Raw genomic sequence first — 57,671 nt, 5'->3', positions numbered from 1 at the left:
ACTTCTAAATCATGGCTGGAAGCTACCAGATATCCTAATTTCAAATCTTCTTCTTGATAAAAAGTCAATCTTATTTTGTGTGCATTATACACAAAAATCACATTATCATCTTCATCTTTATAATTTTTATCAGGTTTACCAAAAACTGCTGTTACATCGTTTTGCTTCATTCCGAAAAGCAATTTATCAATTCCCGATTTTAGATTTATTTTCATATTTACTATCTTTATTTAAAGTACAAATTTCGGGAAGTTTTTTACAATTCTCCTACTTTTTCTTTTTTTATTGTTGAGTTGGAACTGAACGAAGTTGAAATCAAACCTAACAGGTTTTAGAAACTTGTTAGGTTTGGCTCGTAAAAGCTAGTAATTCTTTTTATTGGGCTTATTACTCATATAAAAAGTGATTTTCCCACCACTGATAACATCAGAATGTTTTAGAAAAGGCTGATGGATTTGTTTTCCGTTTAAAAGCACTTTGCTCACAAATACATTTTTATCCGATTGATTTACCGTTTCTACTTCAAATGTTTTACCATTTTCTAAATTAAAAATCGCATTTTTCACCAAAGGACTTCCCAAAGCATAATCCTCAGAACCTGGAGCCACGGGATAAAAACCCAAACTGCTAAAAATATACCAAGCACTCATTTGACCAAAATCATCATTGCCTCCTAAACCGTCTGCTCCGTTGCGGTACATCTTTTTTAAGATCATTCTAATTTTGTCTTGGGCTTTCCAAGGCGAGTTTGTCCAATTGTACAAATACACTACGTGATGCGAAGGCTCGTTTCCATGTACATAATTACCGATAATTCCTTCTCTAGTGATATCTTCGGTGTTTTCAAAATATTTATCAGGCAAATTCATACTGAATAATGAGTCTAATCGAACATTAAACAAATCATTTCCACCCATCATTTTGATCATTTCGGTCGGATCTTGGGGAACATAAAGGCTGTAATTCCATGAATTTCCTTCTATAAAACCTTGTCCATGTGTGTCCAGCGGATCAAACTCTTTTTTGAAAGATCCATCATTTAATTTCGGACGCATAAAACCTGTCTTAGCATCGTAAACATTTTTATAATTTTTAGATCTTTCGATAAATTCATCATAAATTTCGGTTTTCCCTAATTTTTTCGCAGCCTGTGCAATCGCCCAATCATCATAAGCATATTCTAATGTTTTTGAAACCGAAGCACCATTTTTATCCTCAGGAACATAGCCTTTTTTCATGTAATATTCTAAGCCATCATAATAAGGAACTTTTGCTGTATTCACACATGCCTGTAATGCTTTTTCAGGATCAAAATTGGTATTGCCTTTTACAATTGCATCAGCCACCACAGCAACCGAATGATACCCAATCATGCACCAGTTTTCATTTGCGTAATGCGACCAAATCGGCAACATTTTATGCACGCTTTGATCGGAATGTGCTAACATCGAACTAATCATATCCGAATTACGTTTTGGCTGCACAATATTAAATAAAGGATGCAAAGCTCTGTAAGTATCCCATAACGAGTAACTGGTATAATTGGTAAAATTCTCCGCTTTGTGAACATTCATATCCAAACCTTTGTAATTCCTGTCTGCATCCATGTATTCTGTTGGCCCTAAAAACGCATGATACATAGCGGTATAAAAATTAACCAAATCTTCTTTTTGAAGTGTTTCTATTTGAATTTTATTCAGCTCTTGATTCCAAACTTCCTGACTTTGCTTTTTTACCTTTTCGAAATCCCAGTCAGGAACTTCTTTTTTCATATTTTCTAATGCGCTGGCGGAACTAACAGGAGACAACGCCATTTTTATTTTGATTTTTTCTCCTTCTTCTGTATTAAAATCAAAAAATAATTTTAGGTTTTGACCTGCCATTTCTGGAAAGTTTTTGGTTTGATCAAATCTTCCCCAAAAACCTCTGTACACACTTTTTTCTTGTGCTGCCTGCCCGTAACTTTTGATTGGTTTGCTGAAAGACATCGCAAAATAAACCGTTCTAGTTCTCGCCCATCCCGATGTTTGACGATATCCTGTAATGAGCGTATCGTTTTCGACGCGAACAAATGTCCAGACATTTTTTTTATCGTAATTGTAAATTCCGGAAGTCAAATCGAGAATAATATGCGCTTCATCCGACTTCGGAAAAGTATATTGATGCATTCCAACGCGCGTTGTAGCGGTCAGTTCAGCTTTGATGTTATGATCTTCCAAAAGCACGCTGTAATAGGCTGGCTCCGCTTTTTCGGTCGAATGAGAAAATGCCGAACGATAACCCGACTCAGGTTTTGAAGCCACTCCTGGATTCAACTCTAATTTTCCGGTTGTGGGCATAATTAGAAAATCTCCTAAATCAGAATGTCCGGTTCCGCTAAAATGAGTGTGGCTAAAACCAACAATTGTTTTATCTTCATACTGATATCCCGCACAGTATTTATAGACATCTCCGTTGTATTTTCCGTTTAAACCGTATGCAATGGTATCTGTTTCCGGACTTAATTGTACACTCCCAAAAGGCACCGTTGCACCCGGATAAGTATGTCCCATTTTGGCAGTACCAATCATGGGGTCTACATATTGAATTAAATCCTTAAGATTGTCTATTTTTTTCTGCGCATTAATTTCAGGCACACAACCCAGTATTAAAAGTAATAATACAAAAAGAAAAAATTTACTATTTAGAATATTCATCAAGTAGTTTATTTAAAAAATTATTTGAAAATTACAATAAAATATGGTTCTAAAAAACAAAAATCTCAAATCTACTATGTTTTGGATAGAACAGTCAATGCGGAGTTTACGTGAAATGCTTTTATTCGAGAATCTTAAAAAAATTCATAAAAGAAAGGAGCTAGCCTATAATTTTTTCTTGAGATTTTCTTTTACCTCATCAAACCATTCGCTCCTAAGAATACTTAAAACAATCGAGTCGCGACGGATAGCACCTTCTCTGGTAGGCATATTGCTGCGTAAAATACCTTCTACCTTGCAGCCGATACTTTTCATGGCGGCAATACTTCGGACGTTATTGTTATCAGCACGAAATTCTACGCGCTCCATTCCGAGGGTTTCAAACGCAAATTGCAGCAATAAAAACTTGCAATGTTTATTGAGTCCGGTACCTCTAAAAGCTGCACCGTACCACGTATAGCCCAATTGAAGGGTTTTGAAATCGAAATTTATATCGTAAAAACGTGTAGAACCGGCGTATTTCTGAGATTTTTTATCGAAAACAATAAAGGGAAATTCTTTTTGATTATCACGGGCTTTTATTGCAAGTTGAATATAATGAGTAAGATTTTCTTTTCCATCTGCACCTACCAAAGAGTATTTCCATGTTTCAGGCTCGTTAATCGAAATTTCAATTAAATGATCAAAATCTGACTCTTGCAAAGGGCGTAAAATAACAGAATCGTCTTCGAGGATTATATTGGATGAAAAAGTAAAGTTCATGAAAAAAATAAGTTTTAATGAATGATTTGATGGTACAAATACGAGTACAAAATCGCCATTATTATGGAAATAAAATTACCAAATAAATAAAAATCATTGTACAAAGATTCTTTTACTTTATCGCCTTCGCTATCTCTTTTTAATCGTGTGGCTAATTTTAAAGTTCCGAATAAAGTCAGGGCGTGCGGATAATCATGGATAAAAGAAATCAGTAAAAACATTCTTTCTACAAACCCTTTGAGCAGTGATTTATAATCGATAATTTGTCTTTTTCGAATGGATTTTGGAGTAATAAAATAATAGAAAATACCTAAAAGACATTCGCTGGTTATCAACAATACTATAAATTTTAACACATCCATACTGCTTTATTTTTCAGTTATCAATTGTATTATTTTTTTGGTTGCATTATACGATTCTATGTTTAATGTTTTTTTGCGTTTCCAGATTTGCGACCTTGTTTTATCGAGTTTCTCTGCCACTATTTTGTAATCATCTAAGGTTATAAAATTAGAAACCAAGTCGTAATCGCTTTCCAGATCCCACTTTTGTGTAATGCTTTCGAAAATTAGAAACGCATTATTTAAAATATCATTTTGTAATGTATTCTCAATCGAAACTCCAAATTTAGATTTATCACTCTTTAAATTATTCAGTTTCGCTCGTGCGTCTGTCAAACCAGAACCTAACATTTCGTAGGCGATATCAGTATTTATTGGCGTTTCTATTTCGCCCTGATGCAAAATATAGCGAAGTTGAAAATTAAGCTTTTTATGAATGATATTTTCTTCTAAAGATAAAATAATTTTGACTGAAGTTGCCAAATCTTTTAGAATACCCTGAAATTCATCGCCCAAAGTGATCGTTAAAGGCGATAGAATATCGTTTTTATACAATTGATTGATCTCGTGCACCAACTCTTTAAAAGCAATCATGAGCTGATTTTGATCTTTTTTGCCACTCGAAATGACGTCTGCCATTAGAATAAACTGTTTCATTTTTAGTGAAATTATTTAGTTTATATCAAATATACCGAAATAAATGATATAATTTCATTTTTAATGAAATAAATCTCACTCAAACATTTCGTCGTAACGTTCTGGAACTTGAGGATCGTAAAGCGGGCATTTGAACTCGGCAAGCAAATCGACTAATTTATCCATGGTTTTTCCTTCGGTGCCATAACAGTCAATTTTGATGCTTTGTGACGTGGTGATTACCTGAAAAGCTCCTTTTCCTGAGGTCTTTTGCCAGCTATTTTCGTCTACTTTCTCCCAATCTGAAAACACAGAAGCGATCCTGTTTAGGATTACCTCAACAGGAAGAATTTCTAATCCCTCGATCTCTTGCTTTTCGACCAAAGCTTCGTACACTTCGTGGTGGTTTAGGTAAATTTCTTCTACATATTTCCAAAAAAGTAATTCGTACATAACTGGTGTTTTTAGCCCCGATAGTAGCGGTATCCTTTTTCTGGCTTCTTTAGCCAGGAAAAGATACAAGCGGATAGCGGGATTAGCTCCTGAAAAAGCTACTTATTAATAAAAAGTTCTGTTGTAAAATTCAGTATAAAACCTTTGTATCTCAAAAATTAATATTCGAAAGTACCGTATTCGCTGGTAATTGTCAGTTTTTTGGCATCAGCATCTTCTACTCTACCTACGATTTGAGCATCGACATTGAATGATTTTGAAATTGCAATAATATCCTGCGCAATATTTTCTGGAACGTAAATTTCCATACGGTGACCACAGTTGAAAACCTGATACATTTCTTTCCAATCTGTTTTTGATTGCTCTTGAATTAGTTTGAATAATGGCGGAACTGGAAATAAATTGTCTTTTATGATGTGCAAATTCTGAACAAAATGTAAAATTTTAGTCTGCGCACCACCACTGCAGTGCACCATTCCGTGGATTTCGTCTGGCGTATATTTATCTAAAATTTTCTTGATAATTGGCGCGTAGGTACGAGTTGGAGAAAGTACCAGCTGACCTGCATTTATAGGACTATTTTCTACCTCATCTGTTAGATTTACCTGACCTGAATAAATCAATTCTTCGGGTACAAGCGCATCGTAACTTTCTGGGTATTTTTTGGCTAAATATTTTCCGAAAACGTCGTGACGAGCAGATGTTAAGCCATTGCTGCCCATTCCGCCATTATAATTTTTTTCGTAAGTTGCCTGACCAAAAGAAGCCAGACCCACAATTACATCGCCCGCTTTGATGTTGGCATTATCGACCACATCGCTGCGTTTCATGCGGGCCGTTACCGTAGAATCTACAATAATCGTACGCACGACATCTCCAACATCGGCAGTTTCGCCACCTGTTGAATGAATGGTAACACCAAACGATTTTAACTCGTTGATAAGTTCCTCTGTTCCGTTGATAATGGCAGAAATAACCTCAGCAGGAATTAAGTTTTTATTTCTTCCGATGGTTGATGAAAGCAGGATATTGTCTGTCGCTCCTACGCACAACAAATCGTCGATATTCATGATTAAAGCATCCTGAGCGATTCCTTTCCAAACCGAAATATCGCCTGTTTCTTTCCAATACATGTACGCCAAAGACGATTTTGTACCCGCTCCGTCTGCATGCATGATCAAGCAATGCTCCTCATCCTGGGTAAGGTAATCGGGAACAATTTTGCAAAATGCTTGAGGAAACAAACCTTTATCGATATTTTTTATGGCGTTATGTACGTCTTCTTTTGATGCTGAAACACCTCTTTGTGCGTACCTTTTGCTGGAATCTGAACTCATGAAACTTAGTTTGTGTTGATGTGGTGCAAAGATAATCCCTTTTTTTAATTCTTTGAATGATTCGGATACTTGATTCTAAAAAAAGTTTTGCCACTAATTACACTAATTTTCACTAATTAAAAATGGAGAGAAGCAAAAAAGCCACAGATTAAAATAATTTTATGGATTAAGGGATTGCGTAGAATTATTTATCACAAATTAGCACCAATTTTTATAAAGCAAAAATCATCCTTAGCGGATGATTTTTGTTTGTTTAAACTTTTTATAATTGTTCGAAAATACAGCTAATTTTAAATCAAATTATTTAGAAATAAAAAATAGATTCGTGAAAATTTGTGTAATTAGTGGCAAAAAAACTATTTCGTAAACAATAATTCTCTGTATTTGGTCAAAGTCCAAGTTTGATCGTCTACCAATAACTCAAGTTTATCACAATGATTACGAATGTCTTCAAAATACGGTTTTACCTTATTACAATAGGCTTCTGCCATTTTTTGAGCATCTGTTAAAGTATTTGCTTTTTTTCTTTCGTTGGTCATCGCTGCCACTTTAGAACTTATTCCTTCTATATGACCCGAAATTTCTTTTATCAGAAGAATTTGTTCTTTTGCAATGGTTTCAAATTCTTTTCCGAAAATTTCTTTTAGACCTTTTACATTTTCAATTAAAGTATTTTGATAACGAATAGCGGTCGGGATAACATGATTTCTTGAAATATCTCCCAAAACTCTGCCTTCTATTTGAATTTTCTTGGTGTATTCCTCCAATTCGATCTCGTAACGCGCCTCGGCTTCTACGTGATTCATGATACCCAATTCATCAAATAAATCAAAAGCTTGCTTAGATACTTTGGCTTTAATAGCTTCGGGAGTGGTTTTGAAATTGCTCAAACCTCTTTTAGCTGCTTCTTTTTCCCAAGCTTCGCTATAACCGTCACCTTCAAAAAGGATTTTTTTAGACTGTTTGATGTATTCTCTTAAAACATTAAAAATCGCGTCGTCTTTTTTCATGTCTTTCGACTCGATTAAAGCATCAACTTCAATTTTAAAATCTTTTAATTGTTTGGCTACGATAGCATTTAGCGTAGTCATCGCATTTGAGCAATTGGCGTTTGAACCTACCGCTCTAAACTCAAATTTATTTCCTGTAAAGGCAAAAGGCGAAGTTCTGTTTCTGTCGGTATTATCTAAAAGTACATCCGGAATTTTGCCTACTACATTCAGTTTTAAATCGGTTTTTTCTTCTGGAGATAATTTTCCGGTTGTGACACTTTCTAACTCAGACAAAACTTTGGTCAATTGCGCTCCGATAAAAACCGAAATAATGGCCGGAGGCGCTTCATTTGCTCCTAATCTATGATCATTGCTCGCCGTAGCGATAGAAGCCCTTAACAAGGTTTCGTAATCGTTTACCGCTTTGATCGTGTTGATAAAGAATGTTAAAAACTGTAAATTACTCATTGGCGTTTTACTCGGACTCAATAAATTGACTCCTGTGTCTGTTGCCAATGACCAGTTGTTGTGTTTTCCTGAACCATTTACGCCTTTAAAAGGTTTTTCATGAAACAATACTTTAAAATCATGGCGTTCGGCTACTTTCTGCATCACATCCATCAAAAGAGAATTATGATCGACCGCCAAATTGGTTTCTTCAAAAATAGGAGCCAGCTCAAACTGATTAGGCGCTACTTCGTTATGACGTGTTTTTACAGGAATTCCTAATAACATACATTCTTGCTCTAAATCTCTCATATAAGTAAGCGCGCGTGTAGGGATTGATCCAAAATAATGATCGTCTAACTGCTGCCCTTTTGCAGAAGTGTGCCCTAATAAAGTTCTGCCCGTCATGACCAAATCTGGTCTAGAATTAGCCAAAGCTTTGTCGATCAAGAAATATTCTTGTTCCCAACCCAAAGTTGCGGTTACTTTTTTGACGTTTTTATCAAAATATTTACACACTTCTGTAGCCGCTTCATCCATGGCAGACAAAGCTCTTAGTAACGGAATTTTATTATCTAAAGCTTCTCCCGTGTAGGCAATAAAAACAGTCGGAATACACAAAGTAGTGCCATAAATAAAGGCGGGAGAAGTTGGGTCCCAAGCGGTATAACCTCTAGCTTCAAAGGTATTTCTAATTCCGCCATTAGGAAAACTTGAAGCGTCTGGTTCTTGCTGAACCAACTGAGCACCACCAAATTTTTCTACTGGATCGCTGCCATCATACGAAGTCTCAAAAAAAGCATCGTGTTTTTCTGCCGTAGTTCCTGTCAAGGGCTGAAACCAGTGTGTATAATGGGTTACGCCTTTTGCCAGAGCCCATTCTTTCATACCCATAGCGATATAATCGGCTAATTTTCTATCTATTTTAGTTCCGTGCTGTATCGCATCCCGCACTCCTTTTAAAGCATCCGAAGTCAAATATTGCTTCATTGCTTTCTCATTGAAAACGTTGGCGCCAAAAAGTGTCGATTTTTTATCTAATTCTTCAAAGTGTAACAGCTTTCTTGTAGAAGCATCTCTTAAAGCTTGAAAACGTAATGTTGACATATCTATTTTTTTAAAAATTGCAGTTAATTTCGAGTTAAAACAAGAAACAAATATAAGCAAATAATGAGCCTTTAAAAAGTATAAATTTTCGATTTTTGAATTATAATCTTTCAACATAACGGTCTTTTATTGAAGAATAATAACTTTGTTTTGAAGATTTATAACAAAATACCGCAGTATAATTCAATAAATAAACAATTTTCCTCAATTTTAGCAAGAAGAAAATCAAAAAACACCCAGAATAATTACGAATTTATTTTTCTAATCCTATAAAAATTGCTTTTTTAAAAATATACCCCTTATAAAATTATGCTTCTGCAAAAAATTATAGTTCTTAATAAAAATACACCCCCTAATTTTTAGGACTAAAAAAATAAATCTATATTTGACCCAAGCAAAAAAACAAAAAAATAAATTTATATTATTATGGCTAAAATTAAGTTAGAGTACATTTGGTTAGATGGATATGAACCAACTCAAAATCTAAGAAGTAAAACTAAAGTTGAAGAGCATGACAATTTCAAAGGAACATTAGAAGAACTTGGAAATTGGTCATTTGACGGATCCTCTACTAAACAAGCCGAGGGAGGTTCTTCTGACTGTTTATTAGTTCCTGTTGCGATTTACCCTGACCCAACCCGTATCAATGGATACTTGGTTATGACAGAGGTTATGAACGCTGATGGTACTCCGCATGCTTCTAACGGTAGAGCTACTATTGATGATGATGGTGATTTCTGGTTTGGTTTTGAACAAGAATATTTCATCATGGATACTAAAACTTTATTGCCATTAGGTTTCCCTGTTGGAGGATATCCTGCTCCACAAGGTATGTACTATTGTTCGGTAGGTGGAAAAAACACACACGGAAGAAAATTAGTAGAAGAACATGCTGATTTGTGTATTGCTGCCGGAATTAACTTTGAAGGAATCAACCAAGAGGTTGCTTGCGGACAATGGGAGTTTCAATTATTTGCTAAAGGTGCTAAAAAAGCCGGAGACGAAATCTGGGTTGCTAGATACTTATTAGATCGTTTGACTGAAAAATATGGTTATTATATCGAATACCACCCAAAACCACTTGGAGATACCGACTGGAATGGTTCTGGTATGCATGCTAACTTTTCTAACGAAGTATTAAGAACATGTGGAGACCAAGCGACTTACGAAAGAATCTGTGAGGCTTTCCGTCCTGTTACAGCTGAGCACATTGCAGTTTACGGAGCTTACAACGACCAACGTTTGACTGGTAAACACGAAACTGCTTCTATTCACGATTTCTCTTATGGAGTTTCAGACAGAGGATGTTCTATCAGAATTCCTTTGATGACGGTTCAAAAAGGATGGAAAGGATGGTTGGAAGACAGAAGACCAGCTTCAAACGGAGATCCATACAAAATTGCTGCAAGAATTATCAAAACTGTAAAATCAGCGTTATAATCTCTAGCTTAAAATTATACCCGAAAGTGCCATCGTAATTGATGGCACTTTTTTTTGTTATTAGATTAAAAGCTTAAAACAATCTTGTCCTTTCGACGAATGACAAATGACATAAATTGAGAATAGATTCGCAAATCCTAATAATAATAAACCCGACCGGTTTTAAAAATCTGACCGGTTTATCGAAACGCACTCTATGCAAAATAACAGACTTAAACATTAACTAAATATGACAGGAATTTTCTAATAATTAATTTTTAAGTTAAACTTCAAAACCTATCTTTGTAAATCATTAAAAAAAAGTAACATGATAGTCTGGATTCTCTTTTTATTAGCCGTCGTTTTTATTCTTGCCTTGGACTTAGGTGTTTTTAATAAAAACCCTCATATTATAAGCACCAAAGAAGCAAGCAAATGGACATTAATTTGGGTTACACTATCATTTCTGTTTTCGGGAGTTATTTACTGGCTTTATACTACAAATTATATTGCAAATCCTGATAAATTAGAACCAGCAGTGGCTTCTATGAAGTTTATTACGGGTTACTTAATAGAACTATCTCTAAGTGTCGACAATATTTTTGTGATCGCCATTATTTTTGCCTCTTTCAAAATACCTCAGAAATACCAACACCGTGTTTTGTTTTGGGGAATTTTAGGAGCCGTTATCTTTCGTGGATTAATGATTTTCTTTGGCGTAATGATCATCAACAAATTTACTTGGACTACCTATCTATTTGGAGCTTTCCTAATTTTTACCGCTCTCAAGATGCTATTCTCAGGAGAAGAAGAAGATTTTCAACCCAAAGATTCTTTTGTTTACAAGACTTTAGGCAAAATTATTCCGATTACCTCTGAAATGGAACATGAGAAATTTTTCATTACTACAAAAACGGCCAAAAAAGCAGCTACTCCTCTATTTGTAGCATTGATTGTAATTGAAGTAATGGATGTTCTTTTTGCTGTAGACAGCGTTCCTGCTATTTTAGCTATAACCTCAGATCCTTTTCTAGTATTTAGTTCGAATATTTTTGCTATTCTGGGACTACGTTCTATGTATTTTTTCCTTGCCAACATGCTCGCAAAATTCAGTTATTTAGAATATAGTCTGATCGCCATTTTAAGTTTTGTTGGGGTTAAAATGTTACTTCATGACTACATTCACATTCCAGAATGGGCTTCTTTAGGGTTTATTGCACTTTCGCTTTTAGTGGGAATTTTGGTTTCCTTAAAATTTGGAGAAGAGAAAACTCTTACCGATGATGATGTAGAAGAATAATTTTTAGAGACATATATTCATACTATTATTTTGATCTTTTGATATTAGTATCATCAAGATTATATTTTTTAATTACCGCATAATAATCAGAATAATCAGTTTTATTAACTGACTTATTAGTACTTACGTAACCTGGAACAATTACTACCCTGAAAATTTGATTTACTTTATTACCACCAGGAACTGTAGCAAGATCATATCCAAACATATTAATACTTACATCATTAATTGTAAAATCATATTCGTAACCAAAACTCAAAGTACCATCAGGAAAATAATACGTTTCAGGAACTAATTTCCAAACATCTTGACCATTATCGAAACCTGTTAATCTATAAACAAGTACCATATCTGAAGTAAAAATCGCAGGGTTCAAGCTAATTAAAGCACTATAATTATTAGCAGCACTAAATGTAACAGTTCTTTCAAAAACTTCACTAATTGTATCATTATCTACATCATCATTTGAACAACTAGAAAACGCAAATAATCCAACAACTGCGAAAAGGGTAAGTATCTTTTTCATAATATTTATTTTTTTTTAGATTTATAAAGGTATTTCAAAAACCAAACCAAAAAAAGCTTTTTTGGTTATTGTGATCTAAATTTTTTATTATTTTTTTGCAACCTGCTGATTTTTAATTAAAATATCATTGAAAAATAACACATGATAAGGTAAAGAATTTTCCCAATATGCCCAAGTATGAGCGCCTGGTCTTTCTATATAATCATGATCTACCTTATTATAAACCAATCTTCGGTGCAATTCTTTATTCGATTCGATTAAAAAATCATCAACACCACAGTCTATTATGAGCGGGAGCTTATTTGTTTTTATTTTATCCAACAAATTCAAAACAGCATAAGGTTCGTATGCTTTTACATCATTGCTTCTGTCTCCTAAAATGGGCTGCATCAGTTTTATAACCTGCTGCGCTGCGTTAGGATCGCGCGTAAGCATGACACTCATATCTACCGCGCCACTCATACTGCCAGCTGCACAAAACAAATCGGGATGTTTGGCAGATAAATAAAGAGCTCCATGACCGCCCATTGAGAGTCCTGTAATAAAACGACCATTTTTATTGGCTATTGTGCGGTAGGTTTTATCAATTTTCTGAATAACTTCCTGAGTAATAAAAGTCTCAAACTGGCTTTCTTTGTTTACAGGGCTATCCAGATAGAAACTAAAAGTTTCGCCTTCCGGCATCACAATTATAATATTATATTGATCGGCCAGATTTTTTACTAAGTCTTTATTAGGAGTACTTTTTAGCCAGTTATCAAAATGTCCATAAGCCCCATGCAATAAATACATAACGGGTAGGTTTTTTTTGCTTTTAGCATACGATTTTGGCAAAACAACGGCTGCTTTGTAGGTTTTACTCATTGCCGCACTCTCTATTTTAAGCGTATCAACTGTAGCCGAAAAGGATAAAGTTGATGCAAATAAAAGTGCTGCAACTATTAAATTTTTCATATTTTTCATATTTATATTTTCAGATTAAGGTTTGTAAATATACCTATTCTAAAATAAAAACATAAAAAAAAGTAAGTAGAATCTTGGTGTTTCTTTTACCAAATAAACGTTTACATAATAATCGTTTTATGCTCCTGACGGTATTGCGAAGCACTTTTTCCTGTGTATTGTTTGAAAGATTTGCTGAAATGACTAAAATTATTAAAGCCACTTTCATAACAAACATCATTGATGCTGATTGGTTTTTCTGCCAATAATTTTGAAGCATGCACCAATCTGTACTCGTTTACAAACTCGGTAAAGGTTTTATTGGAAATTTTTTTGAAATAACGGCAGAAAGAAGGTGTTGTCATGCTTACCAAACTCGACACTTCATCAACAGAAATAGGCTCTTGAAAATGATCCTTTACATAATTGAAGATAACATTGATACGATCGTTATCCTGAACATGCAATCCTAACGAAAATCCGTCAGCATTGAGCACTGTATATTCTACAGAAGATTCTAATTCGTCCAGAATACTCAAAAGTGCAAACAATCGTTCCAGCGGTGCCTGATTTTCCATCATTTCGATCTTAGCCCCTATTCGCCTTTTGGTTTCGCCTCCAAATGCGATTCCTGCTTTGGCCTGATTCAAAATATTTTGCACTCTTTTCATCTCAGGTACGCCAAAAAAATCATTCCCTAAAAAATCAGGTTTGATATGAATCACAGTCTCATTGGTATTTCCCGTATTTTCATTAGTAAAGCCACAATGAGGCAAATTAGACCCAATCAAAAGTAAGGTTCCGTTAGTATAATAAGAAATATGGCTTCCAATTTGTCTTTTTCCCGCACCGCCATTAATAAAAACCAATTCAATTTCTGGGTGGTAATGCCATAAGTGCGATTTTAGATTAGCCTTTTGCGCATGTTTTGTGTAGGCAAAAGAACTACCATGCGAGTTGGAAATCACTTCAAGAGCCGGCGCATTTATCTTCATTTGAATTGTTTGAAAAATAATAGCAAATTTAACAAAAACACCTAAAATAATTCAAATTTTAACCTATAACGGTTTCGTAAATGAGAATACAGCATAGAAATTAGTCAATAGAGTTGCGAAAAACACATTTTTATTAAGGTAATTTAGCATCAGAGAATTAGAACTATTAATCTTAAAAATTTAAGTCATGAAAAAGATGTTAAAATTAAGTTTGCTTTGCGCAGTGCTTTTCACTGGAACCAGTACTTTTGCAATTGACGGAAATGGAGATCTTGCTCTTCATGTAATAAGAAATAATGATGGTAAATTAATTAGTTTTGCTTTGAACAATATTACAAAAGCACACTTATCAATTTATGATCAGGATGGAACTCTAATTTATTCTGAAAATGCTTCAGGAAAAGATGGAATTTTAAGAACTTTCAGCCTAGAAGAATTTCCGGAAGGAACTTATTTATTAGAAATTGAAAATAATGAAAAAATAATTAAACATGAAATTGTAGTAAATAATGACATCTCAACATTATCAACCAAAGCAATTTCAGCAGTTTATAAAGCAGGTTCTTCTGCTAAAAATGTTAGCGTAGCAGTACGTTAAGTAGTTTTATACTCTCATAAAGTATAAAATGAGGTTAGATAGTTAGTAAAGTTAAAACGTGATTGTTTTAAAAACAGCTCTTGGTGGTTCTCGAGCTGTTTTTTTTTGCTTATTTTTTTTGAATTTTGATCCAAGTTTGACTTATAAATCTGTAAAAATTTATTTATAAAAAAATGTTCTGTATCAAAGTTTACAATTTCTTAAAATTTGAAAAATAGTAAGTGAATTAACAAAAACATTTAAAATAATTCAAATTTTAACCTATAACGGTTTCGTAAATGAGAATATAGCATCGAAATGCATCAATAGAGACGTGCTTAAAAACTAAGTCTTGAAGTAATTTAGCATCAGAGAATTAGAACTAATTAATTTAAAAATTAAGGTTATGAAAAAGATGTTAAAATTAAGTTTAGTGTGCGGAGTACTTTTCACAGGAATTAGTGCTTTTGCAATTGACGGTAATGGAGATCTTGCTCTTCACGTAATTAGAAACAGTGATGGAAAGCTAATTACATTTGCATTAAACAATGTAAAAAAGGCAAATTTGTCGATCTACGAAAAAGACGGTACTCTTATTTACTCTGAAAATGCTTCAGGTAAAGATGGAATTTTGAGAACTTTTAGCTTAGAAGAATTTCCAGAAGGAACTTACTTCTTAGAAATTGAAGATAATGCAAAAAGAGTTAGACACGAAATTGTGGTAAATCATGATAAGTCTATTTTATCATCTAATGCAATTTCTTCAGTTAACAAAACAGGTAGTGCTGCAAAAAACACGAGCGTAGTAGTACGCTAATTAATTATACTTTTTTAAAGTATAAAAATGAGGTTCGATAGTTAGTAAAGTTAAAAACTTTTACAGTTTTAAAAACAGCTCTTTGTGGTTATTGAGCTGTTTTTTTATGCTTTTATTTTTGATAAAATCCTAATTTCTAAAATTTTTGAAAACCAATTCTTAATAATTTATAAGTATCTGATTTTTAGGCATTAAAAAAAATAGCTAAAAAACATCCATTAAGTCAAAAATTACGTACATATATCAAACAAAACATGTAAATACTTAAAATTCTGCAACTTAACACTTCATAAAAGAGTTAATTTTGCAAATAATTCAATTTGTATTTGTATGTTTGTGGCACCATCAATATTATTTAAAATTAAAAAAACATGAAACAAATTTTCAAATTGGGGCTTGTTGTAGCCTTATTTCTAACAACAACTTTTACTTATGCACTTGGTGAAAAAGGGGATTATATCTTGTATATAAAAACCGGAAATGGAAAAGTAATTAGCTTTACTTTAAACAACGTTGAGAAATCAAGTTTTGCCATTTATGACGAAAATAATAATTTGTTGTACACAGGAGTTTCTGCTGTAAACGAATTAGAAATTTCAAAAACATTAAGTTTAGAAGGTTATCCTACTGGAACTTATATTTTAGAAGTAAAAGAAAACACTAAAGTTGTTAAACATGAGATTCTTGTTTCAAACAAAAAATCAAAAACAGTTCAATTAGAGCAATCTGTAAACGAAAGTCCTGCCTTTCGTCGCTAATAATTGATTTTTTGCCTCAAGATCAAAAAAAAGCAGCTCAATGAGCTGCTTTTGGTTTTTTATAATTACATATTCCTTCTATACTGCCCTCCCACTTCAAACAACGCCGAAGTAATCTGGCCCAGTGAGCAAACTTTTGTCGCTTCCATTAAGTGGTCGAATAAGTTTTCGTTTTTAATGGCGGCTTCCTGTAATTTATTTAAATGCTCGTTTACTTTTGCTTCGTGAAATTGATGCAAATTATCCAACATCGTAATCTGATATTGTTTTTCTTCTTCGGTAGCACGAATAACCTCAGCAGGGATAACAGTAGGCGAACCTTTTGAGCTCAAGAATGTATTAACACCTACAATTGGGAAATCTCCGTTGTGTTTTAAGGTTTCGTAATACAAACTTTCTTCCTGAATTTTAGAACGCTGGTACATGGTTTCCATTGCACCCAAAACACCTCCACGTTCTGTAATTCTGTCAAATTCCTGTAAAACAGCAGCTTCAACCAAATCTGTCAATTCTTCGATGATAAACGAGCCCTGAATTGGATTTTCGTTTTTGGCCAGACCTAATTCCTTATTAATAATCAGCTGAATTGCCATGGCACGACGCACCGATTCTTCGGTTGGCGTTGTAATAGCCTCATCATACGCATTGGTATGCAAAGAATTACAGTTATCATAAATAGCATACAAAGCCTGTAAAGTCGTTCTAATATCATTAAAATCAATTTCCTGTGCGTGCAAAGAACGACCAGATGTCTGAATATGATATTTTAACATTTGAGCTCTTTCGTTGGCTCCGTACTTGTTTTTCATGGCTTTCGCCCAAATTTTACGTGCCACACGACCAATAACAGAATATTCCGGATCTACTCCATTTGAAAAGAAGAATGATAAATTTGGTCCGAAATCGTTAATGTTCATGCCACGGCTCAAATAATATTCCACGTAAGTGAAACCATTTGAAAGCGTAAATGCCAACTGCGTGATAGGATTAGCACCCGCTTCGGCAATATGATACCCCGAAATTGAAACTGAGTAAAAATTACGAACGTTTTTGGTAATAAAATATTCCTGAACGTCACCCATTAATCGCAAAGCAAATTCGGTTGAGAAAATACAGGTATTTTGTGCCTGATCTTCTTTTAAAATATCTGCCTGAACGGTACCACGAACCTGAGATAATGTTCTGGCTTTTATTTCGTTATAAACATCCAAAGGCAATACCTGATCTCCTGTAACACCCAAAAGCATTAATCCTAAACCATTATTTCCTTCGGGTAAATCGCCTTGGTATTTCGGGCGTTTAATACCTTTTTCTGCATATATTTTGTTGATTTTATCATCAACTTCTTTTTCTAAATCATTGTTTTTAATGTAATATTCGCATTGTTGATCAATAGCAGCATTCATAAAAAAGCCTAACAACATTGGTGCTGGACCATTGATTGTCATACTTACAGAAGTCAAAGCATGCACCAGATCAAAACCTGAATACAGTTTCTTAGCATCATCTAGACAGCAAATCGAAACTCCGGCATTACCAATTTTTCCGTAAATATCTGGACGTACATCGGGATCGTTTCCGTACAATGTCACACTGTCAAAAGCTGTAGAAAGTCGTTTTGCAGGCAATCCTGCACTCACATAATGAAAACGCTTGTTGGTTCTTTCTGGCCCACCTTCTCCCGCAAACATTCTTGACGGATCTTCGCCTTCGCGCTTAAATGGGTATAATCCTGAGGCAAACGGAAATTCTCCTGGAACATTTTCTTGTAAATTCCAACGTAAAATATCGCCCCAAGCTTCGTATTTAGGCAAAGCTATTTTCGGAATTTGCAGGTGTGACAAACTCTCTGTATGTGTCGCAATTTTAATTTCTTTATCACGAACTTTAAAGCTGTAAACTGGATTCTTGTATTTATTTACTTTTTCATCCCAGTTTAAAATTATCTCCCAATTGTAAGGATCTAAATCCATTTTTACTTTATCAAACTGATTGAGTAAAAGATTTAAGAAAATTCTATTTTCATCATGTTCCTGAATTCCATTTGGTAAAACAGTTGCATCGTCTATTCCTGCTTTATTGATTTGCGGAAGTGTTCCCGAAACCGATTCTATGGTTTTGAAAATTCCGTATAATTTTTGTGCTACTTTTTGTTGAGAAAGAGCTATTTCATCATAATTCCGGTTACTCTCTGCGATTTCAGATAAATAACGTGTTCTATGAGGAGGAATCACGAATATTTTCTCACTCATTTCGCGGGTAATTTCAAAGGTCGAATGCAAATCAGATGCGGTTTTTTCGACAATCTTATCCATGATCGCTTTGTACAGCGTATTCATTCCGGGATCGTTAAACTGAGAAGCTATAGTTCCGAAAACAGGCATCTCGTCAGGATTTTTATCCCAAAGATTATGATTGCGCTGGTATTGTTTCTTTACATCTCGAATGGCGTCAAGGGCACCTCTTTTATCAAATTTATTCAGCGCCACCAAATCGGCAAAATCAAGCATATCGATTTTCTCGAGTTGTGTAGCCGCACCAAATTCGGGCGTCATGACATACAAAGAAACATCTGAGTGATCCATTATTTCGGTATCTGATTGTCCGATTCCCGAAGTTTCTAGAATTATCAAATCGTATTTTGCAGCTTTTAAAACCTGAATGGCTTCGGCTACATATTTTGACAAAGCCAAATTTGACTGTCGAGTTGCCAACGAACGCATGTAAACACGAGGATTATTGATTGCATTCATTCGTATTCTGTCTCCTAAAAGCGCTCCTCCTGTTTTTCTCTTAGAAGGATCGACAGAAATCAATCCGATTGTTTTTTCTGGAAAATCGATTAAGAAACGACGAACTAATTCATCAACCAAAGATGATTTTCCTGCTCCACCTGTTCCAGTTATACCCAAAACAGGAATCTTAGAGTCTTCGTTATTTGTATGTATTTTATCAAAAACTGGTTTTGCAATTTCTGGAAAATTCTCAGCCGCCGATATCAAACGAGCGATTGCAGTAGGATTTTTATCTTCGATATGATCGAGTTCTCCTTTTAACTGATCTCCAATAGGGTAATCAGAACGCTCAACCAAATCGTTAATCATCCCTTGTAAACCCATCGAACGCCCATCATCTGGAGAATAAATTCGAGTAATACCATATTCGTGCAATTCTGAAATTTCGCTTGGCAGAATTACGCCTCCGCCTCCGCCAAAAATCTTAATATGCCCCGCTCCTTTTTCGTGAAGCAAATCAAACATATATTTAAAATATTCGTTATGCCCGCCTTGGTAAGAAGTCATTGCAATTGCATTGGCATCTTCCTGAATAGCAGTATTTACAACTTCTTCAACGCTTCGATCGTGACCCAAATGAATCACTTCGACACCTGTTGACTGAATAATACGGCGCATGATATTAATAGCTGCATCATGCCCATCAAAAAGTGAAGCAGCGGTAACAATTCTTACTTTATTTTTAGGAATATATGGTTTTTGTTGTTCCATTTTATGAATATGATAATTTTAAGGGAGCAATTTACAAAATATTTTAATATTTGTATCTTCTTTACAACCGTATGTTAATAAAAAAAGCAACTATTAGTTTACAAATAAGGGTAAAAATTTAAAACAATCATAAATAAATCTGGTAAAATTAGCTTTTATACAGATGTTTATCAGAGAGAATGAACTTGGACTTTATTTTCGCAAAGAAAATGTTACTTTGAATTAAAAAACTAAAATTTGAATTTATATTTAGAAGAATACTAGTATCTTTCAATTATTATTCTTTTAATTTTTTATTTTAAATATGCACGACGATCACTATCAACCGAAAAAAAGCTGGTGGGACAGGAACTGGAAATGGTTTGTACCCACAGGATGTGTTAGTATTTTAGTACTCATTGGTTTGTTTATAAGCGCTATTTTCTTTGGTGTCACTTCTATGATGGAGAATTCGGATGCCTATCAAGGTGCCATGAATACTGCGCAGCACAACCAACTTGTGATCGACAAACTAGGAAAACCTATTGAAGCTGATGGAATGACTTCTGGAAGCATCAATGTGAGTGGTAATACAGGAAATTGTAATTTAGAAATTCCGATAAAAGGGTCAAAAGGTACAGGGATTTTATTTGTAGTCGCTACAAAAAAAGTAAAATGGAAATACAGCGAATTGTCTGTTTATGTAAAAGCGACTGACGAAGAAATTGATTTGCTTAAAAGATAAAACAATACGTCTTATAGATAACAAAACCTCTAATCTAGCCCTGATGGAAGCGATATCCCGCGCTTTTTCTGCGCGGAATTTAGCGGACAGCGGGACAATTGTTACTTATGAAACAAAATGTTACTGCTCCTGAAAGAAAATAATAGTTTGGTTGTAGATTAAATAGTATTTTTGAATTTGATAAAACCCCCAATTTACATGAAAAAATTAGTAATAGTTATGCTCGCATTTTCGTTAACATCATGCGCACAAATGCCGAAAATATTGAATCAGTTGCCTCAAATTACCTCGCAAATACCAGGTATGGGCGGAGTGGATATTGCATCGGGGCTTAAAGAAGCGCTGAACAAAGGAATTACGGTGCAGGTGAGTAAACTGACCGCTGAGGACGGTTTTTATAAAAATGAAGCGGTAAAAATTTTGATGCCTGCGGAGTTGCAAAAAGTAGATGCTACTTTGAGAAAAATAGGTCTGAGCTCACTTGCAGACGAGGGAATAAAAGTGCTAAATCGTGCTGCTGAAGATGCTGTAAAAGAAGCGACACCTATATTTGTTTCGGCAGTAAAAAACATGTCTTTTAAAGATGCTAAGAATATTTTACTAGGAAATGACAGCGCCGCAACGACCTATTTGCAAGGCAGCACTACAACTTCTTTGTACAGCAAGTTTAATCCTGTGATAAAAAGTTCTTTTGAAAAAGTAGGTGCCGATGTGGTTTGGACCAAAATTATAACGAAGTACAACACGATTCCGTTAGTAAAAAAAGTAAATCCAGATTTGACAGATTACACCACCAACCAAGCCTTGGTGGGCGTTTTTAAAATGATTGCAGTTGAAGAAAAAGAAATTAGAACCAATATTAGTGCGAGAACATCTCCTTTGTTGAAAAGTGTTTTTGCAATGCAGGACAAAAAATAAAAATTATGTTTAATCGGTTAATTGTTTGACCGCATAATCACTAAAAATTCTAGCAATTTTCGATTAAACAAATGAAATGATTAACCGATTAAACACTATATCGAAATGCAAAAAATAACCATTCTGATTCATTGTAGAGACCAAAAGGGAATTATTGCGGCAGTAACAACTTTTATTGCAAAAGTAGAAGGAAATATTACCTATATCGACCAACATGTTGAACTGGATCAAAATGTGTTTTTTATGCGATTGGAATGTGAATTAACCAATCATCGCATTACGATTGAAAATTTAAAAACCGATTTTGAACAAACTATTGCCACCGATTTTGAGATGTCATGGGATTTGTACAATCAGGAACAGAAGCCTAAAATGGCGTTATTTGTCTCAAAATATGATCATTGTTTGTTTGATATTTTAGGACGTTACAGCGCAGGAGAACTAAATGTTGATATTCCGTTGATTATCAGCAATCACAACGATTTACGATCGATAGCAGAACGATTTGATATTCCGTTTCACTGTGTTCCTTTTACAAAAGACAATAAAGAAGAAGGCGAAAAACATCAAATTGAATTGCTGAAAAGATTTCAGATTAATTTTATCGTTTTGGCGCGCTATATGCAAATCATTACTCCTAATTTGATTTCGCTTTACGAAAATAAAATTATCAATATTCATCATTCTTTTTTACCTGCTTTTCCTGGCGCAAAACCGTATCATTCGGCTTTTAAAAGAGGGGTAAAAATTATTGGTGCAACCAGTCATTATGTTACAGAAGAATTAGATGAAGGACCAATTATTGAGCAGGATATTGCAAGGGTTTCGCACATACATTCTGTTGATGATTTTATTATGAAAGGCCGTGATTTGGAGCGTATTGTTTTGGCAAGAGCGATAAAACTGCATGCCGAACGCAAAACGATGGTATATGGAAATAAAACAGTGGTTTTTTCGTAGTTTTATTTTTTTATAAAGCTTAAAAAATAAAACCCGACAGATTTTTAAAGATCTGTCGGGTTTTTGAGTTAAAAGCTATTTGCTTCTTTAAGTCTCTGCTTATTTTGCTACATCAAATCGATCAAGATTCATCACTTTTGTCCAAACAGCTACGAAATCTTTAGCAAATCTTTCTTTGGCATCGCTAGACGCATACACTTCTGCAATGGCACGAAGCTCAGAATTAGAACCAAAAATAAGGTCTGCACGCGTTGCTGTCCATTTTATTTCACCTGTAGCACGACTGCGTCCTTCAAATATTTCCCCAGAATCATTGGTAGCTTTCCAAGCCGTACTTAAATCTAATAAGTTCACAAAGAAATCATTGCTTAAGGTTTCGGCATGCGAAGTCAAAACGCCATGTTTAGAACCATCATAATTTGCATTTAATGCTCTCAAGCCACCTAATAAGACTGTCATTTCTGGTGCAGACAAGGTTAATAATTGTGCCTTATCAATTAATAATTCTTCGGTAATAAGATCTGTATTTGCCTCTTTATAGTTTCTAAATCCATCTGCTTTTGGCTCTAAAACCGCAAACGAATGTACATCAGTTTGTTCTAAAGTAGCATCTCCTCTACCTCCGCTAAACGGCACTTTTATATCGAATCCAGCATTACTGGCTGCTTTTTCTATCGCTACAGAACCTCCTAAAACTATCAGATCGGCAATAGAAACTTGTTTTCCTGAACTTACATATTCGTTTTGTATGGTCTCTAAAGTTGTTAAAACATTTTTGAGCTGTGTTGGATTATTTACCTCCCAATTGATTTGAGGTTCCAGACGAATGCGAGCTCCATTGGCTCCACCACGTTTATCCGAACCACGAAAAGTAGATGCGGATGCCCAAGCGGTAGTTACTAACTGAGAAACTGAAAGTCCGCTTGAAAGGATTTTATCTTTTAAAGCTTCGATATCATTATGATTCAACTCATATTTTGCCGCTGGAACCGGATCTTGCCAAATCAAAATCTCACTAGGTACTTCTTGACCTAAATAGCGAGAAATTGGTCCCATATCTCTATGGGTTAGTTTGTACCAAGCTCTTGCAAAAGCATCTGCAAATTTGTCGAAATTCTGGAAATAATCTCTCGAAATACGTTCGTAAGCAGGATCCATTCTCAAAGCCATATCTGCAGTCGTCATCATCGGTGCATGACGTTTGTTAGGATCATGAGCATCTTCTACAGTAGTCGAAGCACTTTCATCTGTTGGCGTCCATTGGTGTGCGCCTGCAGGACTTTTTGTTAGTTTCCAGTCGTATTTAAATAATGTTTCAAAATATCCGTTGTCCCAAATCGTCGGATTGGGTTTCCAAGCTCCTTCGATACCACTTGTGATAGCATCTCCTCCTACTCCAGAACCAAAGCTGCTTTTCCAGCCAAGTCCCATTTGCTCGATACTTGCTCCTTCAGGTTCTACTCCTACTAAAGAAGCATCACCCGCACCGTGTGCTTTACCAAAAGTATGACCTCCTGCAATCAAAGCCACAGTTTCTTCATCATTCATGGCCATTCGGGCAAAAGTTTCTCTAATATCTCTACCAGAAGCTACAGGATCAGGGTTTCCGTTTGGCCCTTCAGGATTTACATAAATGAGTCCCATTTGTACCGCTGCCAATGGGTTATCGAGCTCACGATCTCCTTTATAACGTGTATCTCCCAACCAAGTGGTTTCGTTACCCCAGTTGACATCAAGTTCAGGTTCCCACACATCTTCTCTACCGCCGGCAAATCCAAAAGTTTTAAAACCCATCGATTCTAATGCACAGTTACCTGTCAAAATCATCAAATCAGCCCATGAGAGTTTTTTACCATATTTTTGTTTGATAGGCCAAAGCAAAAATCGGGCTTTATCTAAATTACCATTATCCGGCCAACTATTTAAGGGAGCAAAACGCTGATTACCTGAACTCGCACCACCTCTACCATCAGAAATACGATAGGTTCCTGCACTGTGCCAAGCCATACGAATAAACAAAGGACCATAATGACCATAATCTGCCGGCCACCAATCTTGAGAATTTGTCATTAAATCAAAAATATCTTTTTTGACTTCTTTTAAATCTAAAGTTTTAAAAGCTGCTGCATAATCAAAACCCTCTTCCATTGGGTCTGACAAAGAAGAATTTTGGCGTAATATGCTTAAATTTAAACGATTTGGCCACCAATCTTTATTAGATGTTCCGCTACCTGCAGTTTGTTTCATTTGCCCGTTGTGAAAAGGACATTTACTTTCGTTTGAATCACTCATTTTTGTTACTGTTTTTGGGTGTGTAATAAAGTTATATTCTTAAATCGCAATTTTTCATAAAAATCACATTTCCTTGATATTTAACGTTTTATCAAATATACAAACAAATAACTGTTATTTCAATAAACAAAATTGATTGTTTTTATATTTTAATAGCCAAAAATTATGAAACATTCAATAAAAGGTAAAATGATCACTTCTTAAATCTTAACTTATGCCCAACAAAGTAATAACAAAACATTAACAACAAAACATATAGATATATAAGACCTTTGTAAGGTAATAAACTGGTTATTTATTATTTTGGTTTTGGTTAGTTAAATGATGCCGGCTTCTTCGAGATGCCGGCATTTTTTTTGGTACTATTTTTTGCTTCACTTTGGGTTTTACAACACATATTTCTTAAGAATTGAAAAATTAAAAAGGTGATTTTTGTAGTAAAACTATTTTTTTAATCTCTCATGAAGTAATTTAAAATACGGAAAAGCCTTTAACAGTCGGCTTCCGTGCCAGGAAAACATTTCACCATCAACAAAAATAGTTTTGGCATGATGGGTAAAACGACCAATCTCAAAAGCATCTTCTTCTTTGAAAGGATATGGTTCTGAAGAAAGTAAAACCAAATCAGGATCACCTTCTAAACGCATTTTTTTGAGTTCAACTTCGGGATAACGGCCTTGCTCCTCATAAATATTCTCAAAATGATTCAGCTTTAATAATTCATTAATATAAGTCTCTTTTCCGGCCACCATATAAGGATTTTTCCAGATAAAGTAAGCCGCTTTTTTTTGTGGAATATCCTGAATGTATTTTTTAAAATCGCTTAAAGCGAAAGTCAACTTGTCGTTCCATTTTTGGGCCTCGGTTCTATAATTGAAGAGTTGACCAAAATCATGAATCATCTGAAAATTATCTTCGATCGTAACAATATTGGTGACCCAAACGGGGCAAATCATACTCAATTGAGCCACTATTTCCTGGGTATTTTCTTCTTTATTACAAATGATAATATCAGGTTGCAATAATTTTATCTTTTCAAAATGAATCTTTTTGGTACCGCCAACTACTTTTTTGGTAGCCTTTAAATGATAAGGATGTACACAAAATTTGGTAATTCCCACTATTTTTTCTTCTAAACCTAAATCGTATAATAATTCGGTTTGCGAAGGTACCAACGAGATGATACGAGTTGGAGCAGTCTCAAAAGAATGTAAAGTCCCCAGCTGATCAAGAAATTGTTTCATCTTTGTTTTGTTTCAAGTTTCAAGTTTTTAAATTGTATTAATTTAACCGCAAAGTTCGCTAAGGTCTTTATCTAACAGTATGTTCAAAAAGCGTAAAGTTCGCAAAGCTAGAATCAATTAAAAGCTTTGTGTACTTTGCATTTAAAATTAGTCTCAAAGTCATGCAACTTGAAACTTTAAACCTGAAATTTGGAATTTAGAATCCCTTCCATTTCTTTCTGAACCAACAATGCTTCTTCTCTGGCTCTGTCTGCAAAATCAGTGCCTTTTGATGCATAAATAATCGCTCTTGCCGAGTTGACCAATAATCCGATTTTATCATTCATGCCATATTTGCACACTTCTGATAAGCTTCCGCCTTGAGCGCCAATTCCGGGAACAAGTAAGAAACTGTCTGGTACAATTTTTCTAATCTCTGTAAAATATTCGGCTTTGGTCGCGCCAACTACATACATTAAATTGTGGCTGTTTTTCCATGTTTTAGAGGTTTCTAAAACTTGTTTGTACAACTCTTTTCCGTTTGTAATTAAGGTTTGAAAATCAAAAGCACCTTCGTTTGAAGTCAAGGCCAACATGATCGTAAACTTGTTTTCGAATGCCAAAAATGGCTCGACCGAATCTTTGCCCATATAAGGAGCAACGGTTACACTATCAAAATTCAAATCTTCAAAAAATGCTTTTGCATACATGCTTGAAGTGTTTCCAATATCGCCGCGTTTTGCATCTGCGATAGTAAAAATTTCGGGAAAGTTTTGGTTGATATACTCGATTGTTTTTTGCAAAGAAATCCAACCTTTTATTCCGTAAGCTTCAAAAAAAGCGGTATTGGGTTTGTAGCCTACTGCCAAATCATGTGTCGCATCAATTATGGCTTTATTAAATTCGAAAATAGGATCTTCTGTTGCTAATAAATGAGGAGGAATTTTACTAAGATCGGGATCCAATCCTACGCATAAAAATGATTTTTTTTGTAAAATTTGTTCGTGTAGTTGTTGTGTTGTCATTCTTGTTTTTTTAGAACTTCTATTGCAAAGAAATAATTCTTTTTAGAAAGTATGCAAAAATAAAAAAAGCCACTCAATTAAGAATGGCTTTTTGGTATTATATTCATTTAGGCTTACAAATTGCCTAAATAAACAATTTCTGTTCTTCTATTTTCTGCTCTTCCTGATGCTGTTTTGTTTGATTTAACAGGTTTTGTAGCACCATAACCTTTAGAAGTTAAGTTGGCAGGATTTACTCCTTTCTCTATCAAAAGATCCATAACCACTTTAGCTCTTGCCTCAGATAATTTTTGGTTTGCTTTTGCATTTCCAACGTTATCTGTATGACCGTTAATCGCAAATTTAGCATTTGGATAGTTCTTCAAAATTTCTTTTATAGCGTCTAATCTTCCTGATGTTTCTCCTTTTTTTGCATCGCTTAAAGTAGCTTTACCAGTTGTAAAAAAGATCGATTTTGCTTCTACTCTCAATTGCTCTAATGTCGCTTTTGAAACTTCAGGACAACCTTTATTACTTGCTGGACCATAAATCAAAGGACAATTATCTTCTTTATCTGAAATTCCATCTTTATCAGCGTCTAGATTCGGGCAACCTTTGTTTTCTGGTAATCCAGCTTCGTTCGGGCAAGCATCGTCTTTATCTAAAACCCCATCTTTGTCTGTGTCAGGCCAAGGACAACCTTTGTTTTCTACAGGTCCCGAAATTGCAGGACAAGCATCTACATTATCTAATAAAGTATCGCCATCAGAATCTTTCCAAGGACAACCTTTATTTTCTACTGGACCCGCAAGATCTGCGCATGCATCGTCTTTGTCAAAAACACCATCTGAATCTGAATCTGGCCATGGGCAACCTTTATTTTCTACTGGACCTGCTACTTTTTTACAAGTATCTTCCTTATCTATAACACCGTCTTCGTCTCTATCTCTAAATTTCTTTTCGTACACCGGTATCTTAATCCCTAAATGAAAATCTACTGCTTTTGACTCTTTCGAAACTAAATTCGTAAGCACAGAACCTGATCCTACAAAAAATGCTCCCACTCTCAAACCAGAACCCACTTGCATGCCGCTGTATTGCATGTAAGTCATTGGTACATAAAAACTAAACCATCTGCTTTCATAACGAGGTGTTAAAGATACTCGGTTTGCAATTCCGTAACCGTTTACTTTATTAGCAGCAACCATATTAATGTCTCCGTTAAGATTCAAATAAAATTTTCTGTACATGTTCCAGTCTACGTCGGCATGAAGCGCTGTTGGTAAATTTGTTTTCATACCAATTTTAGAAGATGTTTTGGTATAATTATCCTCAAGAAATTCATAAAAATTACCTGCGTCATTAATCATTTCCTGTGTGATCGTACCATTTACATCATAGGTATCTTGTCTTGCTTTTTTGTAATTAATTGATCCTATATCTGTTACCGATAATCCGAAACGTAATTTGTATTTATTTAAATCTCTGAAATTATTATCCGCTCGTTTCGCTTTACTCAAATCATATTGTTCGTAATCCGGTCTCCATTCGTACACAAGTCCCAAATCAAAACCAAAACCATTGGCATTAGAATCAAATTTATAATCTTCATTTGCTTCAAAATCCTGACTCGTACCAACAGTAATTTGTCCGTTTGAAACCAAGGTACCTCTATCAGGATCTACTGTATTTTCGTTAAAAGCTACATTAACATCCTGACCTTTAACATATCCATTTACACCACCTTGCAAATATTTGGCTGTTAAACCTCCTTTTAAAAAGTGTTGATTATTTTGGTACAAAACTGCTGCATACGAAATTCCGAGTTCGCCCCAAGTATTAGAAGCTCCATTTACATTTCCCGCATTAAAGTTAAAATCGCTTGCTTCATCTAAACCTTCTTTCACCTGATCTATTAGGTTTCCGTTAACATTTCTAAGGTTAGTAACTGATCTTGCTCTTGTAAAAACCGCAATTGTATGTTTTGGAGCGATATTAAACATAAAGGAAGGTCCCATAATATCAAAATTTACAAGAGCATTATTTTGATTTAATGGTGATCTCTTAGCCTCCCTATCAAAATCATAACCGTCTTTATAAACATCAAAAAGTTTTACTCCATACAAGTCATTTTGAACTGCACCACTAATGGAGAATAGATTGATATCTGTTTTAAAACGAGAATCTGCTATAGAAGCTGGATTAAAAAGCACACTTTGAACTCCAGCATAATTATCATGAAAATACCCCATATAAGACTGGGCTTTTGCTGATAATGTAGCTACAAAAAGCATTAAAATAATTACTGTTTTTTTCATTAAAATTTAGGATTTTGGTTTTATTTGCCGCCAAAACTACAACATTAGATTTAGAAATGTGTTAAGACAACATTGAATTTCTATAATATCTTTATAAAATGATGTAAGAAAAAGGGCGTATTGATTGTTTAACTTTGTAAAACAACATTTAATGAAATTATTATGAGCCCAAACATCGGAATTACAACAAAAAACTTAAAGAAAAGCGCCACCATATTAGCCACTATTTTATCTAATGAAATGACATTGTATGTAAAAACCAGAAAATTTCACTGGAATATTTCAGGAAACAGTTTTATGGAATTGCATAAATTATTTGAAGAACAGTACCGCATTTTAGAACAAAATATTGATGAAGTAGCGGAGCGCATTAGTCAACTGGGCGAAAAAACAATTGGTACAATGAAAGAGTTTATCGAAAACTCTACTCTAAAAGAATCTCCAAAGGAATATGTGTCTCAAAAAGTGATGCTTGAGGAACTTTTGAACAATCACGAGCAATTGGTAACAGAGTTTCGTGATTATATTCCGCAATTTGAAAATGACAATAATGACATAGGTTCTGCCGATTTTATCACGGGATTATTACAACAACACGAGAAAATGGCATGGATTTTACGCCGCTATTCTATTTAGAAAATAATAAATGTGAATTATAGAAGAATCTCAAAAATAAATATAATACATATTAAAGTGACAATTTGCAATTTTACAAAACTATTAATTTTAAAAAAATAAGATCATGAACACTACAGAAATAAAAGGAAACTGGAACGAGCTAAAAGGGAAACTAAAACAAAAATATGCTGACCTGACAGACGACGATTTATTGTACGAAGAAGGAAAAGAAGATGAGTTATACGGAAAGATTCAACAGAAATTAGGAAAAACCAAAGAGGAATTACAAGATATTTTCTCAGGTTTGTAACTTTTTTTATTCAAACAAGATACCGTCTAATACGCTAATTAGACGGTATTTTTTTGATTTTGAAACATTTATATCTTTTAACTTTTCATGCCTTTTTTAAATTTTAAACCAAAAATAAAATAAGTATCTTTAACCATTATTTATTTATCATGAAATTATTTATCAAGTTTGACATCAATACTATTTGTTCTCTTTATTTAAAACAAAAATTAGAGGAAGAAAATGTAAATTTTACCACTTTAGGCTTTGGAGAAATTGAGCTTGATGAAAACCTTAGTATTGAAGCATTAGAGACTTTAAAAAAGAACTTGAGTCCCTACGGTTTCGAGGTTGTCGAGAATCAAAAAAGCGTTTTGGTACAAAAAATAAAAGATGCCATTATTGAGCTCGTATACATGGAAGACAGCAATAATTATAAAAGTTCTGTTTTTTTAGCAGAGAAGTTAAATCATAGTTACGGTTATTTATCCAACATTTTTTCTGAAGTAACGTATTCTTCAATTGAAAATTTTATCATATTGCAAAAAATTGAGCGAGCCAAACAATTGATGTTGGTCAATGAGATGAGCTTAACCGAAATTGCTTTTTTACTTAACTACTCAAGTGTTGCCCATTTGAGTACGCAGTTTAAAAACACGACAGGAATTACACCATCTGCTTTTCAGAGGATTATCAGGAAAAGAAGAGAACATTTAAAACAAAACTAAATACCATACAAATCAATGCAAAAAAACGCATTACATATCTTACTCGCTGATGACGATGAAGATGACCGCTTATTTTTTAAGGATGCTTTTGAAGAAGTAAAAGTACAGACTAAGGTAGAGTTTGCTTTTGATGGGATGCAGTTAATGGAATATTTAACGCAACCAGATGCAAAATTACCGGACATACTGTTTCTGGATTTGAATATGCCAAAAAAAACTGGTAAAGAGTGTTTAGCAGAAATTAAGCAAAACGAGCGGTTAAAAAATATTATTATCGCCATTTATTCTACTTCTTCTTCTGAGCAGGATATAGAAGATACTTTTGTACAAGGAGCTAATATTTATATCAAAAAACCAAGTGATTTTAATGATTTGAAAAAAATTATTAATGAAGTCCTAACAGTAAATTGGCACTATCAAACATCTGGCTTGAACCGTGATAACTTTTTGTTACGACTATAATAGTGATTGACAATGAAGTGGATTCCAAAGTTTAATTCTTCAAACTCATTAAGAGTTATTTTTGTAATTGCTATTTTCATTTTATTATTTCTTTCATCAATAGCTTACAAACACAACAGGGATTTGAACGAATCCAGTAAGCTATTGATGCATAATTACGAAATAAACATTCAGCTAGAACGCTTGATGTCTGCGATAAAAGATGCCGAAACAGGACAGCGCGGATACATTATTACCAGAAACAGCCGCTTCTTGAGTCCTTATCTTTTTTCAAGAGACAAAGTAAACACCTCTTTTATTGCTTTACGAAAACTTACGGCAGACAATCCCAAACAACAACAAAACCTTCAACGGTTATTCAAACTCATTATTCTTCGTTTTGCTTCTTTCGAAAATTGTTTAAAATACAGCGAACCTGCCACTTATGATAAAAGAAAACTAGACAATCACATGTTTGGCGGCAGAATTCTGATGGAGAACATTCGGTTTCAGGTCGATGAAATGAATGATATTGAGAAAAAATATTTACAAAAGAGACTCAAAATATACGATCAGGAAACTTCATTAGGCCCTGTCTTTTCTATCTCTTTGTTTTTGGCTGCTATGACTTTTATTTTACTGGCCTACCGACAAATAAGCAAGGATATTGTTCGATTAAAAATATACAACCGAAGACTCTTAATTTCTTCCGGTTTAATGGCAGAATCTGAAAAAATTGGAAAATTCAGCACCTGGCAATGGGACTTAGAGACCGACAAAATAATTTATTCTGATAACCAATTTCGTTTGTTAGGTTATGAACCCGGAGCGTTTGTGCCTACAAAAGAGACTTTCCTAGAATTTGTGCATGCAGATGATAAAGCGATGATAGAAAAATCAATGGAAGGAATTGTCAACCACAAATCGCTTCCGTTTGTTTATTATAAAATTGTTCGTCCCGATCATCAAATTAGGTACTTAAAATCTACCGGAAAACTTTTGGTGGACAGAAATGGAAGTAAAATTTTATTAGGAATCAATTTTGATATAACAGATGAGCATTTGCTGAATATCGAACTGCAAGAGCGAAATAGCGAACTTGAAAAAAGCAATAAAGAACTGGCTTCCTTTAATCACGTTGCAAGTCATGACTTGCAGGAACCGCTCAGAAAAATTCAGACTTTTATTTCGAGAGTTTCAGATGCCGATAAAGCGGTAATGTCTGAAAGCGGAAAAAATTATATTTCTAAAATTGAAATTTCTGCCAAAAGGATGCGTGTCTTAATTGATGATCTGCTTTTATTTTCCCGAACCAATACAACAAAAAAGGAATTCATAAAATCGAGTTTGACGGAATTATTCGAAAATGCGCAATTAGAATTAAACGAAGCGATCGAAGAAAAAAAGGCCGTTATTATCACCACAAAATTGCCTAAACTACACGTAATTCCATATCAAATAGAACAGCTTTTTATCAACTTGATTGGAAATTCTTTAAAGTACAGCCAAAATGATATTGCACCAAAAATTGTGATCGAATGTGATAAAATACATTCCACTTTGTATCCCGAATTACTGGATCAATCAGTAAAGAAATTTTATAAAATTACTTTTTCTGATAACGGAATGGGTTTTGACCCTCAGTTTAAAGAAACCATTTTTATTCTTTTTCAACGTTTACATTCTAAAACAGAATATCCAGGTACCGGCATTGGTCTTGCTATCTGCAAGAAAATTGTAGACAACCATAAAGGGTATATTATTGCCGACAGTACACCAAACAAAGGGTCGGTATTTACTATTTTTCTTCCCGAATAAAAACCCATAAAACCAGCAAAACAGCGTTATATAAGTCCTTTATGGGAATTATATAACGTTTCTTTTTTATGCTGTAAAGCAAAAGATACATTTCGTTAGCACCTTTGTAATGTAATCTTTTAGAAAGCAAATATGAGAGTTAAATTAGTATCGGAATCATTATTTTACAAAATAGCTCTTTCCGTTTTAATTCTTTTTTCTGCTGAATCCTGCAAAGAAAACGATACTCTGGAAGAGGAAACTAAAAGTGAAATTTTAGAAAATAATACGGAGGAAGAAAGAGAAGCACATTTTTTTATTGCTACGGCAAATATCAGTAAAAAAATGGTTTCGAAAAGTCAGATTGCACAGCAAAAAACGTTGCAACATGATATAAAAGAATTGAGTAAAAGACTAGAGCATCAACAAAATAATGTTTTTCAGGAAATCACGAAAATGGCCAATAAAAAGCTCATTATCATTTCTGAAATCAATGCGGCGGGAAACGATGATCTCTACAAACTGATGAATGCAAAAGAAAAGAATTTTGACAAACTGTATTTAAATGATATGACAAATGCATTGTCTGATGAAATTAATTTACTTCAAACAATAACAAAGGAAACAGGAGACATTAGTATTTTAAAATTAGCCAACTCAATTCTGCCAATACAGTATGAGTTTTTAAGAGAAACAGAAAAATTAAAAGAGAGAATCAATTAAATACAATTATAAATTAACTAACATTTAAATTTTAACACTATGAAAATGCAATCAAGAATTTTATACGCCTTAACCTTATTGATGACCGCTTCTTTTGGAGTGATGCAGGCACAGGACGATACTGTTTCTACCGAGTTTGGTATAAAAGGTGGTCTGAATATGTCTAACCTCTATACTGATGATGCAGATGACGAAAACATCCTTTATGGTTTCAATGCAGGTCTATACGCCACATTGCCAATCTCTGATTTTATTGCTATTCAACCTGAAATTTTGTTTACTACAAAAGGTGCAGAATTAGAGTACAACAATGCTTTTGCTTCTGGAAGCTCAAAATTCAAATTAAACTATATTGAAGTTCCTTTATTAGTAAGAGTAAATATTACTAAAAACTTTAATGTTCATGCAGGTGGTTATGCCTCTTATTTGGTAAGTTCTAAATTAACGGGTGAAGGAGATTTTAATTTTGAAGAAGAAATTGATACCGACGATCTGAACAAATTTGATGCTGGTATTGCAGCCGGTGTTGGAGTAGATTTTAATCCTATTAGTATCGGATTACGTTACAATTACGGATTAACTACCGTAGGAAAAGAAAGAACCGTTGGCGGAACTACTTTTACTTATCCAGATGCAAAAAACAGTAACTTATCGTTATATCTAGCTTACAAATTAAACTAAAAAAAAGTAATTAACCCTTTAAACCCAAAATATTATGTCAAATTTATTATACACAGTCGCAGTCATTTTAGTTATTCTGTGGGCCCTTGGATTCTTTGTTTACAGTCTTGGAAGCATCATTCATATCTTATTGGTAATTGCAGTAATAGCAATACTATTTAGACTTATCAAAGGTCGAAGTATTTAAACATCAATAAAAATTATACAAAAAAAATTATTAATTACTAAATCAAATATTATGAAAACGAGTAACACAATCTTAGGAATTTTAGGAGCTGCAGCTGCAGGAGCATTATTAGGAGTATTATTTGCACCGGACAAAGGTTCGAATACCAGAAAAAAAATCAAAGACAAATCAAAAGATTACGGAGATGATTTAAAAGGTAAAGTAGATGGGATCCTACACACGCTTTCCAGCAATGGAAAAGATATGATTGAAGAGGGTAAAGCTAAATTTAATCAGGTTAAAGACGAATTTAACGCTGCTAAAGATGAAGCAAAAAACACTGTAAAAACTAACTATTAATACGTGAAATTTTTAAATCATAAACTATCCCTACCATGGAAACAAATGCAACAACATCGGAAAATCTGAACATTTTTGAAAAAGCTGAAAACTATACCAGAACAAGTTTAGAATTAGTTAAACTAAGAACGGTAGCAGCATCAGCAGATGTTTTATCAACATTAATCTCTAAAATAGCAGTTTTCGCTGTTGTTGCCATTTTTTCAATGTTTCTGAATGTTGGTTTAAGTTTATGGATAGGATCACTTCTGGGCGCTTATTATTATGGTTTTTTTGCAATGTCTTTTGTCTATCTCATTTTTGCAATTGTACTGTATACCAATCAACACCGATGGATTAAGAATCCTATTGGAAACATGATTATATCCAGTTTGCTGAATGATAAAAAAAATAATTCAAATTAAACCCTAACTAAGAACGACCGATATGGAGACTGTTTACGATACCGCCAAATTAAATCAGATGATTTTGCAGACCAAAGCGCAACAAAAGGCCGATTGGGATGCTATTGTAGCCGAAATTGATGAGATCAAAGATAATTTAAGACCTATCAATCTAATCAAAAATACTGTTGAAGAAATAAACGAAAGTGTTGGCTTCAAAGGTAGTTTGGCTCAGTCAGCGATTAGTATCGGCATTGGCTATCTGGCAAAAAAGTTTGTAATCGGTAAATCTGATTCTAAAATCAAAAACATTTTTGGTTCTTTATTGCAGCTTGTTGTAACCAATTTAGTCTCTAAAAAACAGGAGACGTCACATGAGTAACGGTCTAACTTAATAAAAGTATTATGGAAAAACTAAGCGAAATAGTATTGAAAAATGGTGTGTACATGTACTCGAATATCTATAAATGTCTCGAATACACAAGAGTATTTCTAGGTATCTAACTTGCTTTATACGTTTTATAAAAACGGTTAAACAGTTAATATCCTTCCCTATAAATCTGATTTTCGTAGAAAGTCAGAGCCTTAGAAAAAAAGCAAAGTCTGCATCAGCCGACTTTGCTTTTTTGTTTTTAAGAACTAGAAAACTTTAGGAATTAAGGGTCATTCTTTAATTATAATTTTGATAAATAGGGAGTTTTAGACCAACGTAAAGATTACAGGCCTTAGAATTATTCGAAAATAAATTAGAAACCAAAGATCCCGAACCAATAAACAAAGGACCTGCCCTAAAACCCGTCCCTATTTGAAGACCGCTGTACTCCATCCAGGTCACCGGAATATAAAAACTAAATTGTCTGGTCTCATATCGTGGCGTAAGGGTTGCCGAATTTGCAATCGTGGTGCTGTTTAGCTTTTTAGCATCTACCAATCCAAAATCAGTACTTAGATTCAGGTAAAACCTATTATCAATGTTCCAATCAAAGTTGGTGTGCAGTGCTGTTGGCAAATTTGCCTTTACCCCTTTTCTTGATGACGTTTTGGTATAGTTGGCATCAAAAAACGCAAAGATATCATCTGCATTTTCAATATCATCTTGTGTCACTCTACCAGTTAGATCATAGGTGTTTTCGACAGCATTTTTATAATTTAGCTTTCCAATATCTGTTACTGCCACTGCTGCTTTCAGCTTATACCTATTTCCTGCACACGAATGACAGTTGGTACGATACTCATACGTAAAACCCAAATCGATACCTACACCGGCCGAAGTTCCATCAAACTCCTGATTCTCTCCGTTTGCATAATCATAGCTTGCAGCCGTCTTTAAAGTTCCTGTAGAGTAATATTCGCTTAAAGCGGGATTGACATCGTTTTTATTAAAAGCAACACTCAGATTAGTTCCGTTGATGTAACCGTTGGTACCCGCCATTAAGTATTTTAATGTAATACCTCCTTTTATAAATTGTTGATCATCATCTAACAATACTGTACCATAACTGGCGCCAATTTCTGCCCAGGAATTAGTAACTGCGTTAGGATTGCCTGCTGTTATCAAGAAACTATTCGATACATCGACATCTTTATTGATTTCGTCAAACAGCTCGCCATTTACGCCTATCAGATTGGTTATGCTTCGCACTCTCGAAAAAAGAGCAATACTGTGCGTAGGTGTAATATTCAGCATAAAAGAAGGTCCCAAAATATCTACATTAAGATTGCCTCTGTTGTTGGTTTTTATGTTTCTGCGTGCATCTTCCTGCAAGTCAAAACTGCCGTCTAATACCTGCGCAAAATTGACACCGTATAAATCATTCTGACCCGTTGCACTTACAGAGAAGAGTGTAACATCGGCTTTGTATTTCGAATCAACAACCGCAGAAGGATTAAACAAAACCGACTGTATTCCGGCATAATTATCGTCTCTAAATCCAAAATACGATTGCCCCTGTGCACATAAAAAGCTTCCAGCGAAGCAACATAATAGTAAAGTTCTCTTCATAAATTATTTTTTAAATGGTTGGCTGTTAACCCTTTTTCACTTAAAGGTCTTTACAAATATTAACAAAAAAAACGAAAAAAAAGCCGAACTAAATTAATTTAGCCCGACTTCTCTACTCTTTTTATTTCTTGCCTCTTTATTCTTTTTTTCTCCATAAAAAACCTCAGAAGGTTCTTTCTTTTTTTTAAGCTTCTGAGGTTCTGAGTAGCTAAGGTTCTGAGTAGCTAAGGTTCTGAGGTACAAAGGTGCAAAGGAACAAAGGGACAAGGTTGCAAAGGCTCAGAGCCTTTTTAATTTATGCAAAAATAAAACTTAGCCACTTAGAACCTTAGTCACTCAGAACCTCAAAAAAAAAAGACTGCCTTCACAATTAAGTAAAACAGTCCTTTTTTATATATATTAAAAACCTCTGAGCCTTTGCAACTCTGCACCTTTGAACCTCAAAAACACCTTAGTAACTCAGAACCTTAGTAACTTAGTAGCTTCTTTTAAAAAACCTCCGAAGCTTCTTTCAGTTTCTCCATGTTATTCACCAATTGAAGCTCTGCCACAATTTTCTGAATATCACCATTCATGATATTTCCTAAATCATACAAAGTCAAACCTACTCTGTGATCGGTTACACGACCTTGAGCGTAGTTGTAAGTACGAATCTTAGCAGACCTGTCACCAGAACTTACCTGAGAGGTACGTTTTGTAGCATCTTCGGCTTCTTTTTTGGCCAATTCCTGCTCGTACAAACGCGAACGCAAAACATTCAGCGCCTTATCTTTATTCTTGTGTTGTGATTTCTGATCCTGACATTGCGCCACCAATCCAGTCGGAATGTGTGTCAAACGTACCGCAGATTTCGTCGTATTTACTGATTGTCCTCCAGGTCCAGACGAACAAAAGAAATCAACACGTACATCGTTCATATCAATCTGTACATCAAACTCCTCTGCCTCTGGCAACACCATCACGGTAGCCGCAGATGTATGCACACGACCCTGAGTTTCGGTCTGAGGAACACGTTGTACACGGTGTACACCGGCTTCAAACTTCAAAGTTCCGTAAACATCTTCTCCCGAAACCTCAAAAATAACCTCTTTAAATCCGCCAGAAGTTCCCTCGTTCATATCTACAACCGAAGTTCTCCAACCCTGATTCTCACAATATTTGGTGTACATTCTAAACAAATCTCCGGCAAAGATACTCGCTTCATCACCACCCGTTCCGGCACGAATCTCGACCATCACGTTTTTGGCATCTTCGGGATCTTTCGGGATCAGCATAAACTTGATTTCTTCCTCAAGTTCCGGCAGTCTTTCTTTTGCTTCATCCAATTGCATCTTGGCCATTTCGGTCATATCTGCATCACTTCCATCGGCAATAATTTCGTTTGCCTCCTCTATATTAGCCATCAAAAGCACATATTCATCACGCTTTTCAGCCAATGCTTTTAGGTTTTTGTACTCTTGATTCAATTGCACATAACGTTTCTGATCAGAAATAACATCCGGCTGGATAATCAAATCCGAAATCTCGTCGAAACGTTGTTTTACTATTTGAAGTCTATCTAACATTTTCTAAATCCTTTTATTGGAGTGCAAATTTACGAAATTTTTGTTGAAAATTCTATCATTCCGCTTTTGAGTTTTTTAGCCTCCATTTCAACAGCACTTTCGGGAGTATCAGATTCTTTTTCAGGAGCTGAATCCTGCTATCCGCTCTATCTTTTTAGGCAGATTGTTTACGGTTCTATTTAGCTATTTTCGTTTGCCAAAAAAGGATGCCGCTTCTATCAGGGCTAGGGCATCGCGTCGCACCAGCAATTTATTCTGGAACACCAACACTCGCACCTACATCCATACAAATCGTATGCGTATAAAGACAGCTAACCCACTTAAAAATCTCCAGAAATCTGACAGTCAATAAAATTTCTTTCGCCAGCCGCGAGGGCAACTTTAGACTGTTTGTTAAACATTGTCAAATAAAGGTTCAAAAAACAGCTCGTTTGGGGTTCTAAGCTCCATCGATGACGTCCTCAATGTCAAATTTGGGGTATCGAACCCCATCGATGGGGTTCCAGACGTCAAAAATGGGGTTCCCGACGTCAAATTTGACGTCCTTGTGGGTCAAATTTGACGTTCCGAACGTCAAATTTGGGGTTCCGAACCCCAACCGAGCACCTCAGCACCCCAACCGAGGGGTTCCGAACCTCATCAGAGGGGTTCGCAACCCCAAATTTTAGGTTGTAGACCTAAATACTTCAGTACAAAACCGAAACACACCCTCAAAACACGTATAAACACCTGCTCCCGACTATTTATTTAGTGCTATACTTGTCTCCAAATAAATAAATAAATAAATAAATAAATAATCAACCATTACGGTTTTCCTCAGAGATGATGATGCGAGAATTGTTATATTTGTTTTTAGAATTAATGAAGCATTTGTACTGCTTTATTATTGAAACTGAAACATACTATAAAACGGAACAAAACTTCCTATATACACCTTAATTAGGGTAGATTGGAGCCATTTTATGGCTGGTATAAACAAGTTACCTGACATTTTAGAAAACTCGATGGAGAATTGTAAACTTTGCAAAGAAAGAATTGCTGATAAACTAAACTCACACATAATTCCAAAGTTTATGTGTAAGCGACTTTTTGAAAATACAAATCCAAGACATAGTGTTCAAATATCAAAAGACGGAATTCAAACTAAACTCCAGGATATTCCAAAAGAGGATCATATTTTATGTAGTTGGTGTGAAAAACGCTTAGAAAAATTAGAAACCTATTTCGCACGAGTTTTCGTGGAGGTAAATTCATTACAAAATGCAAAGAGAAAGTACAAGTTAGAAATAATCGAAAATCAAGAAATATTACATTGTGAGGAAATTAATCCATCTTTATTTTATTTATTTTTCTACTCTTTAATTTGGAGAAGTTCAGTTTCGAAAAACATACTATTTGATACATTCAAGTTCAATGAAGCTATCGAAGAAGAAATTAGAATTTTTCTCAATAATAATTTAAAAGAACTTCATAGCGATTTATTGGAACATTCTAAAAAAATTGAAAGCGTGCCAAATTATTACTTGTGTTTAGTAAAACCAAAAAATAAAACCCGAGGAATATTTAGTGCATATAATTTTAGCCAAAATTCATATGCAATTTATACGGTTGACTATGCGCTATTTTTTTACACAAATGAAGATGACTGCTTACTCGCACATAAAACTTATGGAAACTCAAGAAATGAAACGTTCAGAATTTTTATTGGAAATGATGAGAGCTGGAAAAAATTGAATAATTTGGTGGTTGAAAATATGTTAAACTATAAAAACGTCAGGTAACCGCTGTCAAACGCAATCGCTGGTTTTCGGTAAATTGTTCGTTTCTTTTTCTTAACTTCGTTTTGTGCTAGTGGAGAAAACTCGGTCGCCAAGCCGCGACTGCGTCTGGCAGCAAACCGTTGGCGGTAATACCTCGTAATCGCATAAATTGACATTAAATTAGACCGAATTAAAAAATGAAAATAAAACAAAAGCATGTTAATAAAGAATCAAGTGGTAGCTATCAATATTGGAAAGAGAATATTTTAGCGAACCATTTAGAAGAAAATTACGAGATACTATCTCACCCAGATATTGTTGATGTTTATCAAATTGACATTACCAACGGTAATAAAAAATATATTGACACAACAGATAGATATATAGCAGTCACCAACTATTTACAAAAAAGTGACCAATACGTTATAAAAGATACTGATTTTAAATTCGATGAAATGTACAGAATAATTTCTAAACCAGAAGTTACAGAGCATCCACGAAAAAGAATTACATTGGATAACAAGATAAAATTATCAACACGCAGAAATATTCTTGATAGCTTTTTAATTACACGAATTCCTTGGTTTGGAAATCTTGAACAAACATCATTTCTTGGACGACTTTATGACCTTTCATTACTTCCTTCCTTAGACCCAAGATATACAACTGCACTTGAAGACATCCATAAACACACTTTTTTAAACAATGATTGGAGTGATGAATGGATTTTTACTGATGAACGATTTTATATTTTACACTCTACTGATAAAGATTTTTTAGATTTTTTATGCTTGACAATTCATCCTACAGTAAGAAAAGAAAGTGAAGAAATAACTACTTTATTAGAAATATACACAAACAATCTAAAAAGAGATGGTTTTGGTTTAGAAAAATCTGAAGAAATTGCTGGTTTTCCAACTTTTAAAGCATTCGAATTTGATATTGCTACAGAAGTAACTAAAACTACTACCACATCTAAACCAGAAATCAAAAAGGCACTTGTTATTGGTTGCAGTACATATCAACATTCAGGAGTATTAGTAAATCCTTTGAATGATGCAAACGAAATGGAAAAAATTCTGCAACAATTGGGATTTGAAGTAATAAAAAAAATTGATCCGACACAAAAAGAATTAAAAATTGTCATTGATGAATTTGGTGATGTTTTAAAAGGTAGTGATGTTGGATTGTTCTATTTCGCGGGACATGGAGTTCAAGTACAAGGATTAAATTACTTAATTCCAATTGATGCTAATTTAACTTCTGAAAAATTAGTTGAGTACGATTGTGTTGAAGCAGGAAGGGTTTTAGCTCATATGGAAGATGCAAGAACTTCTGTTAATCTTATCGTATTAGATGCATGTAGAAATAATCCTTTTGAAAGAGCTTGGGGACGAGGAATTGGACAAAGGGGGTTAGCAACGATGAATGCTCCAAAAGGTTCTTTAATTGCTTATTCAACAGCTCCGGGTCAAACTGCATCAGACGGCAGTGGAAATAATGGGTTGTATACAGAAGCGCTTCTAAATCATATTAATGGTAAATCCACACCAGTCAATACAATGTTTCAAAAAGTAAGACTTGAAGTTATGCAGAAATCGAGAGAAGAACAAATTCCCTGGGAATCAACATCATTAACTGCCGATTTCTATTTCAACAATTAGTACTACCGCCAACCGTCGTTTGGCAATATGGCGGGATTTGGCTTAATTTAAAGATGGTTTTGTACTTGGAAAATTAGTCATTAACCGAAAGATTAGGCTTCCTTAGTCCACCACATCGCCAAGCGACCAAACGTTGGCGGTCAGTTGAAACCGAACTTACGCAAAAGACTTTAAAAGAAGGTTTTAGTTGCACAGAAAAACAGAAAATATAATCGTGAAAAACAGAAAAGCGAAAATTGAATTTTATTTACTAAATTGATTGAATAAAATTTCGCTTTAGTTAATTTTAGTCGATTAATAAGAATAAATAAAACTATAATTATGATAAAATTTATTAGATGGATTCTTTATGTGGGATTAGTTTTTCCGATAATAAATTCTTTTTTGCAATTATATTACAACATAAACTTCAGAATAGAAAAGGTGCTTTACGTAAGTTATATAACTAACAATGTCTTTTCTATTTTCAATATCATCTTTATTTTGTTGAGTATTTATATGTTTAAAAGAGAAAGAAAACGTCTTTATCTATATATTTTATTTTATAATTTGTTTTTTTTAGTAATGCGTAATTTTTAAAAAAATAACCAACAAAACAAACTGCACTAATTTCGCATTATATGAAAAACAAGTAAAATTTCAATCATAAGTTCGACTGAAAACAACCGAACCGCCAACACTTGTTACAAGAGATTTGGGCATTTGGATTAATTTGAAAACGGTCTTGTATTAGGGAAGTTTAGGCAAATCCGAAGATAAGGCTTAATTTAATCCCAAACCTCTTGTAGCAAGGGAACGGTTAACTGCAAGCTTCCCAGAACGAAAACTAAAACCGAATGTTTAAACGAAAATCTGAACTATATAATTACATTCAAAAGTATAAGGATTATGATTCTGACTTTTGGTCTTCTGGGCATGGAAATCTTGAAATTTTATCTATGCTTTTGAAATTCACTGATAATTCCTGGGAATTATTAAAAAATGAAATTGCAGAATGGAATTCTAACGAAATAGAAATACTAGCTAATGCGTTATGCGATAATGAAAGTTGGTATTATCAAGAAAGTCTTGAAATAAATTTACCCCAAAGAAGTCATTTATTTGCATATATTTTTGCTACAATTGAAACTAATGTTGCCTTTGATCTACTTGATGATTTTGAATTTATTTTTAAAGGAAAACCTAAAGAAAAAAATTTGTTGGAAATGATAAAAATACAAATTGAAAATATAAAGCTTCATCCAAGTGTAAATCTATTTTATCCAAAAGACAGAATAAACACAATTGAGAAAGAAATAATAGAAAAAATAAAAGCCAGCAGTTAACAGCTGTTTCTCCCCCCGCTAGTCCTAGCATTAGGTAACACAGGCGCTGGCGCGATGCCTCTGGCTCGTGCACACAAACTCTACGAAGTATTCTTCTTAAATATCGTGTTTGTTGTGGGAAGTCTCCCGACTTCGTAGCTTGCTCCACAGTTTTTAATTAATGGTATACTTGTATCAAAATCAATAATCTCCAATTACGGTTTCCTATAAAGGTGATGATGCCAGAATTGTTATATTTGTTTTTAGGATGAATGAGGCAGCTGTGATGCTTTATTCTCAAAACGGAAACATACTATAAAACGAGACTGAACTTCGTGTATACACCTCAATAAGGGTTGATATGCGTAACTTTGTAGCGAGTATATACAAGTTATGTGAGATTCCAAAAAAATACAGAATAATTTGAAAAGTTACCATTTTTTGGTAACTTAGCTAAAAAAATTATGGGACGAAATACTTCTATATCGCTTGGCAATCATTTCGAAAGTTTTATCGAACACAGTGTAAATAATGGAAGATTCAATAATGCAAGTGAAGTTGTAAGAGCCGGTCTTCGTCTTTTAGAAGATGAAGAAAATAAAATTGTAGCTTTAAGAAAAGCGATTAATGATGGAATTGAAAGTGGACGTGCAGTAGATTTTGATGCTAAAAAACATCTTAACGTTTTAAAAGCAAGAAAAAAATCAAATGGCTAAATATTATTTAACAAATAAAGCTGTTGATGACTTAACTGAAATTTGGGATTATACAATCGAAACTTGGTCTGAAATGCAAGCTGAAAAGTATTATGATTTACTTATGTCATCATGTCATGATCTAGCAAATAATCCAGAACTTGGTAGAAAATATGATATAGTTATGAAAGGAATATTAGGTTTTAAATCAGGTGAACATATTATCTTCTACTCAATTATATCAAAGAACGAAATAGAAATCGCAAGAATTCTTCATGGAGTGATGGATTTAAAAAGCAGACTGTAAGGAACCAGCTCTGCGAAGTGTTCTTCTTAAATATTATGATTGCTGTGCGAAGTCTCCCGACTTCGTACCCATTCCAATAAGCAAATTGCTACTTGGCTAGTATTTTACTTCAATACGATTTAAAATTTATTTAAACGAGAAATACAAAACGGATATACGATGCGGGTACGAAGTCAGGAGACTTCGCACAGCATAAAGTTTTTTTTGTAGCTGGACGTTTGGTTTCACGAAGAAAGATTATCTTGGCAGAGAGAACTCCGCCCACTTTCATTGGCAACTTCGTGAAGTGGCGAAACGTTGGCGGTAATTAAAGCTAATTGAACAATGAAAAAAAACATGATTAAACTTTTAGCACTGGCATTTGTAATATTGTCAAATGCTTGCAATGCTAAGAAACCAGAAACAAAAAAGAATAATTCTTCGATAGCGGAAAATCTATACTTTGGGTATAAGCCACCAGGATTAAATCCTGAAGTTTTTGTTCCTAAAAAGAGTACTTCTGAAGATTGGAAACTAGGAAACAAGGACTCTTTTGATATGAAAGAGTTTTACTTTACTTACTCAGGTAATGACCCTTTTCAGCCTGCCGTTGTTGTTTATCGGCAAGAAGAAAATTATTATAAAACCAGTAAATATACTTTTCACGCCAGTGGTACTGAAAATAGCAACATCTTATACTCAAGGCATAACTATATTGAACGTACAGCTTCTGGTTGGTCAAAGCTAAAAAGCCTTGGTCCAATGTTTGACAGCAAAGATTTGGGCATTATGGTGTTGTCAATATCCGCTAATGGGACTATTGTTTTTGATGATTATAAAACCGATAACGGAATCCGTATATCAAGGATTAAAGACGGTAAACGTGAAGAACCAAAACTACTCGGCAAGGAGATTAACTCAGGGAAATTGGTCGCCCACCCCTTTATAGCACCTGATGAATCCTACTTAATATGGGATAGCGAGCGAGAAGATGGATATGGTAAGTCTGACAATTATATCAGTTTTCGACAGCAAGATGGTTCATGGGGTTCAGCTATTAATATGGGAGATAAGATAAATTCAGAATTAGTAGAAAATGGTGCGAGGTTAACACCTGACGGAAAATATTTGCTTTTTAAAAGGTCAGAAGAAAAAGTAAAGGAGGATGGAAGTACATATTGGGAGACTAAAGATTATTGGGTTGACGCTAAAATCATTGAACAGTTAAGACCTCAATAATGATTTCACATAAAATATAACTACCGCCAACAGCACCAGCTAGTCCGAGCATTAGGTAACACAGGTGCTGGCGCGATGCCTCTGGCTCGTGCACACAAGCCAGTTTAATAAGAACAAAAAAGCAATCAGCACTACGAAGTGTTGTTCAGAAACACTTCGCAAGGGTCTCTAATTTTTCGTGATTTTTTGTTCCTAAAAACTATAAATATGTGATTACTAATTTTCAATAAATTGGACTTGTATTTCCAATAAGAAAATTTATCTTAGACATAGAAAACTTAGACCTGATAGCGCCACAAGAATAAAACTTTAAAAAAATGATGTAAAATAATCGGTACATCCAAATCTGAATAAATGAAAAATAAAAAACCAGTTTTACAATATAGTATCCTAATTGCGAGTATCCTACTTTTAATTATAAATGTTGTCACTTTTGATTTTCAGAACGAAAAAATTACATCCCTTTTATTAAGAATTGGTGGCTCTGTATTAATTAGTATTGCAATGATTCTAACCATACGTGAAATAAATAAAAAATCGAAAATATAAGTGCTATTTACATTTGAATAAACGAGATGAGTGAATTACAAACCAAATATCAAAAGGCAATAAAGTTTGCAGCAAAAAAGCATGCAGACAAAAATCAATTAATTCCGGGAACAAATTTGCCGTATGTCGTTCATTTGAGTAATGTTGCAATGGAAATTTTAATTGCCGCAGAAAAAACAGATAAATTTAATTCAGAATTTGCCGTACAAGTTGCTTTATTACATGATATTTTAGAAGATACAGCAACTACTTTTGATGAAATTGCTGATGAATTTGGAAAAGAAATCGCTCAAGCAGTAATAGCACTCACAAAAAACTCTAAAATTCATAATGAAGAAAGAATGTCTGATAGTTTAAATCGCATTAAGGAATTACCAAAAGAAGTTTGGGCAGTGAAATTAGCCGATAGAATAACGAACTTACAACCTCCTCCCGAACATTGGAGTTTTGAAAAAATTACAGCCTACCAAAAGCAAGCTGTTCTAATACATACTTCGCTAAAAGGTGGAAATGAGTACTTGGAAAAAAGACTATGGGAAAAAATATTAGACTATTTAAAATATTGTACCACAGATATAAAATAAACAAAATATTAAATAAAATGTTTTTTTTTTTTAGAAATCAGGATAAGAACATAATCTAACATACATCATCCAATAAAGACTAAAGAGTTAAAGAACGTCAAGAAGAAGATGAAAATTAATTAATAACCAGAGCTGAAATTTCTACCTCTTATCTCAACTATAAAAAAATGAACCAAATTCATTTCGAAAACAATACATTGATTTTAAAAGTAAAAAAATCTCCTTTATTTGGAAGATTAGTTTTATACATCATTACTTTTCTTTCTGTATTTTTACCATTAAGCGGTTTTATTTTAAATATCTTAGATGGAGACGGTTTTAAATTTTTAAACATCGTCTTTTTATTAGTTTTTGGTTTAATTTCTTTCTTTATGTTAAGAATTTCTCTTTGGAATACTTATGGAAAAGAAATTATAATTCTATCTGAAAACAAATTAACTTATATAGCAGATTACAAATGGTTTAAAGATAAAATCAAAGAATTTAATTTTGAGAAAATTCATTTTACTTTAAATAAAGTGGGGTACGAAGAAGAAAAAAAAGCGGTATTAATTATTAATTTTGAAAATGGAGCAGTTCTAGAAACTGTAACCAAAATTGATAGTAAAGACTTAAATAATTTGCTACTCAATTTAAATCAAAACATAGCAAACACTTTCTAAAATTGATATCGAAAACTGGCTTAATTTGAAATTTAGTTTTGCGTTAGACCCCAAAAACTATAAAACTTCACGAAGTATGTTCTTTTTAATACCTTGATTATAAATCTGAATTCATCAGAAAAATAAACAAAAATTTAATTCTCTAAAAAAGTTCTAGCAAGACATAAACAAATTATCTATACTACCTTACTTACAATGAATTATAATGCTTTGCTTTTGATTGTGAGATTGCTTCGTTCCTCGCAATGACACAATAAAAATCAAAACTTCGTATAAAAATTAGCTATATATTGGGTACTTTGTGCTTTTAAGACTTGATTATTCTAAAACGTCCCGGATATTCTGCCCAAACACTTTTTTTGTTGCCATAATAATCCATGTACTCTTGACTAATAAATACGGCATGAGCGGTTGACCATGCTACTACTCCACAATATTCGCTTCCGGATAGTCGCTTTAACTTTTGTATCTGTTTGCCTTTTTCAAATCCTAAATATTTGTAAATAGTTGGAGTATATACAGCGCCATCTTCCAGATCTTCCAATGCTTTGTCAAAAGTTTCTTCCTTGTCGATAATTTGCTTGTATTTTGCCATTACCGCATAAGTCAATACTGCGTAGTTGGTTATTCTTTCGCTGTCACAATTGTCTTTGATAAATATAAAATCGGCAGAATATTTGGCCTTATCGATTTCATGGTTATTAAGATGTAAGGTGGCTTTGTTTTTTAGTGTTATTTTATAGAGACTGTCGTTTATTTTTTCGGTTACAAAAAGGTTGTCTAATCCGTATACATTTAAAGAAGCTTTGATAAAAGCAATTGAGGAACAGTTGGTGCGCTCTCCTTGTTTAAAGCTTTCAAATATTTGATCTGAACTCAGTTGCGAGTAAGAAGTGGAACAAACAAACATGAAAAATAAAAATGTTGAAGCAATCGATTTCATTGTCTTTAGATTTTATAATTGTTTCCCAAGTAACTTTTGGTACTATATAGATTTTACAAATCTATAAAAATCAGCTAATATTTGACGTTTTTATGCCCTAACTTTTTTTAAAAATTTGTTAACGATAATTTTATAAGGGATTCTAAAAGATTGACGATCGGTAGAAATATTTTACAGAAACACGAAGTAAGAAAAAATTGATACTTTTTTTTCAGGAGATTGTTAGTAAAGAGGAGTAAATTGCTACATCGGAATAAAATAAGGCTAAAATTATAAAAAACATTGCTTGACAACTAGGTAGATCAGATGAAGTCAATGAAAAGGTTTTATAGGATTAAAAAATAAATTTCAAAATTTAATAAAAAAAACTTTGCGACTCTGCATCTTTCCATCTTTGTGCCTTTCTAATTTCGATACCAAATTCTAAATTCCTAATTTCGCTTTCAAATTAGAAAGAGAAAATGAAGGTCTGTATTGCCGAGAAACCAAGTGTAGCACGCGAAATCGCATCCGTTTTGGGAGCCAATACCAAACATGACGGATATTACGAAGGCAACGGTTATGCCGTAACCTATACTTTTGGACATTTATGTACCTTAAAAGAACCTAATGATTACAAACCGCACTGGAAAAGTTGGGACTTGAACAACTTGCCGATGCTTCCTGAAAAATTTGAAACCAAAGTTGTAGCGAATTCAGGTATTCAGAAGCAATTTAAAATCGTAAAAAGTCTTTTTGACAAAGCCGAAGTGGTCATCAACTGTGGGGATGCTGGTCAAGAAGGAGAACTTATTCAGCGTTGGGTGATGAATGAGGCACATTATAAAGGCGAAGTACAACGATTGTGGATTTCGTCCTTAACCACTGAAGCTATCAAAGAAGGTTTTGAAAACTTAAAACCCTCTGCCAATTACGACAATTTGTTCTACGCAGGATTTTCGAGAGCGATTGGCGACTGGTTATTGGGGATGAATGCCACACGTTTGTACACCGTAAAACATGGCGGTTACAAGCAGGTTTTGTCTATTGGGCGAGTGCAAACCCCAACATTGGCAATGGTTGTAGATCGTTTTAAAGAAATCGAAAATTTTAAACCTCAACCCTACTGGGAGTTGCAGACATTATACAGAGAAACGCTTTTTAGCTATGAAGACGGCCGCTTTTTGAAAAAAGAAGACGGCGAACTTTTGGCAAATAAAGTCAAAGAAAGTGACTTTGAAATTGTTTCTGTTGAAAAAAAGAATGGAAATGAATATGCTCCAAAACTGTTTGATTTGACTGGTTTACAGGTGTATTGCAATACCAAATTTGGATTTTCGGCAGATGAAACGCTTAAAATTGTACAAACGCTCTACGAGCAAAAAGTAGTGACCTATCCTAGAGTTGATACTACTTTTTTACCCAATGATATTTACCCGAAAGTGCCCGGGATTCTGCAAAAACTAACGAAGTATGCCGAATTAACACAGCCTCTTTTAGGGAAAAAGATTAAAAAGTCTCCTAAAGTTTTTAACGATAAAAAAGTAACCGATCACCACGCCATTATTCCGACTGGAATAGAAAGTAATTTGCAACACAATCAGCAGCAGGTGTATGACATTATTACCAAACGTTTTATTGCCGTATTTTATGACGATTGTCTGGTCGCCAACACCACCGTGATTGGAAAAGCAGCTGATGTTACCTTTAAGACAACTGGAAAGGAAATCTTAAAAAAAGGATTCCGTGTTGTTTTTGAAGATCCGAATACTAAAGAAAAAGAAGCTGATATTTTACCCCGTTTTGTTGTAGGAGAAAAAGGCCCGCATGAGCCATCTTTTTTAGAAAAAGAAACCAAACCACCCAATCAGTTTACAGAGGCTACTTTATTGCGTGCAATGGAAACTGCGGGTAAACAAGTCGATGATGAAGATTTACGCGAGTTGATGAAAGAAAATGGAATTGGCCGCCCGTCCACAAGGGCGAATATTATCGAAACACTTTTTAAGCGTCAGTATATTGTTCGAAATAAAAAGCAGGTACTGCCAACCCCTACCGGCATCCAATTGATTGACACCATCCAGAACGAATTGATAAAATCGGCAGAACTCACTGGATCTTGGGAAAAGCAGTTGAAGGATATTGAAAAAGGCACTTTTACCGCCGCCTCTTTTATTAAAAACATGAAGCAAATGGTTGCGTCTCTGGTCACCGAAGTACGAAGTGAAACCAGACACGCCAATATTTCACACGCACAAAGTATTCAGAAAGAAGTAGTAAAAACCGAGCAAAAGAAAGCTGCCGGAATCTTGGCCAAAATGTGTCCGAAATGCCAAAAAGCAACGTTAATAAAAGGAAAATCTGCTTATGGCTGTGGCAATTACAAAGCAGGCTGTGATTTTATTTTGCCATATATTTTTGCAGAAAAAAAAATATCAGAGAACCAGTATTTACGATTGCTTCAAAAAGGCTCAACCGTAAATTTGAAAGACTTTAAAACTGATGCTGGCTCGGTAGAAGGTTTAATTCGGTTTGAGGAAAATTTTAAACTCAAATTAGAAACTAAAAAAACAATTTCGAAAATAAAACCAGTAACAACATCAGATGTATTAATGTGTCCGAAATGTAAAAAAGGTTCTATTTTGAAAGGAAAAACGGCTTATGGTTGCAGCGATTATAAATCGGGCTGTGATTTTAAAGTAACTTTTGATGTGGTAAGAGCCGAACTAAAAGATCAGAAACCTACCAAAGAACTGGTATACGCCATTCTTTGTGGCTAAATATGAGAATACGAGATAGGAAAAGTGAAATGTGAGAGGTAAAATTCAAAGCGTTGATCATCAAACTTCTTCGTAGTATCAAATAATTTTACTTTTTACTTTTTACACTTTTCACTTTTCACTTTTCACTTTTTACATTTAACATTTAACATTTTAACATTTCGCCTCTCAAATTTTAACATTTTTGCCGCTACACATTCTCTCTATGTTATTTTTTTATACTTTAGCAATTCTATTAAAAACCAAATCGTTATGAAAATATTTCAAAAAATAACTCTTTTACTGCTTTTACTGGCTATTTTCTCTTGTAAAAAAACAGAAACTGCAGAAAAAGGCAAAATCAAAGCTGCAGATTGGCTCATTGGAAACTGGGAAAATAAAAATCCTGACGGTGTACTGACCGAAAACTGGGAAAAAATAAATGACAGTACTTTTAACGCGGTTTCATACTTTATAAAAGGAAAAGATACTGTACATTTTGAGAACATAAGTTTGGTACAAAAAGGCGAAACACTAACCTATTTTGCTACTGTGAAAGGTCAAAATAATGATAAACCAGTCGCTTTTCCATCTGTACTTGAAACTGAAAAACAATTGGTTTTTGAAAATATAAAACACGATTATCCTCAGAAAATTATGTATACCAAAGGCGCAAATAATACTTTGACCGCAGAAATTTCTGGAAAGTTAGAAGGTAAAATGACTACCGAGAGATTTATTATGGTAAAAAAGTAAATTTCTATTTATCAAAACCTAACTGAATACATTTCATAAAAATGATAACAGCAAAATCATTATGTTGTTTCTTTTTTAATAGAACCAGCGCAGCTTAGATTTTTTTTGCGCCAACTGAAATCCATTTACAAATAAATAAAACACTTTTTTCAGTATATAGAACAAACAAACGGTTGAAGATCATCGATAATTTCAGGAATAAAAGGTTTGATACCTGTTTTTATTTAAAATAAAATAACTAAAATGACCGACGCAGCGATAAGAGACAAAGTTTTAGAGCTATTTAAAAAAGAAAGAAGCAAACCCGATTCTGAATTTGATGAATCTCACTTTTTAGATTTCCTTACCTATCCCGCGCATTCAAGAGATACCATTAAAAATTCATTTCTGGGAGTTCGAAAATACTACCGCTTTATGGGCAAACTTGAACTCGAATTTGCCATTTGTTTTACGCCGTACGATTTAGATAAATATTACAGTGTGAACAGTATGACAAAAAAGATTCAGGAAAGGATAGAGAAAAAGCTCGGAAACCTTCTTGTCCTGAAAGAACGCAACGAAGAAAAAGACAAATACTTTATCGAAATACTTTTGATAATAATACTAATTGTGATTTATATTGTCTTGGAAATACACTTGGTTTCAATCGTACTTTCGCTTCTTTTTGGAATTACAATTTGTTGGATATTGCACAATAAAATACATCACAGAGTACACAATTATAGACTTAGAATGAAAATACTTGAAAAAGAACAATACAAATAAGTGTTTTTTACTCTTCTTCTCCTATTTTATTAACCATCAAAATCATAATTCCACCCAAAACAGCCATTACCAGAAACGCCCATTTCATACTTAGAAATTCAGATATAAAGCCCACCATTGGCGGCACCACTAAAAATCCAAGATACCCAATTGTAGAAATAGAAGTTAGCGCACTGCCGCTACTCAGACTTTTGGATTTTCCTGCGATACTAAAAACCAAAGGAACAACACAGGAAACCCCCACTCCTATTAGCACATAGCCAAATATTGTTGGGTAAACAAAGGGCAAAAGAAAACAAACCAAAAATCCTAATGTAATTAAAATTCCGCTGTAGAATAAAATTTGCTTGATGCCAAATTTCATTACTCCATAGTCCCCTAAAAAGCGTCCTAAGGTAACTGCAGTCATAAAAAAAACAAAAGCTGCCGTGCTTAATTTTGGCGAAGCATGCAAAATATTTTGAAAATAAATACCGCTCCAGTCGTACATAGTATTCTCACAAGCCATCGAAACAAAACAGATTAAGGCAAACTTAATTAGATTTTTATCCGGTACAGAAAAGAATTTCTTTTTTACTGGTACAGGCTCGGTATGAATGCTCATTGGATAAAAAAATGCCGTAACCGCTAACATGGCAACACTTATACCAAGTAAATGATAAGATGGGGCAATATTTTGTGTTACCATTACATATCCTAAACCTGCTCCGGCAAATCCTGCCAGACTCCAAACCGCATGAAAACGGGTCATGATCGATTTTGGATACAATTTCTGCACTTCAAGAGCTTGTGCATTTATCGATAAATTAAAAATATTTCGTGATGCTCCAAATAGCAACAATATGATAATCAATTGCCAAACAAACGCAGTAAAACCAGGCATTGATAAAACAATATTAAACAAAACGGCTCCCAAAAGCATGCAATAACGACTGCTGTACTTGTTTAATAATTTTCCTGTAAAAGGCATCGTAAACATTAAACCTATCGGAAAGGCAAATAAAACGGCTCCAAATTGAGCTTCACTTAAATGTAATTGTGCCTTAATATCCGGAATTCGTGACGCCCAAGAAGAATATCCAAATCCGGAAACGAAAAAAAAAACGGTATTAGCGATTCTATATCCTCTCGGTGAATCCTGCATTTTTTTTAAGAAGGGTAAAATCATGAAGTCGCTTTTTCAGACCGCAAATTTAAGGCTTTTGCAGAGCATCTCTCTTATATTTTATGTATTTAAAAAGTTAATCTTAGAGTTTTATTTTTAATTATTCTAAATAAAATATAAATTTGTGAAAAATATTTTGTGTAACACTATTAAATCTTGATCTTATGAAATCAATTCACTTTAAAAACATCAGCTTTTTATTTTTAATGCTCGTAACAGCGCCTCAACTATTTGCTCACGCACTCTGGATTGAGACAAAAGCTGTGGGAACAAAAGGAAAAGCACAGGAAATTTCAGTTTATTTTGGTGAATTTTCAGAAAATGATATTACCGCTTCCGCGAAATGGTTCTCGGACTTAAAAGATTTTTCATTAGTGGTAATTTCACCTTCAAAAAAAGAAACCAAACTTACAGCAACTGCTTTAGAAAATAAATATCAGGCGTTTTTTACTCCTGACGAGGATGGAGTTTACACAATTGCGATGCATCATAAAGTAAAAGACGTTTACGGAACGATGGTATTAGATTACAACTCGAGCGCTACTGTTACGGTTGGAAACGCTGTAAAAGGAAATGAAGCCAACGCAAATACCAACATCATTAGTTTGTTTGCTAAAGATGTCACTACAGCAAAAAAAGACACCAAAATAAACGTAAGTGCTTTGTATGAAGGCAAAATCGCAAAAGAACAAAAGATGAAAGTAATTGCCCCAAACGGTTGGGAAAAAGAATTATGGAGCAATGATAAGGGTGAAATTAGTTTTACACCAATTTGGTCTGGAAATTACATGGTAGAATTTGCTTATACAGAGAAAACTTCGGGAGAACATAACGGCAAAAAATACGATGAAATCTGGAAAATGGCTACCTATATGATTACCGTTAAATAAAAAGAAACTATTTTTTATCTTAACTTAGAAAGAAATTCATTTTTGATACAACCTTGCTCCAAAAGCAAGGTTTTTTTTTGTTCAATCCAGATCCAGATGCTAAATAACCGTCTTTAGCACCTTAATTACAGAAATAAATCAGCGTAAAAGAGTCAAAAAACAACAAATAAACCCTTTTTTGCTTGATAAGTTAACTTTCAAAAAACTAACAAACAATTAATTACGTAATTATTAATAATTAATCTAAATAAACTTTGTGTAACCAAAAATTGGTAATTATATTTGCGCCAATTATATTTAACTATTCTAAATAAAAGTCATGAAACATATTTTACTCTTAGGAATAATGCTTTTTACCTTCAGCGCCTATAGTCAAGATTTTTCTAGCAACGATACAAGTGAAGCTATAAATGATACGGTAAAAAATAAAAAAGGAGAAGTCCTTAACGAAGTTACGGTAACCGCAAACAAGTCTAAAAAACCAATTTCGGTGGCTCGTTCAGGCATAAAAGTAATGGATTTACCTCAAAGTGTTCAGGTCATTAATAACGAGGTGATCGAGCAGCAACAAGCGATTCGTTTGAGTGAAGTAATCAAAAATGCCAACGGTGTTTATGTGGGTTCTGCTCGCGGTGGCGCACAAGAATCTTTCTTTTCAAGAGGATATGACATGTCGGCTAATAATATGTTTAAAAACGGCTTTCGTTATAATGCAGGTTCTATTCCAGAAGTTTCTTCTTTAGAAAAAGTAGAATTCTTAAAAGGAGGCTCTGCTTTATTGTATGGAAACGTTGCCCCAGGAGGCATCTTAAACTTGGTTACTAAAACCCCAAAATTTACTCAAGGCGGCGAATTGTCTATGCAAATGGGAAGCTACTCTTTCTACAAACCATCAATTGATATTTATGGGCCTTTAAACAACGTTATTGCATACCGATTTACAGCTTCTTACGAAAATGCTGAAAGCTTTAGAGATTATGTAAAAAATGAGCGTATCTATATCAACCCTTCGTTTTTATTTCATGTCTCAGACAAAACTCAAATTACCTTACAAGGAGATTATTTAAGTGCCGACTGGACTCCTGATTTCGGTACCGGAATAATTGGTAAAACTATTTTGGACTTGCCACGCAACCAATTCTTTGGAGCGCTTTGGTCAACGGCAAATACTAAATCTTCTAGTGCTTCGGTATTGGTTAATCATGATTTTAATGAAAACTGGAAATTAAATTTCAATTCTTCTTTTCAATCCTACCGCAGAACTCAGACTTCTACAGCACAGATTAGTACTTTGGATGCAAATGGAAACTGGAAACGTGGTTTGACAAAAGCAGATGGTGCCGAACGTATATTTGGTGATCAATTGAGCTTGCAGGGAACTTTTAATACAGGAAGTATTAAACACCAAATTTTTACTGGTGTTGACTACGAAAATTCTATTGCTCCTAATTATACTTTTGGGTTTTATGATCCTGCAACACCTGGAGACCTTAAAACTACAGAAGATGACGCTATAAACTTATATACTTACGATTACAGTACGCAAAGTACTGTAATTCCTTATCCAACAAGAACTACTCAATTAATAAGTACTGAAACGCAACGTTTTGGAGCTTATTTTCAGGATTTAGTTTCGATCAATCAATATGTAAAAGTTTTGGCAGGATTACGTTGGTCTTGGCAACAAAGCGAAGCTACCACTACAAAAGAAGTAATTGAGAAAAAGAATAATGTAAATGTCATTACAACGGCTTATGAAAATGCAGTTCCTGTAACCGGAGCAAAGATGTTAAACAGAGCCTATTCACCTAAAGCAGGATTGGTAATTCAGCCAACAACCGATTTGTCGATTTTTGCAAGTTACTCGAACTCTTTTACTCCTAATACTGGTACAACAGTAGATTCAAAACCTTTAGATCCATCTATTATTGATCAATACGAAGTGGGTATCAAAAAAGATTTCTGGAAAGGTCTTTTGAGTACAAACGTTACCGTTTATCAAATAGCGAATAACAACCTGGCACAAACTGCGCAATTTTTACCAGATGGTGTTACACAAAATGTTAACAACAATTTTAAAGAATTAGTTGGAGCCACCAAAGGAAAAGGTCTAGAAATAGACATTACGGCCAGACCTACCGAAGGTTTAGACATCATGGCTGGATATAGTTTTAACGAAACCAAAGTTTCTAAATCATCTGGTACAAACGGTAGCCTTATTGTTGGCGATATTTTGGCCAGAACTCCTAGACATACTGCCAACTTGAGCTTTTTCTACAAATTACCTACAGGTACATTAAAAGGGCTTACTTTTGGAGCTATCGGAAACTATATTGGCGACCGTACAGGTGGCTGGAACGATGATTATTTATGGACGGCTGTTAAGCCAGCTACTACACCAGCTACCTATACAATCACGATCAGAGACCGTGACATCCCTTTAGAAGGTTATGCTACTGTGGATGCTTCGGTAGGTTACGAATGGAAAAAGATTTCTATTTTATGTAAATTATCAAACATTACAGATGAATTGAATTATACCGTGCATGAAAATTATAGTGTTAACCCAATTGCACCTCGCCAGTTTATGGTAAGTTTAAAATATAAATTATAAAAAAACGTTTATCTGTTTTACTAAAGATAATAATAAATAAAAGCCTCTTGCTTGTTTTTAATGCCAAAAGTATTTGCATTACAATCAAAGAATACCAGCCTTTACTCAAAAAACCTCGTTCGGAAATGGAGGGCACTGAAAAAGTCTTTTCAAAATTCTTTTTCAAGAATAATTATTAATTAAAAGGAGTAGAAGCTAAAAGTTTTCTGCTCCTTTTTTTGTATCTTTTACGTGTAATCATAAGACTTTTTAGA

At 34.1% G+C, this 57,671-nt stretch carries 53 protein-coding genes (1 of these 53 running past the window's edge); 33 read left to right on the top strand and 20 right to left on the bottom strand.

Annotated features, from left to right (window positions below):
* The 8 genes from J3495_RS10165 to J3495_RS10130 all read right to left on the bottom strand — a co-directional run.
* Positions 1-215, bottom strand: partial view of a hypothetical protein gene (locus tag J3495_RS10165; RefSeq protein WP_210666446.1) — the beginning only. 229 nt of this gene lie to the left of the window's left edge; 215 of the gene's 444 nt are visible here — the first part of the coding sequence; it begins with the start codon at positions 213-215; the stop codon falls past the left edge of the window.
* 147 nt (positions 216-362) lie between these two features.
* On the bottom strand, positions 363-2,696 hold the full coding sequence (locus J3495_RS10160; protein WP_210666445.1) for a GH92 family glycosyl hydrolase: 2,334 nt from the start codon (positions 2,694-2,696) through the stop codon (positions 363-365).
* Positions 2,697-2,861: 165 nt separating this feature from the next.
* On the bottom strand, positions 2,862-3,458 hold the full coding sequence (locus J3495_RS10155; protein ID WP_210666444.1) for a GNAT family N-acetyltransferase: 597 nt from the start codon (positions 3,456-3,458) through the stop codon (positions 2,862-2,864).
* 14 nt (positions 3,459-3,472) lie between these two features.
* On the bottom strand, positions 3,473-3,820 hold the full coding sequence (locus J3495_RS10150) for a hypothetical protein (protein ID WP_210666443.1): 348 nt from the start codon (positions 3,818-3,820) through the stop codon (positions 3,473-3,475).
* 6 nt (positions 3,821-3,826) lie between these two features.
* Positions 3,827-4,456 carry a SatD family protein gene (locus J3495_RS10145; RefSeq protein ID WP_210666442.1) on the bottom strand — a complete coding sequence of 210 codons (630 nt, stop codon included), beginning with the start codon at positions 4,454-4,456 and terminating at the stop codon, positions 3,827-3,829.
* Positions 4,457-4,531: 75 nt separating this feature from the next.
* Positions 4,532-4,888: a hypothetical protein gene (locus J3495_RS10140; RefSeq protein WP_210666441.1), complete on the bottom strand. Its 357-nt coding sequence runs from the start codon at positions 4,886-4,888 to the stop codon at positions 4,532-4,534.
* A 158-nt stretch (positions 4,889-5,046) separates the two neighbouring features.
* The gene (locus J3495_RS10135) at positions 5,047-6,225 is read right to left on the bottom strand and encodes an AIR synthase related protein (protein WP_210666440.1); all 1,179 of its coding nucleotides are present in this window, start codon (positions 6,223-6,225) and stop codon (positions 5,047-5,049) included.
* Positions 6,226-6,581: 356 nt separating this feature from the next.
* A complete protein-coding gene (locus J3495_RS10130) occupies positions 6,582-8,771 on the bottom strand; it encodes a glutamine synthetase III family protein (RefSeq protein ID WP_210666439.1) in 2,190 nt (729 codons plus the stop codon).
* Between the two features lie 426 nt (positions 8,772-9,197).
* On the opposite strand from J3495_RS10130, the gene J3495_RS10125 reads away from it, so the two are divergent.
* Positions 9,198-10,211 carry a glutamine synthetase beta-grasp domain-containing protein gene (locus J3495_RS10125; protein ID WP_210666438.1) on the top strand — a complete coding sequence of 338 codons (1,014 nt, stop codon included), beginning with the start codon at positions 9,198-9,200 and terminating at the stop codon, positions 10,209-10,211.
* Positions 10,212-10,518: 307 nt separating this feature from the next.
* On the top strand, positions 10,519-11,490 hold the full coding sequence (locus tag J3495_RS10120; protein ID WP_210666437.1) for a TerC family protein: 972 nt from the start codon (positions 10,519-10,521) through the stop codon (positions 11,488-11,490).
* Between the two features lie 25 nt (positions 11,491-11,515).
* Here the strand turns inward: J3495_RS10120 and J3495_RS10115 are convergent, their stop codons facing one another.
* The 3 genes from J3495_RS10115 to J3495_RS10105 all read right to left on the bottom strand — a co-directional run bounded on the left by J3495_RS10115 (position 11,516) and on the right by J3495_RS10105 (position 13,953).
* Complete coding sequence (locus tag J3495_RS10115) at positions 11,516-12,016, bottom strand: hypothetical protein (RefSeq protein ID WP_210666436.1); 501 nt, start codon at positions 12,014-12,016, stop codon at positions 11,516-11,518.
* 87 nt (positions 12,017-12,103) lie between these two features.
* Positions 12,104-12,970 carry an alpha/beta hydrolase gene (locus J3495_RS10110; protein ID WP_236025441.1) on the bottom strand — a complete coding sequence of 289 codons (867 nt, stop codon included), beginning with the start codon at positions 12,968-12,970 and terminating at the stop codon, positions 12,104-12,106.
* Between the two features lie 110 nt (positions 12,971-13,080).
* A complete protein-coding gene (locus tag J3495_RS10105) occupies positions 13,081-13,953 on the bottom strand; it encodes an AraC family transcriptional regulator (protein WP_210666434.1) in 873 nt (290 codons plus the stop codon).
* A 187-nt stretch (positions 13,954-14,140) separates the two neighbouring features.
* Here J3495_RS10105 and J3495_RS10100 point away from each other — a divergent pair, with 187 nt between their 5' ends.
* The 3 genes from J3495_RS10100 (at position 14,141) to J3495_RS10090 (ending at position 16,105) form a co-directional block, all read left to right on the top strand.
* On the top strand, positions 14,141-14,551 hold the full coding sequence (locus J3495_RS10100) for a T9SS type A sorting domain-containing protein (protein ID WP_210666433.1): 411 nt from the start codon (positions 14,141-14,143) through the stop codon (positions 14,549-14,551).
* A 385-nt stretch (positions 14,552-14,936) separates the two neighbouring features.
* Positions 14,937-15,347 (top strand): T9SS type A sorting domain-containing protein, encoded by a 411-nt coding sequence (locus J3495_RS10095; RefSeq protein ID WP_210666432.1) that lies wholly within the window; start codon positions 14,937-14,939, stop codon positions 15,345-15,347.
* Positions 15,348-15,718: 371 nt separating this feature from the next.
* The gene (locus tag J3495_RS10090; protein ID WP_210666431.1) at positions 15,719-16,105 is read left to right on the top strand and encodes a secretion protein; all 387 of its coding nucleotides are present in this window, start codon (positions 15,719-15,721) and stop codon (positions 16,103-16,105) included.
* A gap of 65 nt (positions 16,106-16,170) precedes the next feature.
* Here J3495_RS10090 and J3495_RS10085 read toward each other — a convergent pair whose 3' ends face one another.
* On the bottom strand, positions 16,171-19,611 hold the full coding sequence (locus tag J3495_RS10085) for a methylmalonyl-CoA mutase family protein (RefSeq protein ID WP_210666430.1): 3,441 nt from the start codon (positions 19,609-19,611) through the stop codon (positions 16,171-16,173).
* Positions 19,612-19,915: 304 nt separating this feature from the next.
* Here J3495_RS10085 and J3495_RS10080 point away from each other — a divergent pair, with 304 nt between their 5' ends.
* The 3 genes from J3495_RS10080 (at position 19,916) to purU (ending at position 22,213) form a co-directional block, all read left to right on the top strand.
* Positions 19,916-20,335, top strand: coding sequence for a cytochrome c oxidase assembly factor Coa1 family protein (locus J3495_RS10080; protein WP_210666429.1), 420 nt, complete (start codon positions 19,916-19,918; stop codon positions 20,333-20,335).
* A gap of 198 nt (positions 20,336-20,533) precedes the next feature.
* Entirely contained in the window at positions 20,534-21,253 is a 720-nt protein-coding gene (locus tag J3495_RS10075) for a DUF4197 domain-containing protein (RefSeq protein WP_210666428.1), read from the top strand.
* Positions 21,254-21,358: 105 nt separating this feature from the next.
* A complete protein-coding gene (gene purU, locus J3495_RS10070; RefSeq protein WP_210666427.1) occupies positions 21,359-22,213 on the top strand; it encodes a formyltetrahydrofolate deformylase in 855 nt (284 codons plus the stop codon).
* A 99-nt stretch (positions 22,214-22,312) separates the two neighbouring features.
* Here the strand turns inward: purU and katG are convergent, their stop codons facing one another.
* From katG to J3495_RS10050, 4 genes are all read right to left on the bottom strand, one after another.
* Entirely contained in the window at positions 22,313-24,505 is a 2,193-nt protein-coding gene (katG, locus tag J3495_RS10065; protein ID WP_210666426.1) for a catalase/peroxidase HPI, read from the bottom strand.
* A gap of 443 nt (positions 24,506-24,948) precedes the next feature.
* Positions 24,949-25,749, bottom strand: a complete 801-nt coding sequence (locus J3495_RS10060; protein WP_210666425.1) for an ABC transporter substrate-binding protein — start codon at positions 25,747-25,749, stop codon at positions 24,949-24,951.
* Positions 25,750-25,925: 176 nt separating this feature from the next.
* On the bottom strand, positions 25,926-26,753 hold the full coding sequence (pyrF, locus tag J3495_RS10055; protein ID WP_210666424.1) for an orotidine-5'-phosphate decarboxylase: 828 nt from the start codon (positions 26,751-26,753) through the stop codon (positions 25,926-25,928).
* Positions 26,754-26,866: 113 nt separating this feature from the next.
* On the bottom strand, positions 26,867-29,050 hold the full coding sequence (locus J3495_RS10050) for a DUF5723 family protein (RefSeq protein WP_210666423.1): 2,184 nt from the start codon (positions 29,048-29,050) through the stop codon (positions 26,867-26,869).
* Positions 29,051-29,212: 162 nt separating this feature from the next.
* Between J3495_RS10050 and J3495_RS10045 the strand changes: the two genes are divergently transcribed.
* The 11 genes from J3495_RS10045 to J3495_RS09995 all read left to right on the top strand — a co-directional run bounded on the left by J3495_RS10045 (position 29,213) and on the right by J3495_RS09995 (position 35,618).
* On the top strand, positions 29,213-29,686 hold the full coding sequence (locus J3495_RS10045; protein WP_210666422.1) for a Dps family protein: 474 nt from the start codon (positions 29,213-29,215) through the stop codon (positions 29,684-29,686).
* Between the two features lie 106 nt (positions 29,687-29,792).
* The gene (locus J3495_RS10040) at positions 29,793-29,978 is read left to right on the top strand and encodes a CsbD family protein (protein ID WP_210666421.1); all 186 of its coding nucleotides are present in this window, start codon (positions 29,793-29,795) and stop codon (positions 29,976-29,978) included.
* Positions 29,979-30,127: 149 nt separating this feature from the next.
* Complete coding sequence (locus J3495_RS10035) at positions 30,128-30,685, top strand: helix-turn-helix domain-containing protein (protein ID WP_210666420.1); 558 nt, start codon at positions 30,128-30,130, stop codon at positions 30,683-30,685.
* Between the two features lie 15 nt (positions 30,686-30,700).
* Positions 30,701-31,147: a response regulator gene (locus tag J3495_RS10030; RefSeq protein WP_210666419.1), complete on the top strand. Its 447-nt coding sequence runs from the start codon at positions 30,701-30,703 to the stop codon at positions 31,145-31,147.
* A 12-nt stretch (positions 31,148-31,159) separates the two neighbouring features.
* On the top strand, positions 31,160-32,944 hold the full coding sequence (locus J3495_RS10025; protein ID WP_210666418.1) for a sensor histidine kinase: 1,785 nt from the start codon (positions 31,160-31,162) through the stop codon (positions 32,942-32,944).
* Positions 32,945-33,076: 132 nt separating this feature from the next.
* Positions 33,077-33,646: a DUF4142 domain-containing protein gene (locus J3495_RS10020; protein WP_210666417.1), complete on the top strand. Its 570-nt coding sequence runs from the start codon at positions 33,077-33,079 to the stop codon at positions 33,644-33,646.
* Positions 33,647-33,685: 39 nt separating this feature from the next.
* On the top strand, positions 33,686-34,327 hold the full coding sequence (locus J3495_RS10015; RefSeq protein WP_210666416.1) for a porin family protein: 642 nt from the start codon (positions 33,686-33,688) through the stop codon (positions 34,325-34,327).
* A gap of 34 nt (positions 34,328-34,361) precedes the next feature.
* Complete coding sequence (locus J3495_RS10010) at positions 34,362-34,514, top strand: lmo0937 family membrane protein (protein ID WP_210666415.1); 153 nt, start codon at positions 34,362-34,364, stop codon at positions 34,512-34,514.
* A gap of 51 nt (positions 34,515-34,565) precedes the next feature.
* A complete protein-coding gene (locus J3495_RS10005) occupies positions 34,566-34,853 on the top strand; it encodes a YtxH domain-containing protein (RefSeq protein WP_210666414.1) in 288 nt (95 codons plus the stop codon).
* A 35-nt stretch (positions 34,854-34,888) separates the two neighbouring features.
* Entirely contained in the window at positions 34,889-35,257 is a 369-nt protein-coding gene (locus tag J3495_RS10000; protein ID WP_210666413.1) for a hypothetical protein, read from the top strand.
* 22 nt (positions 35,258-35,279) lie between these two features.
* Complete coding sequence (locus J3495_RS09995; RefSeq protein WP_210666412.1) at positions 35,280-35,618, top strand: hypothetical protein; 339 nt, start codon at positions 35,280-35,282, stop codon at positions 35,616-35,618.
* 288 nt (positions 35,619-35,906) lie between these two features.
* On the opposite strand, the gene J3495_RS09990 is transcribed toward J3495_RS09995, so the two are convergent.
* Together J3495_RS09990 and prfA are read right to left on the bottom strand one after the other, a co-directional pair.
* Positions 35,907-37,238 carry a DUF5723 family protein gene (locus tag J3495_RS09990; RefSeq protein ID WP_210666411.1) on the bottom strand — a complete coding sequence of 444 codons (1,332 nt, stop codon included), beginning with the start codon at positions 37,236-37,238 and terminating at the stop codon, positions 35,907-35,909.
* A gap of 488 nt (positions 37,239-37,726) precedes the next feature.
* Positions 37,727-38,803: a peptide chain release factor 1 gene (gene prfA / locus J3495_RS09985; protein ID WP_210666410.1), complete on the bottom strand. Its 1,077-nt coding sequence runs from the start codon at positions 38,801-38,803 to the stop codon at positions 37,727-37,729.
* A 962-nt stretch (positions 38,804-39,765) separates the two neighbouring features.
* Between prfA and J3495_RS09980 the strand changes: the two genes are divergently transcribed.
* From J3495_RS09980 to J3495_RS09940, 9 genes are all read left to right on the top strand, one after another.
* Positions 39,766-40,584, top strand: a complete 819-nt coding sequence (locus J3495_RS09980) for a hypothetical protein (protein ID WP_210666409.1) — start codon at positions 39,766-39,768, stop codon at positions 40,582-40,584.
* Positions 40,585-40,760: 176 nt separating this feature from the next.
* Positions 40,761-42,227, top strand: a complete 1,467-nt coding sequence (locus J3495_RS09975) for a caspase family protein (RefSeq protein ID WP_210666408.1) — start codon at positions 40,761-40,763, stop codon at positions 42,225-42,227.
* 836 nt (positions 42,228-43,063) lie between these two features.
* Positions 43,064-43,552, top strand: coding sequence for a hypothetical protein (locus tag J3495_RS09970; RefSeq protein WP_210666407.1), 489 nt, complete (start codon positions 43,064-43,066; stop codon positions 43,550-43,552).
* Between the two features lie 443 nt (positions 43,553-43,995).
* The gene (locus J3495_RS09965) at positions 43,996-44,247 is read left to right on the top strand and encodes a type II toxin-antitoxin system ParD family antitoxin (protein WP_210666406.1); all 252 of its coding nucleotides are present in this window, start codon (positions 43,996-43,998) and stop codon (positions 44,245-44,247) included.
* Positions 44,240-44,533 (top strand): type II toxin-antitoxin system RelE/ParE family toxin, encoded by a 294-nt coding sequence (locus tag J3495_RS09960; protein ID WP_210666405.1) that lies wholly within the window; start codon positions 44,240-44,242, stop codon positions 44,531-44,533. Before J3495_RS09965 ends, J3495_RS09960 begins: the two co-directional genes overlap by 8 nt.
* Before the next feature lie 324 nt (positions 44,534-44,857).
* On the top strand, positions 44,858-45,751 hold the full coding sequence (locus J3495_RS09955; protein ID WP_210666404.1) for a hypothetical protein: 894 nt from the start codon (positions 44,858-44,860) through the stop codon (positions 45,749-45,751).
* A gap of 354 nt (positions 45,752-46,105) precedes the next feature.
* Positions 46,106-46,300, top strand: coding sequence for a hypothetical protein (locus J3495_RS09950; RefSeq protein ID WP_210666403.1), 195 nt, complete (start codon positions 46,106-46,108; stop codon positions 46,298-46,300).
* Between the two features lie 26 nt (positions 46,301-46,326).
* Complete coding sequence (locus tag J3495_RS09945) at positions 46,327-46,884, top strand: HD domain-containing protein (protein ID WP_210666402.1); 558 nt, start codon at positions 46,327-46,329, stop codon at positions 46,882-46,884.
* Between the two features lie 197 nt (positions 46,885-47,081).
* Positions 47,082-47,546: a hypothetical protein gene (locus tag J3495_RS09940; protein ID WP_210666401.1), complete on the top strand. Its 465-nt coding sequence runs from the start codon at positions 47,082-47,084 to the stop codon at positions 47,544-47,546.
* 307 nt (positions 47,547-47,853) lie between these two features.
* Here the strand turns inward: J3495_RS09940 and J3495_RS09935 are convergent, their stop codons facing one another.
* Entirely contained in the window at positions 47,854-48,489 is a 636-nt protein-coding gene (locus tag J3495_RS09935) for a hypothetical protein (RefSeq protein ID WP_210666400.1), read from the bottom strand.
* 461 nt (positions 48,490-48,950) lie between these two features.
* On the opposite strand from J3495_RS09935, the gene J3495_RS09930 reads away from it, so the two are divergent.
* The 3 genes from J3495_RS09930 (at position 48,951) to J3495_RS09920 (ending at position 52,748) form a co-directional block, all read left to right on the top strand.
* Positions 48,951-51,248 carry a DNA topoisomerase 3 gene (locus J3495_RS09930; RefSeq protein ID WP_210666399.1) on the top strand — a complete coding sequence of 766 codons (2,298 nt, stop codon included), beginning with the start codon at positions 48,951-48,953 and terminating at the stop codon, positions 51,246-51,248.
* Between the two features lie 252 nt (positions 51,249-51,500).
* Entirely contained in the window at positions 51,501-51,983 is a 483-nt protein-coding gene (locus tag J3495_RS09925) for a DUF6265 family protein (RefSeq protein WP_236025440.1), read from the top strand.
* Positions 51,984-52,226: 243 nt separating this feature from the next.
* Positions 52,227-52,748: a hypothetical protein gene (locus tag J3495_RS09920; protein WP_210666398.1), complete on the top strand. Its 522-nt coding sequence runs from the start codon at positions 52,227-52,229 to the stop codon at positions 52,746-52,748.
* Positions 52,749-52,755: 7 nt separating this feature from the next.
* Here the strand turns inward: J3495_RS09920 and J3495_RS09915 are convergent, their stop codons facing one another.
* Positions 52,756-53,916 carry an MFS transporter gene (locus J3495_RS09915; protein ID WP_210666397.1) on the bottom strand — a complete coding sequence of 387 codons (1,161 nt, stop codon included), beginning with the start codon at positions 53,914-53,916 and terminating at the stop codon, positions 52,756-52,758.
* 161 nt (positions 53,917-54,077) lie between these two features.
* Between J3495_RS09915 and J3495_RS09910 the strand changes: the two genes are divergently transcribed.
* Together J3495_RS09910 and J3495_RS09905 are read left to right on the top strand one after the other, a co-directional pair.
* Positions 54,078-54,803, top strand: coding sequence for a hypothetical protein (locus J3495_RS09910; RefSeq protein WP_210666396.1), 726 nt, complete (start codon positions 54,078-54,080; stop codon positions 54,801-54,803).
* Between the two features lie 319 nt (positions 54,804-55,122).
* Positions 55,123-57,417: a TonB-dependent siderophore receptor gene (locus tag J3495_RS09905; protein ID WP_210666395.1), complete on the top strand. Its 2,295-nt coding sequence runs from the start codon at positions 55,123-55,125 to the stop codon at positions 57,415-57,417.
* The last annotated feature ends 254 nt before the right edge of the window (positions 57,418-57,671 follow it).

Origin of the sequence: Flavobacterium geliluteum, assembly GCF_017948595.1 — a bacterium.
GTDB classification, from domain to species: domain Bacteria; phylum Bacteroidota; class Bacteroidia; order Flavobacteriales; family Flavobacteriaceae; genus Flavobacterium; species Flavobacterium flavipigmentatum.
Note: the sequence above shows the minus strand (reverse complement) of the source record. Positions and strands in the feature narration are given on the sequence as shown.

Bases quoted from the DNA above. Each gene is read 5' to 3' on its own strand.
- purU (WP_210666427.1), top strand. From the start codon at position 21,359: ATGCAAAAAATAACCATTCTGATTCATTGTAGAGACCAAAAGGGAATT.
- J3495_RS09955 (WP_210666404.1), top strand. From the start codon at position 44,858: ATGAAAAAAAACATGATTAAACTTTTAGCACTGGCATTTGTAATATTG.
- J3495_RS10040 (WP_210666421.1), top strand. From the start codon at position 29,793: ATGAACACTACAGAAATAAAAGGAAACTGGAACGAGCTAAAAGGGAAA.
- J3495_RS10140 (WP_210666441.1), bottom strand. From the start codon at position 4,888: ATGTACGAATTACTTTTTTGGAAATATGTAGAAGAAATTTACCTAAAC.
- J3495_RS10105 (WP_210666434.1), bottom strand. From the start codon at position 13,953: ATGAAGATAAATGCGCCGGCTCTTGAAGTGATTTCCAACTCGCATGGT.
- J3495_RS10015 (WP_210666416.1), top strand. From the start codon at position 33,686: ATGAAAATGCAATCAAGAATTTTATACGCCTTAACCTTATTGATGACC.
- J3495_RS09910 (WP_210666396.1), top strand. From the start codon at position 54,078: ATGAAATCAATTCACTTTAAAAACATCAGCTTTTTATTTTTAATGCTC.
- J3495_RS09995 (WP_210666412.1), top strand. From the start codon at position 35,280: ATGGAGACTGTTTACGATACCGCCAAATTAAATCAGATGATTTTGCAG.
- J3495_RS09990 (WP_210666411.1), bottom strand. From the start codon at position 37,238: ATGAAGAGAACTTTACTATTATGTTGCTTCGCTGGAAGCTTTTTATGT.
- J3495_RS10145 (WP_210666442.1), bottom strand. From the start codon at position 4,456: ATGAAACAGTTTATTCTAATGGCAGACGTCATTTCGAGTGGCAAAAAA.
- J3495_RS10150 (WP_210666443.1), bottom strand. From the start codon at position 3,820: ATGGATGTGTTAAAATTTATAGTATTGTTGATAACCAGCGAATGTCTT.
- pyrF (WP_210666424.1), bottom strand. From the start codon at position 26,753: ATGACAACACAACAACTACACGAACAAATTTTACAAAAAAAATCATTT.
- J3495_RS09920 (WP_210666398.1), top strand. From the start codon at position 52,227: ATGACCGACGCAGCGATAAGAGACAAAGTTTTAGAGCTATTTAAAAAA.
- J3495_RS09950 (WP_210666403.1), top strand. From the start codon at position 46,106: ATGAAAAATAAAAAACCAGTTTTACAATATAGTATCCTAATTGCGAGT.
- J3495_RS10155 (WP_210666444.1), bottom strand. From the start codon at position 3,458: ATGAACTTTACTTTTTCATCCAATATAATCCTCGAAGACGATTCTGTT.
- J3495_RS10060 (WP_210666425.1), bottom strand. From the start codon at position 25,749: ATGAAACAATTTCTTGATCAGCTGGGGACTTTACATTCTTTTGAGACT.
- J3495_RS10035 (WP_210666420.1), top strand. From the start codon at position 30,128: ATGAAATTATTTATCAAGTTTGACATCAATACTATTTGTTCTCTTTAT.
- J3495_RS09945 (WP_210666402.1), top strand. From the start codon at position 46,327: ATGAGTGAATTACAAACCAAATATCAAAAGGCAATAAAGTTTGCAGCA.
- J3495_RS10130 (WP_210666439.1), bottom strand. From the start codon at position 8,771: ATGTCAACATTACGTTTTCAAGCTTTAAGAGATGCTTCTACAAGAAAG.
- J3495_RS09905 (WP_210666395.1), top strand. From the start codon at position 55,123: ATGAAACATATTTTACTCTTAGGAATAATGCTTTTTACCTTCAGCGCC.
- prfA (WP_210666410.1), bottom strand. From the start codon at position 38,803: ATGTTAGATAGACTTCAAATAGTAAAACAACGTTTCGACGAGATTTCG.
- J3495_RS09965 (WP_210666406.1), top strand. From the start codon at position 43,996: ATGGGACGAAATACTTCTATATCGCTTGGCAATCATTTCGAAAGTTTT.
- J3495_RS09915 (WP_210666397.1), bottom strand. From the start codon at position 53,916: ATGATTTTACCCTTCTTAAAAAAAATGCAGGATTCACCGAGAGGATAT.
- J3495_RS09925 (WP_236025440.1), top strand. From the start codon at position 51,501: ATGAAAATATTTCAAAAAATAACTCTTTTACTGCTTTTACTGGCTATT.
- J3495_RS10005 (WP_210666414.1), top strand. From the start codon at position 34,566: ATGAAAACGAGTAACACAATCTTAGGAATTTTAGGAGCTGCAGCTGCA.
- J3495_RS10080 (WP_210666429.1), top strand. From the start codon at position 19,916: ATGCACGACGATCACTATCAACCGAAAAAAAGCTGGTGGGACAGGAAC.
- J3495_RS09960 (WP_210666405.1), top strand. From the start codon at position 44,240: ATGGCTAAATATTATTTAACAAATAAAGCTGTTGATGACTTAACTGAA.
- J3495_RS10110 (WP_236025441.1), bottom strand. From the start codon at position 12,970: ATGAAAAATTTAATAGTTGCAGCACTTTTATTTGCATCAACTTTATCC.
- J3495_RS10090 (WP_210666431.1), top strand. From the start codon at position 15,719: ATGAAACAAATTTTCAAATTGGGGCTTGTTGTAGCCTTATTTCTAACA.
- J3495_RS10030 (WP_210666419.1), top strand. From the start codon at position 30,701: ATGCAAAAAAACGCATTACATATCTTACTCGCTGATGACGATGAAGAT.
- J3495_RS10120 (WP_210666437.1), top strand. From the start codon at position 10,519: ATGATAGTCTGGATTCTCTTTTTATTAGCCGTCGTTTTTATTCTTGCC.
- J3495_RS10100 (WP_210666433.1), top strand. From the start codon at position 14,141: ATGAAAAAGATGTTAAAATTAAGTTTGCTTTGCGCAGTGCTTTTCACT.
- J3495_RS10050 (WP_210666423.1), bottom strand. From the start codon at position 29,050: ATGAAAAAAACAGTAATTATTTTAATGCTTTTTGTAGCTACATTATCA.
- katG (WP_210666426.1), bottom strand. From the start codon at position 24,505: ATGAGTGATTCAAACGAAAGTAAATGTCCTTTTCACAACGGGCAAATG.
- J3495_RS10025 (WP_210666418.1), top strand. From the start codon at position 31,160: ATGAAGTGGATTCCAAAGTTTAATTCTTCAAACTCATTAAGAGTTATT.
- J3495_RS10160 (WP_210666445.1), bottom strand. From the start codon at position 2,696: ATGAATATTCTAAATAGTAAATTTTTTCTTTTTGTATTATTACTTTTA.
- J3495_RS10095 (WP_210666432.1), top strand. From the start codon at position 14,937: ATGAAAAAGATGTTAAAATTAAGTTTAGTGTGCGGAGTACTTTTCACA.
- J3495_RS09970 (WP_210666407.1), top strand. From the start codon at position 43,064: ATGTTTAAACGAAAATCTGAACTATATAATTACATTCAAAAGTATAAG.
- J3495_RS10000 (WP_210666413.1), top strand. From the start codon at position 34,889: ATGGAAACAAATGCAACAACATCGGAAAATCTGAACATTTTTGAAAAA.
- J3495_RS10045 (WP_210666422.1), top strand. From the start codon at position 29,213: ATGAGCCCAAACATCGGAATTACAACAAAAAACTTAAAGAAAAGCGCC.
- J3495_RS09975 (WP_210666408.1), top strand. From the start codon at position 40,761: ATGAAAATAAAACAAAAGCATGTTAATAAAGAATCAAGTGGTAGCTAT.
- J3495_RS10085 (WP_210666430.1), bottom strand. From the start codon at position 19,611: ATGGAACAACAAAAACCATATATTCCTAAAAATAAAGTAAGAATTGTT.
- J3495_RS10020 (WP_210666417.1), top strand. From the start codon at position 33,077: ATGAGAGTTAAATTAGTATCGGAATCATTATTTTACAAAATAGCTCTT.
- J3495_RS10115 (WP_210666436.1), bottom strand. From the start codon at position 12,016: ATGAAAAAGATACTTACCCTTTTCGCAGTTGTTGGATTATTTGCGTTT.
- J3495_RS09930 (WP_210666399.1), top strand. From the start codon at position 48,951: ATGAAGGTCTGTATTGCCGAGAAACCAAGTGTAGCACGCGAAATCGCA.
- J3495_RS09935 (WP_210666400.1), bottom strand. From the start codon at position 48,489: ATGAAATCGATTGCTTCAACATTTTTATTTTTCATGTTTGTTTGTTCC.
- J3495_RS09980 (WP_210666409.1), top strand. From the start codon at position 39,766: ATGGCTGGTATAAACAAGTTACCTGACATTTTAGAAAACTCGATGGAG.
- J3495_RS10010 (WP_210666415.1), top strand. From the start codon at position 34,362: ATGTCAAATTTATTATACACAGTCGCAGTCATTTTAGTTATTCTGTGG.
- J3495_RS10075 (WP_210666428.1), top strand. From the start codon at position 20,534: ATGAAAAAATTAGTAATAGTTATGCTCGCATTTTCGTTAACATCATGC.
- J3495_RS10125 (WP_210666438.1), top strand. From the start codon at position 9,198: ATGGCTAAAATTAAGTTAGAGTACATTTGGTTAGATGGATATGAACCA.
- J3495_RS10135 (WP_210666440.1), bottom strand. From the start codon at position 6,225: ATGAGTTCAGATTCCAGCAAAAGGTACGCACAAAGAGGTGTTTCAGCA.